This window comes from Kitasatospora sp. NPDC004240 (assembly GCF_053603215.1).
On the sequence record NZ_JBSGFD010000021.1, the window covers coordinates 1 to 57671 of the forward strand.

General features: G+C 72.1%; 48 protein-coding genes, 2 tRNA genes and 2 pseudogenes (1 of these 52 running past the window's edge). 27 read left to right on the plus strand and 25 right to left on the minus strand.

Annotation, left to right across the window (positions count from 1 at the left end; translation table 11 throughout):
- The 3 genes and pseudogenes from ACWEQL_RS08535 to ACWEQL_RS08545 form a co-directional block, all read left to right on the plus strand.
- Positions 1 to 408: pseudogene (locus tag ACWEQL_RS08535) on the plus strand (hypothetical protein); the annotation flags it as partial.
- Positions 408 to 1523 carry an ADP-ribosylglycohydrolase family protein gene (locus ACWEQL_RS08540; protein ID WP_452149439.1) on the plus strand — a complete coding sequence of 372 codons (1116 nt, stop codon included), beginning with the start codon at positions 408 to 410 and terminating at the stop codon, positions 1521 to 1523. The pseudogene ACWEQL_RS08535 and the gene ACWEQL_RS08540, both read left to right, overlap by 1 nt.
- Positions 1524 to 1715: 192 nt before the next feature.
- Positions 1716 to 3725: a hypothetical protein gene (locus ACWEQL_RS08545; protein ID WP_452149440.1), complete on the plus strand. Its 2010-nt coding sequence runs from the start codon at positions 1716 to 1718 to the stop codon at positions 3723 to 3725.
- Between the two features lie 58 nt (positions 3726 to 3783).
- On the opposite strand, the gene ACWEQL_RS08550 is transcribed toward ACWEQL_RS08545, so the two are convergent.
- From ACWEQL_RS08550 to ACWEQL_RS08560, 3 genes are all read right to left on the minus strand, one after another.
- Positions 3784 to 4482 (minus strand): DUF305 domain-containing protein, encoded by a 699-nt coding sequence (locus ACWEQL_RS08550; protein ID WP_452149441.1) that lies wholly within the window; start codon positions 4480 to 4482, stop codon positions 3784 to 3786.
- 90 nt (positions 4483 to 4572) lie between these two features.
- Entirely contained in the window at positions 4573 to 4959 is a 387-nt protein-coding gene (locus tag ACWEQL_RS08555) for a DUF6153 family protein (RefSeq protein WP_452149442.1), read from the minus strand.
- A gap of 29 nt (positions 4960 to 4988) precedes the next feature.
- Positions 4989 to 5735, minus strand: a complete 747-nt coding sequence (locus tag ACWEQL_RS08560; protein WP_452149443.1) for a hypothetical protein — start codon at positions 5733 to 5735, stop codon at positions 4989 to 4991.
- 93 nt (positions 5736 to 5828) lie between these two features.
- Between ACWEQL_RS08560 and ACWEQL_RS08565 the strand changes: the two genes are divergently transcribed.
- Positions 5829 to 6134, plus strand: coding sequence for a hypothetical protein (locus tag ACWEQL_RS08565; protein ID WP_452149444.1), 306 nt, complete (start codon positions 5829 to 5831; stop codon positions 6132 to 6134).
- An 85-nt stretch (positions 6135 to 6219) separates the two neighbouring features.
- On the opposite strand, the gene ACWEQL_RS08570 is transcribed toward ACWEQL_RS08565, so the two are convergent.
- Entirely contained in the window at positions 6220 to 9753 is a 3534-nt protein-coding gene (locus ACWEQL_RS08570) for a ricin-type beta-trefoil lectin domain protein (protein WP_452149445.1), read from the minus strand.
- A 608-nt stretch (positions 9754 to 10361) separates the two neighbouring features.
- On the opposite strand from ACWEQL_RS08570, the gene ACWEQL_RS08575 reads away from it, so the two are divergent.
- Both ACWEQL_RS08575 and ACWEQL_RS08580 read left to right on the plus strand, forming a co-directional pair.
- Positions 10362 to 17489, plus strand: a complete 7128-nt coding sequence (locus tag ACWEQL_RS08575) for an RHS repeat-associated core domain-containing protein (RefSeq protein ID WP_452149446.1) — start codon at positions 10362 to 10364, stop codon at positions 17487 to 17489.
- The gene (locus tag ACWEQL_RS08580) at positions 17486 to 17872 is read left to right on the plus strand and encodes a hypothetical protein (RefSeq protein ID WP_452149447.1); all 387 of its coding nucleotides are present in this window, start codon (positions 17486 to 17488) and stop codon (positions 17870 to 17872) included. The genes ACWEQL_RS08575 and ACWEQL_RS08580 overlap by 4 nt, the downstream gene beginning before the upstream one ends.
- 65 nt (positions 17873 to 17937) lie before the next feature.
- Here the strand turns inward: ACWEQL_RS08580 and ACWEQL_RS08585 are convergent, their stop codons facing one another.
- The 6 genes and pseudogenes from ACWEQL_RS08585 to ACWEQL_RS08610 all read right to left on the minus strand — a co-directional run bounded on the left by ACWEQL_RS08585 (position 17938) and on the right by ACWEQL_RS08610 (position 20822).
- Positions 17938 to 18294, minus strand: coding sequence for a hypothetical protein (locus ACWEQL_RS08585; protein ID WP_452149448.1), 357 nt, complete (start codon positions 18292 to 18294; stop codon positions 17938 to 17940).
- A gap of 43 nt (positions 18295 to 18337) precedes the next feature.
- Positions 18338 to 19297 (minus strand): annotated as a pseudogene (locus ACWEQL_RS08590) (IS630 family transposase); the annotation flags it as partial.
- Between the two features lie 125 nt (positions 19298 to 19422).
- A tRNA-Leu gene (locus tag ACWEQL_RS08595) sits at positions 19423 to 19509 on the minus strand.
- A 57-nt stretch (positions 19510 to 19566) separates the two neighbouring features.
- Entirely contained in the window at positions 19567 to 19758 is a 192-nt protein-coding gene (locus tag ACWEQL_RS08600; protein ID WP_452149449.1) for a DUF397 domain-containing protein, read from the minus strand.
- A 22-nt stretch (positions 19759 to 19780) separates the two neighbouring features.
- Positions 19781 to 19963 (minus strand): DUF397 domain-containing protein, encoded by a 183-nt coding sequence (locus ACWEQL_RS08605; protein ID WP_452149493.1) that lies wholly within the window; start codon positions 19961 to 19963, stop codon positions 19781 to 19783.
- Complete coding sequence (locus tag ACWEQL_RS08610) at positions 19875 to 20822, minus strand: helix-turn-helix domain-containing protein (protein WP_452149450.1); 948 nt, start codon at positions 20820 to 20822, stop codon at positions 19875 to 19877. Before ACWEQL_RS08610 ends, ACWEQL_RS08605 begins: the two co-directional genes overlap by 89 nt.
- Positions 20823 to 20994: 172 nt before the next feature.
- Here ACWEQL_RS08610 and ACWEQL_RS08615 point away from each other — a divergent pair, with 172 nt between their 5' ends.
- Together ACWEQL_RS08615 and ACWEQL_RS08620 are read left to right on the plus strand one after the other, a co-directional pair.
- Positions 20995 to 21453, plus strand: a complete 459-nt coding sequence (locus ACWEQL_RS08615; protein ID WP_452149451.1) for an ATP-binding protein — start codon at positions 20995 to 20997, stop codon at positions 21451 to 21453.
- A 63-nt stretch (positions 21454 to 21516) separates the two neighbouring features.
- A complete protein-coding gene (locus ACWEQL_RS08620) occupies positions 21517 to 21969 on the plus strand; it encodes a hypothetical protein (RefSeq protein WP_452149452.1) in 453 nt (150 codons plus the stop codon).
- 87 nt (positions 21970 to 22056) lie between these two features.
- Here ACWEQL_RS08620 and ACWEQL_RS08625 read toward each other — a convergent pair whose 3' ends face one another.
- Positions 22057 to 22647, minus strand: a complete 591-nt coding sequence (locus tag ACWEQL_RS08625) for a TetR/AcrR family transcriptional regulator (protein WP_452149453.1) — start codon at positions 22645 to 22647, stop codon at positions 22057 to 22059.
- A 146-nt stretch (positions 22648 to 22793) separates the two neighbouring features.
- Between ACWEQL_RS08625 and ACWEQL_RS08630 the strand changes: the two genes are divergently transcribed.
- Complete coding sequence (locus tag ACWEQL_RS08630; protein WP_452149454.1) at positions 22794 to 23615, plus strand: SDR family NAD(P)-dependent oxidoreductase; 822 nt, start codon at positions 22794 to 22796, stop codon at positions 23613 to 23615.
- 38 nt (positions 23616 to 23653) lie between these two features.
- Here ACWEQL_RS08630 and ACWEQL_RS08635 read toward each other — a convergent pair whose 3' ends face one another.
- Positions 23654 to 24079 (minus strand): ester cyclase, encoded by a 426-nt coding sequence (locus tag ACWEQL_RS08635; RefSeq protein ID WP_452149455.1) that lies wholly within the window; start codon positions 24077 to 24079, stop codon positions 23654 to 23656.
- Positions 24080 to 24198: 119 nt separating this feature from the next.
- Positions 24199 to 25164, minus strand: coding sequence for a GlxA family transcriptional regulator (locus ACWEQL_RS08640; protein WP_452149456.1), 966 nt, complete (start codon positions 25162 to 25164; stop codon positions 24199 to 24201).
- Between the two features lie 86 nt (positions 25165 to 25250).
- Here ACWEQL_RS08640 and ACWEQL_RS08645 point away from each other — a divergent pair, with 86 nt between their 5' ends.
- Positions 25251 to 25871 (plus strand): cysteine hydrolase family protein, encoded by a 621-nt coding sequence (locus ACWEQL_RS08645; RefSeq protein ID WP_452149457.1) that lies wholly within the window; start codon positions 25251 to 25253, stop codon positions 25869 to 25871.
- A gap of 33 nt (positions 25872 to 25904) precedes the next feature.
- Here ACWEQL_RS08645 and ACWEQL_RS08650 read toward each other — a convergent pair whose 3' ends face one another.
- From ACWEQL_RS08650 to ACWEQL_RS08665, 4 genes are all read right to left on the minus strand, one after another.
- Positions 25905 to 26444 (minus strand): hypothetical protein, encoded by a 540-nt coding sequence (locus ACWEQL_RS08650; RefSeq protein WP_452149458.1) that lies wholly within the window; start codon positions 26442 to 26444, stop codon positions 25905 to 25907.
- Positions 26445 to 26508: 64 nt separating this feature from the next.
- Positions 26509 to 27849, minus strand: coding sequence for a hypothetical protein (locus tag ACWEQL_RS08655; RefSeq protein WP_452149459.1), 1341 nt, complete (start codon positions 27847 to 27849; stop codon positions 26509 to 26511).
- 180 nt (positions 27850 to 28029) lie between these two features.
- Positions 28030 to 28629 (minus strand): DinB family protein, encoded by a 600-nt coding sequence (locus ACWEQL_RS08660; protein WP_452149460.1) that lies wholly within the window; start codon positions 28627 to 28629, stop codon positions 28030 to 28032.
- Between the two features lie 55 nt (positions 28630 to 28684).
- Positions 28685 to 29260 (minus strand): nucleosidase, encoded by a 576-nt coding sequence (locus ACWEQL_RS08665; protein ID WP_452149461.1) that lies wholly within the window; start codon positions 29258 to 29260, stop codon positions 28685 to 28687.
- Positions 29261 to 29716: 456 nt separating this feature from the next.
- Here ACWEQL_RS08665 and ACWEQL_RS08670 point away from each other — a divergent pair, with 456 nt between their 5' ends.
- The 10 genes from ACWEQL_RS08670 to ACWEQL_RS08715 all read left to right on the plus strand — a co-directional run bounded on the left by ACWEQL_RS08670 (position 29717) and on the right by ACWEQL_RS08715 (position 43225).
- Positions 29717 to 31099, plus strand: a complete 1383-nt coding sequence (locus ACWEQL_RS08670) for a hypothetical protein (RefSeq protein WP_452149462.1) — start codon at positions 29717 to 29719, stop codon at positions 31097 to 31099.
- A gap of 13 nt (positions 31100 to 31112) precedes the next feature.
- The gene (locus tag ACWEQL_RS08675) at positions 31113 to 32129 is read left to right on the plus strand and encodes a glutamate ABC transporter substrate-binding protein (RefSeq protein WP_452149463.1); all 1017 of its coding nucleotides are present in this window, start codon (positions 31113 to 31115) and stop codon (positions 32127 to 32129) included.
- A gap of 119 nt (positions 32130 to 32248) precedes the next feature.
- Complete coding sequence (locus ACWEQL_RS08680; RefSeq protein WP_452149494.1) at positions 32249 to 33631, plus strand: hypothetical protein; 1383 nt, start codon at positions 32249 to 32251, stop codon at positions 33629 to 33631.
- 4 nt (positions 33632 to 33635) lie between these two features.
- Positions 33636 to 36203: a tetratricopeptide repeat protein gene (locus tag ACWEQL_RS08685; RefSeq protein WP_452149464.1), complete on the plus strand. Its 2568-nt coding sequence runs from the start codon at positions 33636 to 33638 to the stop codon at positions 36201 to 36203.
- 3 nt (positions 36204 to 36206) lie between these two features.
- Positions 36207 to 37538, plus strand: a complete 1332-nt coding sequence (locus tag ACWEQL_RS08690) for a protein phosphatase 2C domain-containing protein (protein WP_452149465.1) — start codon at positions 36207 to 36209, stop codon at positions 37536 to 37538.
- A 199-nt stretch (positions 37539 to 37737) separates the two neighbouring features.
- A complete protein-coding gene (locus ACWEQL_RS08695) occupies positions 37738 to 39090 on the plus strand; it encodes a VWA domain-containing protein (protein ID WP_452149466.1) in 1353 nt (450 codons plus the stop codon).
- Positions 39091 to 39471: 381 nt separating this feature from the next.
- Positions 39472 to 40488 carry an FHA domain-containing protein gene (locus ACWEQL_RS08700; RefSeq protein ID WP_452149467.1) on the plus strand — a complete coding sequence of 339 codons (1017 nt, stop codon included), beginning with the start codon at positions 39472 to 39474 and terminating at the stop codon, positions 40486 to 40488.
- A 155-nt stretch (positions 40489 to 40643) separates the two neighbouring features.
- Positions 40644 to 41561: an ABC transporter ATP-binding protein gene (locus tag ACWEQL_RS08705; protein WP_452149468.1), complete on the plus strand. Its 918-nt coding sequence runs from the start codon at positions 40644 to 40646 to the stop codon at positions 41559 to 41561.
- The gene (locus ACWEQL_RS08710) at positions 41558 to 42751 is read left to right on the plus strand and encodes an ABC transporter permease (RefSeq protein ID WP_452149469.1); all 1194 of its coding nucleotides are present in this window, start codon (positions 41558 to 41560) and stop codon (positions 42749 to 42751) included. The genes ACWEQL_RS08705 and ACWEQL_RS08710 overlap by 4 nt, the downstream gene beginning before the upstream one ends.
- Before the next feature lie 69 nt (positions 42752 to 42820).
- Positions 42821 to 43225 carry a globin gene (locus tag ACWEQL_RS08715; RefSeq protein ID WP_452149470.1) on the plus strand — a complete coding sequence of 135 codons (405 nt, stop codon included), beginning with the start codon at positions 42821 to 42823 and terminating at the stop codon, positions 43223 to 43225.
- Between the two features lie 39 nt (positions 43226 to 43264).
- Here the strand turns inward: ACWEQL_RS08715 and ACWEQL_RS08720 are convergent, their stop codons facing one another.
- The 5 genes from ACWEQL_RS08720 to ACWEQL_RS08740 all read right to left on the minus strand — a co-directional run bounded on the left by ACWEQL_RS08720 (position 43265) and on the right by ACWEQL_RS08740 (position 49026).
- A complete protein-coding gene (locus ACWEQL_RS08720) occupies positions 43265 to 43963 on the minus strand; it encodes a hypothetical protein (protein WP_452149471.1) in 699 nt (232 codons plus the stop codon).
- A gap of 110 nt (positions 43964 to 44073) precedes the next feature.
- Positions 44074 to 44538, minus strand: a complete 465-nt coding sequence (locus ACWEQL_RS08725; protein WP_452149472.1) for an acyl-CoA thioesterase — start codon at positions 44536 to 44538, stop codon at positions 44074 to 44076.
- A gap of 116 nt (positions 44539 to 44654) precedes the next feature.
- Entirely contained in the window at positions 44655 to 46319 is a 1665-nt protein-coding gene (gene ettA / locus ACWEQL_RS08730; protein WP_452149473.1) for an energy-dependent translational throttle protein EttA, read from the minus strand.
- 379 nt (positions 46320 to 46698) lie between these two features.
- The gene (locus tag ACWEQL_RS08735; protein ID WP_452149474.1) at positions 46699 to 48000 is read right to left on the minus strand and encodes a Cys-Gln thioester bond-forming surface protein; all 1302 of its coding nucleotides are present in this window, start codon (positions 47998 to 48000) and stop codon (positions 46699 to 46701) included.
- A gap of 474 nt (positions 48001 to 48474) precedes the next feature.
- A complete protein-coding gene (locus tag ACWEQL_RS08740) occupies positions 48475 to 49026 on the minus strand; it encodes a single-stranded DNA-binding protein (protein ID WP_452149475.1) in 552 nt (183 codons plus the stop codon).
- A gap of 632 nt (positions 49027 to 49658) precedes the next feature.
- Here ACWEQL_RS08740 and ACWEQL_RS08745 point away from each other — a divergent pair.
- Positions 49659 to 49734, plus strand: a tRNA-Arg gene (locus ACWEQL_RS08745).
- 115 nt (positions 49735 to 49849) lie between these two features.
- A complete protein-coding gene (locus tag ACWEQL_RS08750; protein ID WP_452149476.1) occupies positions 49850 to 50620 on the plus strand; it encodes a HEAT repeat domain-containing protein in 771 nt (256 codons plus the stop codon).
- 89 nt (positions 50621 to 50709) lie between these two features.
- On the opposite strand, the gene ACWEQL_RS08755 is transcribed toward ACWEQL_RS08750, so the two are convergent.
- Positions 50710 to 51339 (minus strand): TetR/AcrR family transcriptional regulator, encoded by a 630-nt coding sequence (locus ACWEQL_RS08755; RefSeq protein ID WP_452149477.1) that lies wholly within the window; start codon positions 51337 to 51339, stop codon positions 50710 to 50712.
- A gap of 125 nt (positions 51340 to 51464) precedes the next feature.
- Here ACWEQL_RS08755 and ACWEQL_RS08760 point away from each other — a divergent pair, with 125 nt between their 5' ends.
- The gene (locus ACWEQL_RS08760; protein ID WP_452149478.1) at positions 51465 to 52025 is read left to right on the plus strand and encodes a GNAT family N-acetyltransferase; all 561 of its coding nucleotides are present in this window, start codon (positions 51465 to 51467) and stop codon (positions 52023 to 52025) included.
- A 94-nt stretch (positions 52026 to 52119) separates the two neighbouring features.
- Here ACWEQL_RS08760 and ACWEQL_RS08765 read toward each other — a convergent pair whose 3' ends face one another.
- The gene (locus ACWEQL_RS08765) at positions 52120 to 53616 is read right to left on the minus strand and encodes an MFS transporter (protein WP_452149479.1); all 1497 of its coding nucleotides are present in this window, start codon (positions 53614 to 53616) and stop codon (positions 52120 to 52122) included.
- A gap of 229 nt (positions 53617 to 53845) precedes the next feature.
- Here ACWEQL_RS08765 and ACWEQL_RS08770 point away from each other — a divergent pair, with 229 nt between their 5' ends.
- The gene (locus tag ACWEQL_RS08770; protein WP_452149480.1) at positions 53846 to 54511 is read left to right on the plus strand and encodes a TetR/AcrR family transcriptional regulator; all 666 of its coding nucleotides are present in this window, start codon (positions 53846 to 53848) and stop codon (positions 54509 to 54511) included.
- Between the two features lie 56 nt (positions 54512 to 54567).
- Positions 54568 to 55380, plus strand: coding sequence for an enoyl-CoA hydratase/isomerase family protein (locus ACWEQL_RS08775; protein WP_452149481.1), 813 nt, complete (start codon positions 54568 to 54570; stop codon positions 55378 to 55380).
- 52 nt (positions 55381 to 55432) lie between these two features.
- Here ACWEQL_RS08775 and ACWEQL_RS08780 read toward each other — a convergent pair whose 3' ends face one another.
- Positions 55433 to 56653, minus strand: coding sequence for an acyl-CoA dehydrogenase family protein (locus ACWEQL_RS08780; RefSeq protein ID WP_452149482.1), 1221 nt, complete (start codon positions 56651 to 56653; stop codon positions 55433 to 55435).
- A gap of 150 nt (positions 56654 to 56803) precedes the next feature.
- Between ACWEQL_RS08780 and ACWEQL_RS08785 the strand changes: the two genes are divergently transcribed.
- Both ACWEQL_RS08785 and ACWEQL_RS08790 read left to right on the plus strand, forming a co-directional pair.
- Positions 56804 to 57442, plus strand: a complete 639-nt coding sequence (locus tag ACWEQL_RS08785; RefSeq protein WP_452149483.1) for a TetR family transcriptional regulator — start codon at positions 56804 to 56806, stop codon at positions 57440 to 57442.
- 109 nt (positions 57443 to 57551) lie between these two features.
- Positions 57552 to 57671, plus strand: partial view of a glycoside hydrolase family 5 protein gene (locus ACWEQL_RS08790; RefSeq protein WP_452149484.1) — the 5' end (the start) only. The gene runs 1371 nt beyond the window's last position; 120 of the gene's 1491 nt are visible here — the first part of the coding sequence; the start codon lies at positions 57552 to 57554; the stop codon falls past the right edge of the window.

The following is a 57671-nucleotide window of genomic DNA, read 5'->3' on the forward strand; positions in this document are numbered from 1 at the left end:
CGCTGGTCCGACCTCGCCGGCAGCCGGACCCGGCCGATGCGCCGGCTCACCCTGGCCACCGCCGCCGTCCTCGCCGCACTGGCCGGCGCGGTCGCGCTCGGCTCGCCGCTCGCCACCGCCGCCCTGATCGCGGCCGGCGTGGTCACCGTCAGCACCAACGGCCTGTCCTTCACCGCCGTCGCCGAACACGCCGGCACCTCCTGGGCCGGCCGCGCCCTCGGCGTCCACGTCACCACGCAGAACGCGCTCGCCGCCGCCGTCGCCCCCGTCATGGGCGCCGTCATCACCGCGTACGGCTACGGCCCGGCGTACGCGCTCACGCTCGCCTTCCCGCTGGCCGCGGCGCTGCTGGTACCGTCCGCGGGGACCGGCCACCACCCGGCCGGCCGCCACACGGGGGGTACCTGATGAACACGCTGTCCTTCGCCGAACAGGCCGCCTACCGGGCCCGCCTGCGCGGCAGCCTGCTCGGCGGCGCACTCGGGAGCGCGCTCGGCCGCCCGGTCGAGCAGATGTCCCTGGCGATGATCCGGGCACGCTACGGGGAGAACGGCGTCACCGGCCCGGAAGCCGACCACGAGGGCGTCACCGGGCGGATCTCCGCCGACACCCAGCTCACCCTGTTCACCGCGGACGGCTGGCGGGCCGGCTACAGCCGGATCATGGAGAAGGGCATCAGCGGCGCCGAGGTGACCATCGTCCAGCAGTCCTACCTGAGCTGGCTCGGCACCCAGGAACACCCCGCCCCGCCGGCCGATGCCCCCTCCCTCTTCGCCGGACGGCTGCGCGGGCAGCAGTGGCTGTACGCCCGGCGCGGCGCCGGCGAGGGCACGCTCGCCGGCCTGAAGCAGGGCCACGTCCCCGACCCGCGCTCGGAGATCACCGGCGAGCCCGGACCGGTCAACCCGCACTCCAAGGGCTGCGGCGCGCTGGCCCGTTCGGCACCGTTCGGCTTCACCGGCACCTACCCGAAGACCTACTTCGAACTCGCCGCCCGCTGCGCCCAGATCACCCACGGCCACCCCACCGGCTATCTGGCCGCCGGCGCCTTCGCCGTCATCGTCAACCAGCTCGTCCGCGGCGAATCGTTGTACCGGGCTGTCCAGCTCGCCCTCGAACTGCTCGCCGGCTACCCCCGCCACGAGGAGACCACCGCCGCGCTGCGCCGGGCCCTCGCCCTCGCCGCGGCCGGCCCCGCGACCCCGGAGGCCGTGGAGACCCTGGGCCACGGCACGGTCGCGGAGGAGACGCTGGCCATCGCCGTGTACGCCGCCCTCGCCGAGACCACGCCCTCGCGGCGGCACACCCGCATCGAGCGCGCCCTGCTGCTCGCGGTCAACCACTCCGGCGACAGCGACTCCACCGGCGCCGTCTGCGGCAACCTCCTCGGCGCCCAGCTCGGCGACGGCATGCTCCCGGCGGCCTGGCTCGACCGCCTGGAGGGGCGTGCCGAGATCGCCGTCCTCGCCGACGCCTTCGCCTCCGCGGTGCACCCGGGCGAGGTGCTGCCGCGGTACTGGTGACGGGTGCGGCGCGCGGGAAGTCGGCGGGGCCGACTTCTGGCGCGCCCGGGCCCCGGCCGTGCTCGGCGCCGCACAGGAAGTCGGCCGGTCCGACTTCTCACGTTCCGCCCGCGTGGCCGACCGGCGCCCGGCGCGGTCCGTAGACTGACGGCGGCCCGAGGGGTGGCCGTCATCACTGGGGGGTTCGGGTTCGTGGACAGGCTCGTGGACGGGACGCAGCGCCGCTTGCCGCCGCTGCGCGCCGGGCGGCAGCCGGCCGGGAAGGCACTGCTGGGGCTGCTGGAGGACCCCCGGGCGCCCCGCGTCTGCGTGGTGACCGGGCGGCCCGGCAGCGGGCGCAGCCACCTGGTCGCCTGGCTGGCCGCCGCCTGCACCGCGCCCGGCGCACCGGAGCGTCAACACCCCGACGCCGCCCTGTCGTTGGCGGGCATGACGGTGGACGCCGCGGTGTGGACGCTGGCCGCCCGGCTCGGCCTGCACGCCCGCACCGCCGGCGAGCTCGCCCGGGAGCTGCGGGAGTCCGCCCGTCCCCGGCTGCTGATCCTCTGGGACCTCGACCGCGCCGAGGCCCCCGGCTCCGTCACCGACGCCCTGCTGCGCCCGCTGCTGGAGGTGCCCGGCCTGCGGCTGGTCGTCGAGGGCGCCACCGAACCCCTCGCCGACGCCGCCGTGCTGGACCTGGACCAGCCGTCCTGGACCGACCCGGCCAGGTTCGCCGCCTGGTACGACCAGCGGCGCGGTCACTCCCCCTTCGCCGCCGCCGACCTCTTCCCCCATCCCGGCGCGGCCCTGCTCGCCGCGAGGATCCCGGCCGGCGCGCCCGCCGACCCGTACGCCGGCGTCCACGGCACCTGGTGGGCCGCCGTCCCCGGGGAACTGCGCCCGGCGGTGGCCGCGCTGGCCGCCGCCGTCCGGCCGCTGAGTCTGGCGGAGTGGTCGGCCGTGGCGGGTGGGGCGGCCGTGGAGGCGGCCAGCCGGCTGCTGCCGCCAGAGGGGCCGGGGCCCGAGGAGCGGTGGTGGCTGCCCGCGGGCCCGCTGCGGGAGGCGGTCGCCACCGGACCCGTACCCGCCGCCGACCCGGCCGCACTGGCCCACGCCCTCACCGCGACCGTCCCGCTGCTGCCCGACGGCACACCCGACCTGATGCGCACCGACCCGGCCCTGCTGGGGCTGGCGCTGCGCCAGGCCGTCCATGCCGAGGCCGGCCACACCGTCGGCCCGATGCTCGACGACCTCGAACTCCTCGTCCGTGCCGACCCATTGGCGGTCACCGCCGCCCTCGCCGCGTACCCCGGGCACCGGGCCGCCGCCGCCTGGGCCGCCGCCGGCCCCGCCCTGGTCGTCGAGCCCGACCCGGCCGTCCGCGCGCCCGTCCTCCTCGCCCGGCTCCCCCACGACGCGGCCGAGGGCCGGCGGCGACCGCTGGAGGGCGCGGCCGGCTGGGTGATCCACCGGGCGCACTGGAACACCGGCTCCCTCTGGCAGGTCGGCGCCCTCGCGCAGGGCCCCAACGCCGGGTACGTCGTCCTGCTGGCCGAGGACGGCACGCTCCAGGCCGTCGAGGCGGCCACCGGGCAGGCGTACCCGATCCCGGCCGCCCACGGTCCGAACCCCGCCCGCTCCCTGCTGGCCCTGGCGGACGGCACCATCGCCGCGCTCGACGCGGAGGGCCGTCCGCACCTGCTCACCGGCTCCCTCCTCCCGGCGCCCCCGCCGCCCGCCGACGCCGTCCTGACCGTGCTCGGCCCGCTGGACACCGCCGGCGACAGCCTCGGCCGGGTCCACATGCAGCCCACCGAGCCGCCGCTGCCCGTCCACACCGGCCCGGTCACCGCGCTGGGCGGCACCGCGTTGGACGGCGCCGCGTTGGAGGGCGCCGCGTCCCTGCTGCTCAGCGGCGGCGCCGACGGCTGTATACGGTCCTGGCGGCCCGGCAGCGGACAGGCCCCGGAGCAGGTCGACGCGCGGGAGTGCCCGGTCACCGGTGTCGCGGCCGGGCAGGACCGGTACGGCCCGGTGCTGGCCGCGGCCTGGGCCGACGGGTTCGTCCGGATCCACCGGCCGGACTCCGGTCACACCATCGGTCTGCGGCTCGGCTCACCGGTGCGGTCGGTGCTGGTGGACGGCCAGGGACTGGTGCTGGTGGTGATGGCCGACGGCTTCGTCGCCATCCTGCTGGGCAGCCCGCCGCCCACCGCCTGAACGGCGTCGCGGGCGGGGCCCGGTCGGCCCCGCCCGCGACATCACCGGTTCACCCAGCTCAGCCGGCCAGCAGCTGCTTCATCAGCGTGATCTCGGCGGTCTGCGCGGTGGCGATCACACCCGCCAGCTCCTTGGCCGGTCCGTACGCGCCCTTGGCCTTCTCCGCGTCGGCCATCTGCACGGCGCCCTCGTGATGGGCGATCATCATCGTCAGGAACGCCTTGTCGAAGGCCGCGCCGGACGCCTTGGTGAGCTCGTCCATCTGGGCCGGGGTCATCATCCCGGCCATCGGCGCGCCGGACCCGCCGCCGTGCGCGGCGTGCTCATCCGCACCGGCGGCCGGGACCTGCTCGCCCCAGGCGGTGAGCCAGCCGGTCATGGTGGCGATCTCCGGGTCCTGGGCGCCCTTGATCTTCTGGGCCAGCTGCTTGACCTGCGCGGACGAGGCCCGGGTACCGGCCAGCTCCGCCATGGTGACCGCCTGGCGGTGGTGCGGGATCATCTGCTGCGCGAACTCGGTGTCGGCCGCGTTGTGCGCGCCGGCACTCGGGGCCGCGGCGCTCGGAGACGCCTTCGCGGAGGCCGACGTGCCCGGGGCCCCGGTGGCTGTAGCGGTGGCCGTCGGCGAGGCGCCGCCGTGCCCGGCCGCGTGGTTGCTGCTGGTGCCGCCACCGCTGCCGCAGGCGGCGAGGACGAGGGCGACGGCGACGCCGGCCACCGCCAGCGAGGTACGGCGGATCAGAACGTACGAGGTCATGGTGGAACAACTCCTGCACAAGGAAAGGTGAACGAGGACGCGGCTGACCGCACGCGGACCCGGTTGATCCGGTCCGCATGCCAACCACGCCTATATGCGCAGGAGTTGGAGATCGGAGAGTGAAGGCGGAGCCCGCCCGGCGGACGAGGCGTCGACCGCGCCCGCCCGTACGGCGGAGAGCGGCTCGGGGGTCGCGGGCGCCAGGGCGGCGGCGAGCGGCGACGGGCTGAACGGCGCCGCGAGCGCGTTCGCCACGCACATTTCGCCGACGTGCGCGCCGTGGTCGCCCTCGTCCGGCGGACACTCGTGACCGCCACCGTCGGAGTGCTCGTGCCCGTGATCGGCCTGCACGGACACCACCGCCGCCGCGGACGTCCCGCTCGGCGACATCAGCCCGTGCATCCCCAGCACACCAAGCAACGCGACCACCACGAGCAGCCCCCTCAGGGGCACCCGGACGATCCGCTCGGCACGCATGGGCGACATCCTAGGCGAGCCCGACCCCGTTACTTCATCAGGACGTTGAGGTCGATCACCTGGTCGTAGGGCGGCAGCGTCACGGTGACCGGCGCGCCGTACTCGGAGAACTCCGTCCGGATGTTCTTGTCGAGCGACTCGATCCGGATCGGCAGCGCCGGCCCCTCGGTCTGCACGTACCCGGTGAAGGTGCCCTCGCCCGAGAATCCGTCGACCAGCACGGTCTTCCTGCCGTCGATCGTCTCCGTGCCGGCCGAGGTGAACTGCTCACCGGGCGACCCGTCGCCGAAGAGCGGCACCATCCCCAGATCGCAGAACTGCGCAAAGCTCTCGAAGGCGTCGTCCTTGCCGATCTTCACCCAGCGGCCCTTGTGCTGCGCGGCCGCCGGCCCGGACACCGAGGTGAGCAGCTGCTCGTCGAACTTCAGGAAGGTCTGGCCCTTGCCCTGCACCAGCTCCAGCGAGCCCCTGCCCTCGATGACGATCGACCCGGCACAGTTGCCCTGGCGGTCCGCCGACACCTTGTACGTCGACTTCGTGTCGTCCTCGACCGTGAAGCCCGTCAGCTTCACCGAGCCCGCCTTCTTGAAGTCCTCGCGCGCCTTCTGCAGGATCACGTCCCCGGTCGCCGACTCCAGCCGCTCGGTCGGGCTCGCCGTGGGCGCCACACTCGGAGCCGCCGCCTTGCCGTCCGCCTCCCCGCCCCCGCAGCCGGTGGCCCCCACGGCCAGGACGAGGACGACGGCGGCCACCCGGGCGGCCCGCTTGCTGTTCACGACGGAAAACACTCCACTGCTGGTCATCGGCGACTCTTCGACCAGGAACGATGCCCGCCCGCCGCCCCCCACGTCAACGAACGTCTCCACACCGTGACCCCTGCCACCGAAATCCACTCGCCGGGCCCGGCCGCCGCCCACCAGACTGACCCCGCCCGACGCCTCATTCGACCCATCAGGGAGACCCACATCACCGACGACCAGCCGCAATGGACCGGCGCCCTCACCGAGCGCCTGCGCTGCTGCATCTGCGGAGGCCCCACCACCGACGCCCCCGACTACGTCCTCATCGAACTGACCGCCGCCCCCAGCAGCGCCCGCCAATGGCTCGGCGCCCACGGCGCCCACCTCAACGGCGTCCTCGCTCAGGGGTTCAGCGCCGAGGTCCACCTGATGTGAGCACAGGGAGCGACGGCGAGGCCTGCAAATGGGCCGGTGCCCGCCCCGCCCGGGGACGGGCACCAGCCTTCCATCACTCACCGACTCACGGAGTCCGCCCCGACTGCAGCCGCCACCCCTGGTTGGCGTTGGTGCCGACGCAGTCCCAGATACCGAGCCGGGTGCCCGGCGCCGTGTTCCAGCCGGGCAGTTCCAGGCACTTCGCCGTGCCGGGGCCGGTCTTGTCGATGGTCTCCGTGATCACGATGCGCCCGTCGGGGCGCATGGTCCACCGCTGGCTCTTCTTGGTCCGGTCGCAGCGGGCCAGAACGACTGCGGCCCCGTTGTCGAGCACATCACCCTGCGTGGAGACGCAGAACGAGCCGACGCGGAGGGTCCCGTCCGTCGCGAAGTTGAACTGCTGATTCGGTCCGGCCCAGCAGGAGTAGACGGCAAGCTCGCCGCCCTCCTGGAGGCCGCTCCAGGCATCGACGCACGCCCCGCCCGCGAAGTCGGAGCGGATCGAGACACTGGCGTCCGCGAACCCGGCCACGATGTACGGACCGAAGCCGTCGACCTTGCCCGCCGTACCGTCCGAGCTGGTGCCGGGGAAGATCGCGATGGCCTTGGTCCCGTCGATCACCCAGAGATCGGCGAAACCGTCACTGTTGAGATCCGCGGCACCGATCTGGGGGTGGGTCGCCGACGTGAGGCCGGCGCCCGCCAGGATGACCACACCCGACTTCGGCTTGGTGAGGCTGGTGAAGTCGGCCTTCCCGTCGGCGCCCCGGGTGATCGGGTAGGCGAGGATGTTGCCGGTGGCCTTCTCGCGGGCCCAGATCGTGGCCTGCTTGGCGTCCGGAAGGTTGGGCGTCCTGGTGACCCCGTTGGCAGCTCCCGGGTTGAGGATCTCGTAGTCGTTCCAGTTCCCGCCGTCCGAGACGGTGATCTGCCACGCGGGGGCGAGGAGCTGGTCGATGCCGCCGGGGGCCATGTAGTAGAGCTTTCCGGTCTCGCCCTCGACCGTGAGCACGTAGGTGCGAACCGGATCGGCATCGGGATCCAGGCTTAGCGTCTCATTGTCGGGGCTGCCGATCGCGACGACCTGGTTCGCCGCCGCCCAGTCAGCCGCGTAGTCGACGCACGTCGTACCGGTACCGAGGACCTTGCAGGTGCGCGGCCGGTCGATCCGGGACGAGGTCAGGGTGTCGAACCTGCCCTCACCATTGCCCTTGACCAGGTAGAGGTACTTCTTGAGCTCGGCGTCCTTGGTGTTGTGGGCGATCAGCTGATCCACCGCGAGGCCGTCCCGCAGCGTCGCACGGTGGGTGAGCTGGTAGTCACTCCAGACCGGTGAGTGTGCGGCGTCCCGGCCGGGTGCAGCGGCCGCCGGGGCGGCCAGCGAGTTCCCCGGGTCGGTCGCGCCACCGATGACGCGCAGGTCACCCCTGCTGTCAGCGACCGCGATATCGGCCTTCTGATCGTTGTCGAGGTCACCGAAGACCGGAAGGGTGCCGGGCTTCCACGGCGCGTAGAAGTTGTAGACGGCTGGCTGGCTGTAGTTGCCGGCGTTGTCCATCGCCCAGGCATAGACAGTGTTGGTGCCCCAATTGCGGGGCTGGTACGTGAACGTCTGCCCCGGGGCCAGGGTCGTGGCGTCGCAGCGCCAGCCGACGATCGGGGTGGGGTCGGCGCTGACCCGGATGCAGGCGACACCTGAAGCCTGAAGACCGGCACCGGGTGTCGGGTCCTGACCGTTCACGGTGAAAGTGCCGGTCTGGCCGGCGAACTTGGTCGGCTTGTCGTTGAGGGTGCCCGAAGCCGGGAAGTCGGAGGAATCGATGCTGACACGGGGGTTGGTGCGGTCGACACGGAAGTAGCACCAGGCACTCACCGGCGAGGTGAGGATGCCGTCCGAGGCTTGGGCAAGCCAGCCGTACTGGTGGCCGTCACTAAGCGCCCCTACGGACACCGGAGACCCTGGATTGTTGTAGCTGCCGGCCCACTCACTGTGCGAGAACCTGAAATTGGGGTCGTTGTCATCCCACATCTGATAGCTGGTGTAGAGAGACTGTCCAGTGGGAGAAAGACTATTGGCGGCGAGGTAGATGTTCTGGTTGTTACCGACCCAGCCGGGGTTGTCCCAAGGGGTAGCGCCACCGCTGGTGCACTCGGCGAGGCCGTTGTTGCTCGCAAAGCCGGGGATGGGACTGGTGCGGGGGTACCAGATGGTGGGGTTGACGTCGTAAGTGGTGGTGATGCTGGGGTTGCTGGCGAGGTGGTGGCGGAAGAGCCTCTCCAACTCGCTCGCCTGCGGCGCGATGCCCACCGTCCAGGTGGGCCACTTCTCGGCGGCGGCGCGCTTCATCGCGTCTGTGACGTCGATGGCGAGCGGGCCGGTTCCGGTGAGGGGCTGACCGTTGACCGGCGCGCACCCCTGCATGACCACGTCCTCCTTCTTTTCGCACGGCTGGTCGTACCAGTTGGAGTGCTCGTGGATGGTCTTCCCGGCAGGTGCCGAGTACACGACGAAGGGAGTGCTGGTGCCCGGGCTGGAGGCCCGGGTGACCTGGGCGTTGAGCGTGGCGCTGAAGATGGTGGGCGCGGACTGCGCGTTGGCGGGAACGGTGTGGATGGCCGGGTTGATGCCGAACCGGAAGTAGGCGCGCTGACGGCCGAAGGTGCTGCAGTCGAGGCTGGGGTCACTGCTGCGGTAGCCGCAGTAGCCGGTCGCCAGTTCGGTCTTCTTGTTGTAGTTCTCGGCCGACTTGTGGTTCTCCTGGACCTCGACGGACCCCTCGGTGGTGCTGGTCGCCGCAGTGAGCGACGGGTCGAGGTACCACGGACCGGTCCCCGATCCGAGCGCGGTCCGGTCGGGGGTGAGTTCAATCGCCCCGCCGGAGACCTTGGTGCCGATGGCAACGACGTTGGCGCCGTCCCCCGGTTCCTCGGCGGAGGACGGCATGCCGCTGTTCACGGGCGCGTCCGCCGCCGCGACCGCCGACCTGGACTGCTTGGCGAGAGGCACCGGCTGAGAGGCGGCCTGGGTGGAAGAGTCCCACTGCAGCGGCGCGGGCGAGCGGAAGCGTAGCTTCCCCACGTCGTCCTTCACATCGATGTGGCCACCGGCGTCGGAGGTGACAGTCAAACCCTGGGCCGTGATGGGAAAGCGCAGGGCCTTCAGGGCCGGGTTCGCGGCCGCTTCGGCCGTACGGACAATGATGACGTCACGCCAGCCGCCTACCGGAAGTGCCGTCAGCTGCAGGTCGACGCCGGGCAGCACACCGGCATAGGTCGCGGTCGCACCGTTCAAGGTGGGCTTCGGTAGTACGAACGGCGCACCGATGGAAAGCTTCCTGCCGTCCTCCGTCGCGACGGTCGCCATCGGCCCGGAGCCGCCCCCGGAGAAAGACAGCGATGTGGACGCGACTGCCGGGCTGAGCGTTCCGTCCGCATTGGCGCGCAGAGACGAGTCGATGTCGGCCCACGCGCCACCACGCCTCGTCCGGACGGCCTGAGCGTTGTCGGTGGTGGTGAGCGTCCCGCTGGGATTGGCGATCGTCCTGGAGGTCTCGGTGGTCAGGTTCTCCACCACGACCGGCTTGCCACTGGCCTTCGCCCTGCCGATGGCGTCGAGCATGGCTTGCTGCTCCGGTGTGCGGCCGGGCGCCGGCCCCGAAGGAGGTACAGCCGGAAGAACTCCACCGGACGGGCCGTGAGGTGCGTTGTCGGTGGCGAGCGCGGCCGGTGCCGACAGTAGGCCGAGGCTCAGCGCACAGCTCGTTCCGAGCACCGCCAAGCGGCCCAGTGATGTTCGGTGGCGACTGGTCGCATTTGAGCCTGAATATGGACGGATCATGTGGAACATGGGTTTTTTTGCTGCCCCTCCCGATGGGCCGGCCCAGCCAACCGGACCGGCGTTCGCATCGGAACGATGCTGCCTGGTGGGCTACTTGGTCAACCTCGAATCCTTCTTGCACACCGGTGTCCCGATTCGCCCACGATCCGTTGATCAAGAATTCGTAAACATCGCAGGCGCGATCTGAAACTCACTAGCGGCGTGATCGCCCGGTCGCCTAGGGTCACATCATCCATGACATAGCCATGCCCAAGCGAGGCTGTGTCGACAATCGAATGAGGGGGCTGTTGGTGGGGATCTGGCCTGCCCGGAAACGGGCTGGTGGATCGGCAGGGGGCCGTCGGTGGTCACCGGCCGTGGCGACATTAGTCGCCCTGACCATGACGGGGGTGGCCACACCGCCCGCCGTCGCGTGGACGTATCCGGAGCCCGTGGAGGAGGTCTGGGCACCCCCCAACACGCCGCTCGGCAATGGCACCCCGCCGGTCAAGGGCGGCAATGCAGCCCGCCCGGCGGCGAAGGAAGCAGCGAAGCCCGCTGACTGGACACCACAGGTCGCTGCTCCTGTGACTTCGGGTACGGAGACGATCCAGATCGGCATGGACAGTGCCGAAGCGAAGGCCGCCCGCAAAGCGACCGGCGGCGCCTCTCCGGCCTCCGGGGGTGCCACCGGCGTCCGGGCGGGCAAGCTCGCGGTCGAGGTCGCCCCGGGCACCGGCAAGGGTGAGGCCGCCCAGGCCGTCACCGTCGAGGTGACCGACGAAAACAAGGGCACCGCCGTCGGTGTCACTGGGCCTTTGGTGGCACTCACCGATGCCGGTTTACCCGTGGGCGAAGGTCGCACCGCCTCGGTGACCCTCGACCTGAAGGGCCTGCAGGCCGGCGGCTGGGCGGACCGGGCGCAATTGGTCGCACTGCCGGCATGTGCGCTGACCACCCCGCAGCTGCCCGAGTGCCGCATCAAGACCCCTGTTTCGTCGACCACCGACGCGAAGGGCCGGCTCACTGCGGACCTGACCCTCCCCGGCGCCAAGCCGGCCACTCTGGGCGCGAGTGGTGGCAGCATGGTGAAGGCCTCGTTCAGCGAGAGTGCCGCCTCCGGCGTCGTACCGGCCGCCGACACCACGGCGAGCGCGCCAATGGTGCTTGCCGCCGAGCCGACCCCCTCGGGGGGCGGCGGCACCTACACCGCGACGCCACTGGCGCCCTCGGCCGGCTGGAACGTGGGATCCAACGCGGGTAACTTCACGTACGGGTACCCGATCCAGGTCCCCGCCGCCCTCGGCGGCGCAGCTCCCACCGTGACACTGGGCTACAACTCGGCGGCGGTGGACGGCAAGACCTCCGCCACCAACGCGCAGTCCTCGTGGATCGGCGACGGCTGGGGCTACGAGCCCGGCTTCATCGAACGCTCCTACCGGGGCTGTGCCAAGGCCGGTATCACGGGCTCGGGCGACCAGTGCTGGGCCGGGCAAAACGCCACGCTCTCGCTCGGCGGGCGCTCCGGGACCATCGTGCGGGACGACGCCACCGGCGCTTGGCGGCTGCAGAGCGACGACGGCTCCAAGGTCGAGCAGCTCACCGGCGCTCCTAGGGCGGTCGGCGACCAGGACTACCGGGACATGGAGTACTGGCGGATCACCACGCCGGACGGCACCGAGTACTACTTCGGTCGCAACCACCTGCCCGGCGGTGACGGCACCGACCCCGCCACCAACTCCGTACTGACGGCCTCGGTCTACTCGCCCAAGAACGGCGACCCCTGCTACAGCGGAGCGACCGGCCTGGGCTCCTGGTGTCAGATGGCCTGGCGCTGGCAGCTCGACTACGTCGTCGACGCCCGCGGCAATCTCACCACGTACAAGTACGCCACCGAGGGCAACAAGTACAGCCGCGGCGGCGCCCAGAACCAGGGAAACGGCACGCTCACCGACTACCAGCGCGCCGGATACCTGCGCGAGATCGGATATGGCCAGCGGCTGGACGAGCAGAAGGCCGCCAAGGGTGCCCTCAACCCGGCTGCCAAGGTGGTCTTCAGGACCGAGGAACGCTGCAAGCCCTCCGGCGCCGTCACCTGCACGGAGGACCAGCGCACAACAGCCAACGCCGATGCCTGGCCCGACGTGCCGATCGACCAGATCTGTACCGGGAGCGGCACCTGCTCCAGGTACGCGCCGACCTACTTCACCACCAAGCGCCTGACCGCCATCACCACCCAGGTGCTGGTCGGCTCCGCCTACCGTGACGTGGACACCTGGGCGCTGTCACAATCCTTGGCCGATCCCGGTGACGGCACCAAACGCACTCTGCAGCTGAACTCGATCCAGCGGACCGGCTCCAACGGCCAGACCCCGATCACGCTGCCCGCCGTCACCTTCGAGTACGTGATGATGGCCAACCGTGTCGACGGCTTCGTCCCGGCCGCGCCGATGTTCATGCGGCCGCGCCTCCAGGCGATCACCACCGAGACCGGTGGGACTGTCAACGTCATCTACAGCAATCCCGAGTGCTCCCGGGTCGCCGGCCGCATGCCGTCCTCTGAGGACTCCAACACGATGGCCTGCATACCGGTCAAGTGGTACCTCCCCGGCCAATCCTCGCCGGACCCCGTCAACGACTGGTTCAACAAGCCACTCGTCAAGATCATCACCGAGCAGGACAAGGTCGTCAGCCCCGCTGTCAGCAAGGTCACCGAGTACACCTACAACGGTGGCGCGGCCTGGCACCGCAACGACGCCGAGTTCATCGACCCCAAGACCCGCACTTGGGACAACTTCCGCGGCTACCAGTCGGTGACCACCTCCACGGGCAGCGCCTTCCCCGGTGAGGCCCCCAAAACCCAGCAGACCGCCACCTACCTGCGCGGCATGGACGGCGACTATCTCACCAACGGCACCCAGCGCAGCGTCCAGATCGCCAGTCCCCTTGGGGGAACGGTGACCGACAGCAACTGGATCAACGGACGAGTCGTCGCTACCGAGATCTTCGACAAGGCCGGCGGCACCGTCCAGTCGATCACGGGCAACACCTACAGCGGACAGCAGATCACTGCCACCCGAGCCCAGAGCGCGGGTGCGCCCAAGATCTACGCCCGCTACCCGGACTCCCAGACAACTGCCATCTCCAAGGCCAAGCTGTCCGACGGAAGCTGGCGGACGGTCACCGGCGCTACCGTCACCGACCCGGCGCACGGCAACCGGGTCGTCCAAAGCAGTGACAAGGGCGACGGCACAGCGGCCACCCCGGAGACCTGCACCAGTCTGAGCTACGCCACCAGCACCAACTCGATGCTGCTGAACCTCGCCTCGGAGCAGATCACGGTCCAGGGCGCTTGCGGCACCACACCTACAGCGGCCAACACTGTCTCCGGCAGCCGTACGCTGTACGACGGCAGGCCGTTCGGCGAGGCCGGCGGAAGCGGCCAGCCGACCAGCACACAGGTCCTCGACCATTACGACAGCACCGGCAAGGCGGTCTATGCGCACAGCGGCACCACCTCGTTCGACCTCTACGGGCGTGTGGTCTCCAGCGCGACCACCAACGGCTCCACGTACGATGCCGCCGGCAACCAGCTGACCGGCGCCACCGTGACGCCCGCCGTAACCACGGTCACCCAGACTCCGGCCACGGGGGCCTTGCCCATCCAGGCCAGTTCGACGGGTCCCCTGGGCGGCGGCTGGACAACCACCATGACTCTCGACCCCGGCCGCACCAACCCGCTGACGACAACTGATGTCAACGGTCAAATCAGCACCCTGCGCTACGACGCACTCGGTCGGCTGACTGCGGTCTGGACCCCAGACCGACCTTCCGATCAGAATCCCAGCCAGAGGTTCAGCTACGCCGTCAACGGGACGTCGGCCCCATCCCATGTCATGGCTGAGTGGATCCGGGAGGACGGCGCAACCTACTCCGCCGAAATCGACATCATCGACGGCCTTGGGCGCACGCGGCAGACTCAGCGGACCAGCGACGCGAAGCCGGCAGGGCGTCTGATCACCGACTCTATCTATGATTCTCACGGGTGGGCGGTCAAGGCCTCTGCCCCGTACTACGAGGAGACGGCCTTTCCCAGCGGTTCGATCTTCCTGCCGGTCAGCGACGGTCAGGTCCCCGGACAGACTTGGACCAGCTATGACGGCCTCGGCCGAGTGATCCGTTCGGAGTTCCGTTCCTACGGAACCCTTCAGTGGGCCACGGCCAACGCATACCCGGGCGCCGACCGGGTCGACGTGACCCCACCCGACGGGGCCCACCCGACCTCCACAGTGACAGACGCTCGCGGCCGTACGGTCGCGGGCTGGCAATACCGGACAGCCACCACGACCGGCAACCCCGCTGATGCAGACATCACAACCTACCGCTACACCGCCTCTGGGCAGCCAGCAGCCAACATTGATAGCAGCGGCAACACCTGGACCTACACCTACGATCTTCGCGGACGTCAGACCTCCACGAGTGACCCCGACAGCGGAGTCACCAACACGTTCTACGACGCCAACTCCCGTGTCGATCACACCACCGACGCACGCGGCACCACGCTCGCCTACAGCTACGACCTACTCGGCCGCAAGACCGGCCTCTACAAGGGCAGTGTCACTCCGGCGAACCAGCTCGCGAGCTGGACGTACGACACTCTGGCCAAGGGGCAGCGAACATCCTCCACCCGTTACGTCGGAGGGACCACAGGCGCTGCGTACACTACCGCCGTAACGGGCTACGACACCGTCTACCGACCGCTCGGCACGTCGATTACTATCCCGGCCGCCGAGGGAGCGCTCGCCGGTACCTACACCATGACCAGTGTCTACAGCGACGTCGTCGGGACACTCAAGCAGCTCGAGATCCCCGCTGCTGGCGGGCTCCCGGCCGAGAGCGTCACCTACAACCACACGGTCACTGGTCTCTTCACCGGCTCCATGAGCCAGGGCAAGGCTGTCGTCGCGGACATGGAGTACGACGCACTGGCCCGGCCGATCCGCACCACGGTCGGCCGGCTCGGCCGGCAGGTCGTCTCCACCCAGCAGTACGACTGGGCCACCGGGCGCGTCATCAACTCCTTCATCGATCGGCAGAGCGGAACAGTCTCCGCAGACCAGACCAGCTATACCTACGCCCCGTCCGGCCGGATCACCTCCGTGACCAGCCTGCAGGACTCCACCGCCCGCGACACCCAGTGCTTCGCCTACGACCACCTCGGCCGGCTCACCAATGCCTGGACCGACACGGGAGCCACCCACACCACCGCCGACTGGACCGACAGCTCGGGAACCAAACACGGCACGGGTAGTTCCACCAGGGTCGCGGGCATCGGGGGCTGTGACAACGTCACCGGTCCGGCCATCACCGGCCCGGGTGGGCGCACGGTTGGCGGCCCGGCCCCGTACTGGAACACCTACACGTACGACGCAACTGGTAACCGCACTGGTCTCGTCCGCCACGACATAACCGGCAACACCGCCAAGGACATCACTACAACCCAGGCATTCGGAGCCAACAGAAGTCTCAACACTCCGACCAACGCGCCCACCACGGGCGGCGGAACCGGTGGTCCTCACGCCCTGCTCACCTCCACCAACACGTCAGAGAGCGGCACCAAGGCGTTCACCTACCAGTACGACGCCAAGGGCAACGCCACCGCCATCACCGACACGGCTGGCACCACCACCCTGACCTGGAACGGGGAGGACAAGCTTGAATCCCTGACCAAGACCGGCCAGGTCGGCGCCACCACGTACCTCTACGACGCCGACGGCAACCAACTCATCCGCCGTAACCCGGGCACAACTACTCTCAACCTTCCAACGGACGAACTCACCCTCGACGCCACTACCGGTTCGATGAGCAACGTCCGGTCCTTCCAGCTACCGGGCGGCCTCACCTACAACCGTGTCACCGCTCCCATCGGCGGCGGCACCGTCCTCATCCACGCGGCCGACCCTCACGGGACCAGCAACATCCAAATTGGCACCGACGCCGCCATGACCACCACCCGACGGCTCACCGACCCGTTCGGCAATCCCCGTGGCACCCAGCCTGCGGCCAGCGCCTGGGCTGGCACCAAGGGCTTCGTCGGCGGCAACAGGGACGACACCACCGGCCTCACCAGCCTCGGAGCTCGCCAGTACGACCCAAACACCGGCCGCTTCATCAGCCCCGACCCCATCCTTAGTTTGGCCGACCCACAGCAATGGAACGCCTACGCCTACAGCAACAATGATCCGATCAATCTCAGCGACCCGAGCGGCCTAATTGTTACTGATTGCAAGGAAGGTCGCTGCAGCGGCCACCATAATCCCAGGGGCCCCGAGGATCTGAACGTCGAAGACCGAGACTACGACGAGGAGACTAAACCCTCAACTGACCCAATTATTCTCGAGGGCGGGATCATGATCGATCCCAGAACGGAAGGCCTTGGAAATTTCCTTAAGGCATGGCGGGATAAAAAGGCAGAGGTAGACAATCGCGGACTAAGAGGCCTCTCCCCCACCCCCATGGAATATGGCTGGGCTGCCACTCAGGCATGCGACAACGTCAAGTGCGGATTTTATGCCCAACTAGTCGAAAAGACTCAATGGATTGGCATCCTGTCTGGCGAGGTGGGCGGATACGGCAGGAACGGGGGTGTCCCACGGACGTTCAGCAATGGCCGATGGAAGTCTGCTGACGTTCCAAGCACAAGTGGACAGTCTGGCGCGATGAGCTCGATTAACGGATGCCACTCCTTTCCGCCAGACACTCTCGTACTAATGGCAGATGGCACGACTAGGCCAATCTCTCAGCTTGAAGTCGGTGACGAAGTACTCGCCACCGATCCGCTTACCGGCACGTCTGGCACCAGGTCGATATACGCCACGATCACTACGCCCGATGACACTGCCTACACCGATCTAAGCTTCGAGGCCCAGGACGGTATCATTCCTCTATTGACCTCAACGTCTCACCACCCCTACTGGAATGAAACGACAAAACGCTGGGTCAATGCGGCCGAAATTCGTGGCGGCGATACTATAGCGACCGCAGACGGGCGCGGGCTCACAGTTGCAACTGTCCGCTCCTATAGCACCAGCCCCCGTCCCGCCTATGATCTAACCATCACCGACCTCCACACATACTACGTATTGGCGAACAGCTCGCCCGTACTTGTACACAATTCAGCGAGCCCAAAATGCAAGACCTGGTCCAATCGGGAACCTGGGGACAAGATTCGACCCGTCACCCCCATGCCCATTGAAGAAGTAAAGAAGGCGACAGGGAAATTTATTTACGTAGTAATGCCAAACGGCGAACTTCGAGTTACTCGCCTGAGCGATTCAGCCGGCCACATCGACCTCGCCCAGGGGAAGGATGTCATTGCCGCTGGGGAATTCAAGGTATTCGATGGCCGCCTCAAGGAGATCAACAACAAATCCGGGCACTATCGGCCCACCGGCGCCGAACCCCGCACGGCGGCGGAAAATGCATTCCGCAAGGATGGGTGGAATGTGACCGACAAAACCTACAAGGAGCGTTGGTGAGAGATAGATCAAATGAACCTCCGAGCATTGACTCCCTAACGGCCGAGTTGATGCGCGCCTCTCGGCTACTCGAGGAGAGTCAGGACAATCGAAAGATTGACGCGATCCTCGCGCACACGGCCGACGAAGCAGAGGAAAATGGCTATACCGATATTCTAGAGAAATCAACAGTCCAGCTACTTACCCAAAGGGGCCTTCCGGGCCTCATCGAGATCATCCAGTATTACGGCCACAGGTTCAGATGGGAAACCCTGAGGGTTGCCGTGGTGGAACTACTACGCAACGCGACCGACCCTCGCCAGGTGAGAGCATTCGAGGTCATGCTGGAGGCATTCGAAGACGACTGGGAGGATGTAGACCTTTTCCCATCCCTGTCGATCTGACCCAAGAGGGTATAACCCCCTCTCAGGCCTGCTGGGCAAGGACCGCCTATCAGGTGCAGACGACACTAGATCTTGAGGCCGGCCCGGACAGTCTTGGCCAGCTGCTCGACGTTAGTGGCCGCGAGAATTCCGAATTCTCCTCTAACTAGGGCACAGATGCCCTCCTGCGTATTGAGATCAGGCGCGTAGGAGGGCATCTGGAAAACGGTCAGCCGGTCCCCTTCACCGCGATAAAATCCCTCATCGGCAACACCAGGTGCGTGGACATATTGCAGCGCGATCGGCCGCCGAGCTGGATGCGGGTGCAAGATCAGGTCGCGACAGTCCTGCAAGGCGAACACCTTTCGCTCGCCCTTGCCGCCGCGATGGACACGGAAGCCGCAGATCATGAACGAGCGATGGTCTGCCCTGTGCCAGGCCATCGTTACTACTGAAGTTGAATGCGTGATGTCGGTCTGAGGGTGGTCAGCCGTCCATGATCAGGCCGGTGGTGGCGAGGCACCCGTCGATGAGGTGGGGGCGGTACTGGATCCGCTTCAGGCTGCGTCTGACGGCTCGGGCGAGCTGGTCGAGGTTGGCGGCGGCGAGGTTGCCGATGGTCCGCTTGACCAGCGACCAGATGCCTTCTTGCGGGTTGAGGTCCGGTGCGTACGAGGGGAGTTGGAAGACGGTCAGCCAGTCCTTGCTCGCCTGGATGAAGTCCTGCATCGGCGGCATCAGGTGGGCACGCAGGTTGTCCCACACGAGCACGATCGGCCCGCCGAGCCGGACGTGCGCGCGGATGAGCAGGTCCCGGTAGTCCTGCCAGGTCAGGCCCTTCTTCTCGCCCTTGCGGCCGCGGTAGACGTGGAAGCTGTAGAACATCCGGGACTGCTGGCCGGGCTTGTAGCAGCTCAGCCCCGCCATGGAGACCTGGCCAGCCCCCGGCCGCGCACCCGCACGATAGGGGTGCGGCCGAGCCTGCCCCAGGTCCTGGCACGCGGCGGCCTCATCGACTGCCCGGCTTCGTCCTCGAAGACCAGCCAGGCCCGCGGGCCGCCGCGGCGCTTTTACCCGCGGCCACGTGTCCTTCTTCCACAACTCAACCGCCCCATCGTCGCGCTCGATCGCCCGGCGCACCGGCTGCTGCCAGGACCAGCCGTGCCGCTTGAGCAGGACCCATGTGCCCTCCACGGTATAGGAGACGTGGAACAGCCGGCCGATCAACGTCTTCACCCGCGCCAGCGTCCACCGCTGGTCCTCCCAGCCGTGGGCCAGCGGCCCGCGCTCCAACTCCCGCTCCAACCGCGCGATCTGGGCATCGGACAGCTTGGAGCGACCGGGTGAGCCCTTCGAGGCGATCTCCGCCGCACCGCCCTCGCGCCACCGCCGGCGCCAGCGCTCGACCGAGCGCACGCTCACCCGCAGCGCGGCCGCGATGTCCCGGCTCTTCTCACCGCCCTCTTAGACCTGCAAGCTCATGCGCCCAAGGCTCATCAGCACCTGATCGAACAATGGAGCGGACAACGCAATGAGGCCGGTTGGACGAGAGTCGTCCGACCGGCCTCAGCTGGTGCGCGAGGGGGGAGTTGAACCCCCACGCCCTTTCGGGCACTGGAACCTGAATCCAGCGCGTCTGCCTATTCCGCCACCCGCGCATCTGGGTGATGAGGTAAATCGTAGCCCATCCGCGGGGATGCTCCGTACCGGGTTTCTCAGGCGGGGAGGTCGCCGGCCTGGACGGCGGCCACGAACGCCCGCCAGGCCGGGGCCGGGAAGGTCAGGACCGGACCGCCGGGGTCCTTGGAGTCACGCACCGGAACGAGGCCGGTGGACCCGAGGGCCACCTCGACGCACTCGCCGCCGTTGTTGCCGCTGTAGCTGCTCTTGCGCCAGTGCAGCACCATCGGTGCAATCCCTTCGCTGGGTTCAAGCGGGAAGGTCGCCGGCCCGGATGGCGGCCACGAAGGCCTCCCAGGCCGGGGCCGGGAAGGCCAGGACAGGACCGCTGGGGTCCTTGGAGTCACGCACCGGGACGAGGCCGGTGGAGCCGAGGGCCACCTCGATGCAGTCGCCGCCGTTGCCGCCGCTGTGGCTGCTCTTGCGCCACACCGTCCCGTCGAGCTCGTTCCTCGTCATCTCTGAATCCCTCCAGCACATCGACGATCAGGGCGAGCGAGTCGTCCACCGAGAGCACTTCTCCGCGGATCCGATCATAGATGCGGCGATGTGCGGACACGGTCTCAGGATCCCCGGTCGGATGCCCGCGGTCGAGGCTCTCCGAGTAGACCCAGTGGGCGCCCTCGGGCAGTTCCAGCAGCACCATGGACTTGTCGATGATGGTGCGCCGGTTCGCGAAGGGCGCGATCTGGATCAGGACATTGGGCAGCTTGGAGACCTCCAGGAGGTGTTCCATCTGGCGCCTCATCACCTTCGGCCCACCGAAGGCCGTATGGATGGCGCTCTCGTCGAGGATGGCGAGCAGGAACGGGCCGTCGGGGGCGAGGAACCTGGTCTGCCGCCCCAGTCGTGCGGCGGTGCGCTCCGCGATCACCCTCCGGTTGCCCGCCGCGTCACCGGCCTCGAAAACGGCTCGCGCGTAGTCGCGGCACTGCAGCAGGCCGTGGATCACGTTGCACTGGAAGACCCGGACGGCAATTGCCTCGGCCTCCATGTCGGCGTACTGCTGAAACCAGTTGGGGTGCTCGAACTTCGCGTTCCAGTCCACCCGGTCGTACAGCCGCACCAGCAGGCCGTTGCTGCACAGCAGTTCGTCGGCCGACTCGACCATGTCGGGCTGGAGGCGGCGCTGGCCGCTCTCGACCCGGGTGATCACGGTGCGGTCGCAGTGGAGGAGTCTGCTGAGGTCCTCCTGCCGCATGCCGGCCCTCTCGCGGGCGAAGCGCAGTTCCTCGCCGAAGAGTTCGGCCGAACTGGCGGTCGGGCCGCGGCGGCCCTTGCGGTGTGACATCCCCGTCCCCTTTCGTGTGCGGCGCTCGCACCACCCCGAAGTGGTCGTCACCGTAACCCGCGGCCCGGATGATTGATTCCGGAACGCAATCATCTGCATGCGCAGCGTAGTTTCGCGCGCCGGTCCGCGCTCCCCCTCGCTCCCCCTTCCTCAGCTCGGAGGTGGCTTCGCCATGCCCGCCCCTTTCTCCGTCCGGCTCGAACGCCACCGTCGAATGACGTCCATCGCCCGGGGTTTCCTGCGGGCCTATCTCGCGGGACTGGAGACCGGCGAACAGTACGCCGATGTCGGCGAGTTGCTGCTCGGCGAGCTGTTCGCGAACGCCGTGCGGCACGCGAAATCGCCGGCGGACCGGCTGGTGGAGTTGCGGTTCGCGGTGGCGGGAGGTCAGCGGTTGCGGATCGAGGTGCACGACGCGGGCGGGGGGCTGCCGTCGCTGCGGGAGGTGTCGGAGGAGGACGAGGGCGGTCGCGGGCTGTTCCTGGTGAACGAGCTGGCGGAGCGCTGGGGCTGCACCGCGCGGCCGGGCGGGATCGGCAAGGTGGTGTGGGCGTTGATCGCACCGGCGCACGGGGCGCAGTCGGAGCCGCAGGTGGGGTACGGGGCGGCGCACGCGGTGATCATGGCGTGAGGGGGACGCGGCGCACGCGCTCCCCCGTCCGTCCGAGGTGGGGTTTGGCTCAAGGGATCGGGGATGGCCGCCGATGCCCTCGGTGGTGCGGGGCCGAACCGACGGGCCCGCCGTTTGCCGGAGGACTTGAGGATCATGGATGTGAATCGCGGGATGCGTGCCGTCGGAGCCGGTCTGCTGGCGGTGGCACTGGCCGCCGGGGCGGGTTGGGCGGTGCAGGCCAGTGCGGAGGAGATGGTGCCGGCGCGGGACGACAGCCAGGCGGCGATCAGGGCCATCCCCGGATACCAGGTGGTGAAGCTGCCCAACGCGAACGTGCCGAACTTCCAGCGCCGTACGGTCAGTTGCCCGGCGGGCAAGCGGGCGCTGGGCGGCGGGGCCGAGGCTCAGGGCAATGACGCGATCCTGGTCGGCAGTTTCCCGACGGACGATGGCACCGGCTGGGTCGGCCTGGGTCGCCAGAACGCGTACAGCACCGTGGGCATCAGCGTGTACGTGGTCTGCGCGTCCATGTGACACGGAGGAACGCGGGAGCGGGGCGGCGGTCGTGGCGACCGCCGCCCCGCGGCGCGTTCAAGGGCTTCGGGGCGGGTCCGGGCGGGATCAGGACGGGCGCGGGCCGACGCCGTGGAGGAGGGTGTCGACGATCCTGGTGGCGAGCGCGTCGGGGTCGGTGACGGGGTCTGCGGCGGCGTCCGGGCCGTGCAGGGCCTCGCCGATGAGGGCGTAGAACACGCGGCGGACCCATTCGAGGTCGGCGTCGGGGGCGATCACGCCGAGCGTCTGGATGCGGCCGAGGAGTTCGGTGCAGCGCCGGGCGATCTCCTCGTGCGTCCGGACGGCGTCCTCGCTCTGGACGGCGGCCGGGCCGAGGGCGAAGCCCCAGGCGCCCTTGACCCGCAGCACGTTGGCGGTGGCCCGGTGCAGGGCGACCAGCGGCGGGGCGGTCTCGGGGTGGCCGTCCTCGATGGCCTGGGCAAGCTTGGCGGCGCCCTCGGCGGCGAGGGCGTCGATCAGGGCCTGCCGGTTGGCGAACCGCCGGTGGACGGTGGTCCGGGTGAGGCCTGCGGCCTCGGCGATCTGCTCCATGGACGCGGCCGGGTTCTCGGCGAGGACGCGTTCCGCGGCCGCCAGGATCGCGCGGACGCTGCGTTCGGCGTCGGCCCGCAGGGGGCGGCCGGCCGTCTTGCTCATCTCTCACCCTCCAGCTCGGTCGTCCCCAGAGACGGTACAGCGCGCAGCTAAGAGATACATAGGTGTTGCAGATATCAGGAAATCAGCTACTCTCATGTTGCAGTTACAGCGCTTCACCGCGAGAAACCGAGGGAAGGGGCACCACCATGCGCACCACCGCTCTGATCACCGGCGCGTCCTCCGGACTGGGCGCGGAGTTCGCCGCGCAGCTGGCCGGGCGCGGCCACGACCTGGTCCTGGTCGCCCGCTCGGCGGACCGGCTGGAGGCCCTCGCCGAGCGCCTCGCCGACGCCCACGGGGTGAACGCCCACGTGCTCGTCCAGGACCTCTCCGAGCCGGACGCCGCCCGCCGGATCGCCGCCGAACTGGACGGACGCGGCCTGACCGTGGACGTCCTGGTCAACAACGCCGGCTTCGGCACCTGCGGCCGGTTCGAGGAGATCGACGAGCGGCGCGACCACGAGCAGCTGATGGTCAACGTCGTCTCGCTGGTCGACCTCACCCATGAACTGCTGCCCGGCATGCTCGCCCGCGGCCGCGGCTCGGTGATCAACGTGGCCTCCACGGCCGCGTTCCAGCCGACGCCGTACTTCGCCGTCTACGGCGCGTCCAAGACCTTCGTGCTCAACTTCAGCCTCGCCCTGCGCCAGGAGTACCGGGGGCGCGGCATCCGGGTGCTCGCGCTCTGCCCGGGGCCGGTGGAGACCGGGTTCTTCGAGGTCATCGGGACCAGGAAGGCCGCGGTGACGGGGTCGTTCAGCCAGCCCGGACCGGTGGTCCGCTCCGCGCTGAAGGCGCTGGACGGCGACCGCGCGTACGTCACGCCGGGCCTGAGCAACGCGGTGAACGCCCATCTCGCGCCCCGCCGGCCGCGGACGCTGGTCGCGGCGATCGCCGAACGGGTCTCGCGCGGCGTCCGCGACGCCGAGAAGGGCACCCAGGAAAACAAGCGGCGGACGGCCGCCTGAGGCTCACCGTCCGCCGGGCCCACCCGGGCCATCAGGACCTAGTCGGCCTGCGGCCAGTCCCAGCCGAGCTGGAGGAAGAAGCCGAGCCGGTCGCTGACCGCGCGGATCTCGGAGATCCTGCCGTCAGTCAGGGTGAAGATCCAGATCGCCTCGACCTCGAAGCTCCGGCCGGTCGGCTCCGGCATCCGCGGGTGGGTACCCCCGTGGACACCGCTCTGGGTGACCCGGGCGACGACCCGGTCGCCCTCGGCGATCAGCTCGTCGACCCGGACGTGCAGCGGGTCGAAGGCGGCGAGCTGCTGGCGCAGGCCGTCGAAGGCAGCGCCGGGCTCGTCGACCTCCCCATGGATGATCTTGTTGTGGTCCACGACGTCCTCCGCCAGGAACCGCGGCAGGTCCTCCGGCCGCCGCTCGCTGACCGCCTCGAAGAACCCCAGGACCGTCTTCTTGTTCTCGTCCACCATGGTGGCCACTCCCCCGGATCTCGGTGAATCGATGATCGTTCGGGGCCAGAGCCTAGCCAGAACATGATCAACAAAGGGCAAAGCCGCAGGCAAAGGAGCCACCGATGAGGCATCGCCGCTCAGGCGTCGTCGCGGCCGCGGAAGGCGCGGCGGTACTCGCGGGGGGCGACGCCGACGCGGGTGGTGAAGGCCGGGCGCAGGGAGGTCGCGGAGCCGAAGCCGACGCGGGTGGCGACGGTGTCGACGGGGAGGTCGGTCTCCTCCAGCAGGCGCTGGGCGGTGAGGACCCGCTGTTCGAGCAGCCAGCGCAGCGGGGTGGTGCCGGTGGCGGCGGCGAAGCGGCGGGCGAAGGATCGCTCGGACATGTGGGCCAGGGCGGCCATCCGGCGGACCGTCCACGGGGTGTCCAGGGCGGCGAGGACCTCCGTACGGGCGCGGGCGAGCGGGTCGTCCCGGTCGCCGGCCCCCTCGGGGACGGGCGAGGGGATGAACTGGGCCTGCCCGCCGGCCCGGAAGGGGGCGGTGACCATCGCGCGGGCGATGGTGGCGGCGGTCTGCTGGCCGTGGGCGGCGCGGACCAGGTGCAGGCAGAGGTCGATGCCGGCGGCGACCCCGGCGGAGGTCCACAGGCCGTCCTCGCCCGTGAACAGCACCTCCGGCCGGACGTCCACCGCCGGGTGGCGGCGGGCGAGTTCGGGGGCGAGGGCCCAGTGGGTGGTGGCGCCGCGGCCGTCGAGCAGGCCGGCCTCGGCGAGGACGAAGGCACCGGCGCAGAGCGAGGCGATCTGCGTCCCGCAGGCGTGGGCGGAGCGCAGGGCGGCCAGCAGGGCCGGGTCGCGCTCGGCGACGGGGTCCTCGGGGCCCGGTACGACGATCAGGTCGCAGCCTTCCAGGCCGTCCAGTCCGACGTCCGGCACCCGCTCCAGCCCGCCCGCGAGCCGCACCCTGGAGTCCCGCGGCCCGCAGACCCGCAGGTCGAAGGCGGGCAGGCCGGGGCGGCTCTCCCGGTTCGCCCAGACCTCGCCGATCACGGCGTAGTCGAAGGGCCGGACCCCGTCGAAGATCAGGCAACCCACCGTCCGCATGACCGGAAGCGTAGTGGCAGGAATCAAGCGATGGGTGGCTCCACCGCCCATCACGGCCGCCGTCCGGCCGGGGCCACGATGGATTCATGACGAACACCGACGCATTCGACGCCCCGCTCACCATCGACCAGGACGCCGTCCTGGTGGTCATCGACGTCCAGAAGGGCTTCGACGACGCGGCCTTCTGGGGCCCGCGGGACAACCCCGACGCCGAGCGGCGCATCACCGAGCTCACCGACGCCTGGCAGGCCACCGGCCGGCCGATCGTGATCGTCCGGCACGGCTCCAAGGCGGGCCCGCTCCAGCCGGGCACCCCGGGCTACGAGCTGAAGGACTCGGTCGCGGACGTGCCGGCCGACCTGCGCGTCACCAAGACGGTCAACTCGGCCTTCTACGGCACGCCGGACCTGCACGCCTGGCTCCAGGAGCGCGGCGCGCGGCAGGTGGTGATCGCCGGGATCATCACCAACGTGTGCAACGAGACCACGGCGCGGATGGCGGGCAACCTCGGCTACGACGCGGTGTTCCCGGTCGACGCGATGCACGCCTTCGACATGGCCGGCCCGGACGGCGTGACCATCCCGGCCGCCGAGCTCGCCCGCGCCACCTCGGCCGTGCTGCACACGATGCGCTTCGCCAAGGTGGTCACGACGGAGGCGGTCGTCACGGCCGCGACGGCCGCCCGGCCCGCGGCGCTCAGCCGGTGACGCTCCCGCCAGTGAAGGCTCGGTCCGTGACGCTCACCCCCTGACCCGGAACAACTGCTCGTAGGCCCCGCCCTCTGCCACGTTGAGCAGCGTGAAGGCCTCCCGGCCGGGGCCGATGGCCACCTCGCGCAGCCGGGCCAGCGCCTGCGCCTCGGTGGGGAGTTCGCGCAGGCCGAGGGCCTCCGCGGCGGCCGCGGCGATGCCCGGCCAGGCCGGCTCGTCGGCCAGGTACTCCTCGGCGGCCTCCCGGGACTCCTCGACCGTGAAGCCGGGGCAGTCCCGCCACCACGGCACGACGAGCAGCAGGCCGATCAGTTCCGGCAGGCCGACCGCCAGCAGCCCGGCCTGGCCCTCGGAGTCGGCGTACAGCACCGGACGCTCGTCGCCGCCCTCCCCGCACAGGAAGTACGTCCCGCCGGAGCCGTCCCCGGCTATCGGCTCCAGGCGCTCGCCGGAGGCCAGCACGACCTCCTCCACGTGCTCGGTCGCGTCGAGGTCGAAGTCCCCCGGCCAGAGCAGGGCTTCCACGGCGATGTCGTTGGCGCGGACGGTGCTCAGCAGTGACGTCGTCATGCGGTCAAACGTAACCGCCCCCGCCGACAGTCCGGCGGGGGCGGCCACGACGACCGACTCCGGATCAGCCCTTCTTGGCGATGAAGTCGTACGCGCCCTTGGCGACGTCGTCCAGGTACGGACCGGCCTGGAACTTCGGCTCACCGGTGTGCTTGCCGACCGAGACGTTGCTGACCAGGGCCGGCTTGCCGTCCTTGACGGCCAGCCAGCCACCGCCGCTGGAGCCGCCGGTCATGGTGCAGCCGATCGCCAGCATCGGCGGGCGGGACGGCTCGTACGACAGCCGGACCGGACGGCCGCTCTCGCAGCGGTTCAGCTCCATGCCGTCGTACGGCGGGGCGGCCGGGTAGCCGTACTCGGAGATGCTGAGCTGGTCGCGCGGGGCGTTGAACCAGACCGGCACCGCGCCGCCGACCGCCTCCTCCAGGGACTTCCCGGCCGGGGGCTGCACCCGGATGATCGCGAAGTCGTAGTGGGTGGCCGCGTCGCCGGTCTTGCCGCCCTCGGCCTTCCACTGCGGGGAGGTGACGGCCTGGGTGGCCGGCCAGACGCCGTACGGGGCGTACTGCGACTCGTCGGCGTCCTTGCCCTTGCTCAGCGAACCGTTGCTGTTGAAGGCAGGGATGAAGGTGATGTTGCTGTAGAAGTTGCCGCCCTTGCCCTGGTGGACGCAGTGGCCGGCGGTCCACACCAGGTTGCTCTTGCCGGGGTGGGCCGGGTCGGCGACCACGGTGGCGGAGCACTGGTTGTGGTTGAGGCCGCCGGCCTGGTTGGCGCCGGTGCCGGGGGCGTCCGCGAAGAGCTTCCCGTGCATCGCGACCTTGGTGTACGGGTGCGGCAGCGGCTGGGCGTTGACGGTCTTCGGCAGCTCGTCGTTGCCGTCGTCACCGGGCTGGGCCGGGGCCTGGGTGGCCGGGGCCTGCGTGGCGGGCGCCTGGGTCGCCGGGGCCTGGCTCGGCGCCTGGGTGGCGGGCTTCTGGGTGCTGGACGGCTTCGGCGCGGGCTGGGTCGGGGCCTTGCTGCCGGGGGCCGGGGTGCCGGGGGCCTGGGTGGCGGGCGGCTGGCCCGTCGGCGGCTTGGGCGCCGGCGGCGGGAGCGGCTCGTCCGGCTTGGCCTGGAGCAGCTTCTCCAGGGTCCAGAAGCCCTTGGCGGCGGCCGGGAGGGCGTAGTCCTTCGCCCACTTCTCCCAGTCCTCGAACTTCCACTTCTTGAGGTCCTCGAGGTTGGCCGGGAGGCCGAGGTTCGGGCCGGCGGCCGCCGGGCCGCCCGGTCCGGCGGCGTCATCGGAGTTGTTCTCCGGGCCGCAGGCCGAGGTGGCGAGCAGGCTCAGCGTGAGCACCGAGGCGCCGAGGGCGGCCCGGGCGGTGCGCTTGGTGCGGCGTGCGGTACTGCCTGACGTTGACATGAACTCTTGTTCCCCCTGTGTGAAAACGTGCGACGCCACCTCGATGACGCCAGCACTGCGCGGGGGAGTATTCCACTAGCCGTCAGGCCGCGTGCCACCAGGGCCGTCCCGAACGCCCCGCCCGCCCCTTCCGTCCCGGTCGCGCGGGGCGGGTCCGGCGGGCCGGATCGGGCGGCCGGGTCAGCGCCCGACGCGGCCGTCCAGCTGCTCGCGGAGGATGTCGGCATGGCCCGCGTGACGGCCCGTCTCCTCGATCATGTGGACGAGCACCCAGCGCATCGAGGGCGCCTCCGCGCCGGGGCGCAGCGAGCGCACGCCGGGGCGGTCGAGGTCGGGGTTCACCGCGATCACCTCGTCGGCCCGGGCGATGGCGGCCCGATAGGCGGCCACCGCCCCCTCCGCCGTCTCGTCGCCGGGCGAGGGGACGTCGTCGTCCCAGGGCTCGACGTCGTCGCCCCGGTAGGCCCACAGGAACCAGTTGAGCTCCACGGCGGTGAGGTGGCGCACCAGCCAGAGCAGGCTGGTGCCCGAGGCCACGCCGGGGCGGCGGGCCTCCTCGTCGGTCAGGCCCGCGGTCTTGGAGATCACCGCCTCGCGCAGGTAGCCGAGGAAGGTGCGCAGGGTGGTCGCCTCGTCGGCGTTGAGGCCGGGCGGGCGGACGTCGCTGCGCTTCCGGGCGGCCACCGGCGGCACGGGGGACCCAGGAGCCGGAGGGGCGGCGGCGGTCGCGGGGGCCGCAGGAGTCACGGCGGCGGGGGTCACGGGAGTGGTGTCGGTCACGGCCGCCACCCTACGACCGGCCGGAGGAGGCCCCGCCCGTCGATCCGACGGAGGGTCAGATCCGCTCGGTGTGCAGCCAGTCGGCGAGCAGCTTCGCGCACTCGTCGACCGACTCGCGCCAGGTGCGGCCCGCGTCGGCGCCGGCCTCGTCGCTGACGTGCTTGATCAGCCGGATCGGGACGCCCGCGCGGGCGGCCACGGTGGCGAGCGCGTAGCCCTCCATGTCGACCAGGTCGGCGCGCTCGGCGAGGCGGTCGCGGGCGGCCGGGTCGGAGACGAAGAGGTCACCGGTGGCGAGCACCGGGCCGGCGTGGTCGCCGAGCGCTATCGGCGCGCCGTAGGTGCGGCCGGTGAGGGCGTGCAGCACCGGGGTGTCGAGGTCGTGCTGGAGCACCTGGGAGACCTCGTGGGTGCCGGCCCAGCCGGGGCGCAGGGCGCCGGCCGTACCGAGGTTGACGATCACCGACGGGTGCTCGCCGCCGGCCAGGACGGTGGCCAGCGCGGCGGCGGCGTTGATCTTGCCGATCCCGGTGAGCAGCACCGGCAGCCGTTCCCCCAGGTGAGCGGCCTCCTCCCGGACGGCGACGACGAGCAGCGGGCGGTCGGGGGAGATCGTTCCAATCAGACGCATGCCGCCCATGGTACGGACCCTCGGCCTCCACCCCGGGGCCGCAAGCGGACCCCTCCCCTCCGGCCCCTCGGGGGAACCGCGTAGGGTGCCCCCGGCGTCACTCGGGGAGCCCCCCGACCCTGTACCCCGGGCGGCATCCCCGCACGGCCGGACGGACACGTGCCACCGCACACGCACCGCCGGGCACGCACCGCCGGGCACGCACCGCCGGGCACGCGCCACCGGGCACGACCCCGCGTACGGGTACCGCACGCGGGCGCACACACCAGCACCGCACGGCACGCACGGAACCGAAGCAACACCGCACGACGCGACGCGGCACGACCGCGGGCGCGGCACGGAGAAGCTCAGGATCGGCGCAAGTCACGTGTGATCGCCCAGGGCGGCGGCCATACTGCTGGCAACGGCCGGGCCCCGGCTCGACGGGGGCGGCCACAGGGGAGGGTGGGGGACGGGGTGGCGACACCAGTACGGACGGAGGAGGCGCGCACGGTCGCGCCGCCGCCGGGCACCGCGGCGGCCGTCCGGGCCGACCTGCGGGCCCGGCTGGAACGGGCCACCCGGACGGCCCCGGGCCGCCTGCGGCTGGCCGGCGCGCTGCTGGCGGCGCTGACGCTGGCGTTCGGGGCGCTCACGGCCTGGCAGGCCGACTCCCGGGCGCGGGCCGCGGAGCGGGTGGTCTCGTACAGCCAGCCGCTGAGCCAGGCGGCCGCCGACATCCGGCGCTCGCTGGCCGACGCGGACACCACCGCGGCGACCGGGTTCCTGCTCGCGGGCGCCGAGCCCAAGGGCGTGCGGGAGCGCTACGAGGCGGATCTGGCGACGGCCTCCCGGCTGATCGCGGAGGCGGCGGCGCGGACCACCGCGGACTCCCCCGCGCAGCGCTGGCTGTCCGACCTGAACCAGCAACTGCCCGTCTACGCGGGGCTGGTGGAGAGCGCCCGGGCCAACAACCGGCAGGGCTACCCGCTCGGCGGCGCCTATCTGCGGTACGCCTCCGAGCAGATGCGCTCGGTGCTGCTGCCGGCCGCCGCCTCGCTGGCCGCGGCCGAGGAGCAGCAGCTCGCGGACGACTACCGGGCGGCGCGGGCCACCCCGTGGGCCTCGTACGAACTCGGGGCGGTGGCGCTGGCGGCGCTGGGGGTGGTGCAGCTGGTGCTGTTCCGGCGCACCAACCGGGTGTTCAACATCGGCCTGCTGGGCGCCACCGCGGCCGTGCTGGGGGCGCTGCTCTGGCTGACCGGCGCGGGGCTGGCGGCGGACGCCGCGCTGCGGGAGGGCGAGCGGGAGGGCACCGGGCCGCTGCGGGCGGTCAACACCGCCCGGGTGGACGTGCTGAGCGCGCGGCTGGCGGAGAACCTGCACTACGTCGCCCGCGGCTCCACCGCGCGCTACGCCGGCATGTGGTCGACCACCGCGGGCCAGCTGGAGGCGCCCGGCAAGCCCGGGACGGGCAGCCTGGCGGAGGCCCTGCGGCTGGCGCCGGCGCAGGCCGCGGACCCGCTGCGGGACGCGCAGGAGCACTTCACCGAGTGGCGCGAGCGCCACGACGCGGCGGCGAAGCTGGAGACCGCGGCCGACGGCGGCTACCAGGCGGCGCTGGACGCCACCGTGACCGTGGACCCGAAGCGGGCCCCGGACACCGCGGACGCCGCCTTCAAGGCCGTGGACGAGGAGTTGGAGCGGTCCGCCGCGATCGAGCTGGCCCGGTTCCGGGAGGCCGCCGGCGGCACCGACGGGGTGCTGCGCGACTCGGCGCTCGCGGCCGGGGTGTTCGCCCTGGTGGCGGCGGCCGCGGCGGTGCGGGGCCTGGGCCGGCGACTGGCCGAGTACCGGTAGAGGGGGGACGGGGATGAGGCGAGTGACGAGGACCCGCGGCCGCTCCGCCGTGGCGGTGGCGCTGCTGGCCTGCGCGGCGGCGGTGCTCGGCGCGGGCAGCCCGCAGGGCGCCGTCCTGGCGCAGCAGACCGGAGCGCAGCAGACCGGAGCGCGACAGGCCGGGACGGCAGCACAGCAGGCCGGGCCCGGCAGCGCGCCGGTGGGAGAGCGCGCCGGCGCGGCGCCGGCCGCCGACCCGGGCTGCGACCTGTACGGCAGCGTGCCGCCGAGCGGCGTGGACGGGCCGTCCGTGCTGGCGATCAAGGCCAGGGGGAGCCTGGTCATCGGCGTGGACCAGAACAGCTACCGCTGGGGCGCCCGCAACCCCGACACCGGCGCCATCGAGGGCTTCGACATCGACCTGGCCACCGCGATCGGCACGGCGATCATCGGCGACCCGGACAAGGTGAAGCTCAAGGCGGTGCCGACGGCCGACCGGATCAAGTTCATCCAGGAGGGCCGGGTCGACCTGATCGTCCGTACCATGACCATCTCCTGCGACCGGCTGCAGCAGGTGGCCTTCTCCACGCCGTACTTCACCATCGGCCAGCGGGTGGTGGTGCCGAAGGCCTCGCCGGCGCGGACCATCGACGAGGCGGTGAACGGGCGGACCGTCTGCGCGGCGGCGAGCTCCACCGCCGAGACCGAGCTCAAGTCCCGCCCGGCCGTGGGCAGGCTGGTGTCGGTGGAGAACCACCTGGACTGCCTGGTGCTGATGCAGCTCGGCAAGGTCGACGCCACCATGACCGACGACGGCCTGGCGGCCGGCCAGGCCGCCCAGGACCGGACCGTCCGGGTGGTGGACGGGGAGGTCCAGCCGGCCGTGATCGGGGTCGCGATGCTGAGGACCAGCCCCGACCTGACGGCCCGGGTGAACCAGGTGCTCGCCGACTACCACGCCAGCGGCGCCTGGCAGAACTCGTACGAACGGTGGCTGCGGCCGTACATGCGGGGCGAAGCCGAGCACTACTGGCCGGTCGCGCCCCGCTAGGGTCGGATCACGACCGGAACCACGCGCCACGGAACCACGCACCACGTGACCGGGGCCCGCGACGGAGAACACGGAACAGGGAAGGGGACACGACGGTGGCAGCATCTGCCGGCCCGGTGATGAGCCGGGAGGAGGTGGACCGCACCCTGGCACGCCTGGGCGAGGAACGCGACGCGGTCGAGGCGGCGCTGCTCTCGCTGCAGGACCACCCGGGCCTGCGGCTGCTGGACGGCGCCGAGCTGGCCGGGCGCACCCAGGAGCGCTGGTCCGTCGCCGGGCAGGGACTGCCGCTGCTGTGGGCCCTGTTCGACCGCTACTCGGAGGCGCTGGCCTCGGCGCGCGCGGTCCGGGCCCGCAAGGCCCGCCCGGGCGGGCCCGAACTCGCCGAGCTGAGCGAGCTGCTGACCGGGCCGGCGGTCACCGTGCCCGGCGGCGCGTTCCCGGACGGTCCGCAACTGCTCGGCGCGCCCGCCAAGTTGGTCGAGCGGATCAGCCTGGCCGACCTGATGGCCCGGATGAACTCCTGGTACGCCACCGTGCTGGAGGTGGTCAGCGCCGTCGACGCGGTCTGGTCGGCGCTGCCCACCCGGATCGACCTGCTGCTGGCCGAACTCGGCCGGGTGCGCACCCTCGCCGCCTCGCTGGGCGCACGGGTCGGCACCCACCCGATCGGCGACGACCTGGCCGGCCTGGAGCACGACCTGACGGAGCTGCGCGGCGAGGTGCGCGGCGACCCGCTGGCGCTGTGGCGCCCGGCCCGGGTGCCGGCCCAGCGCGGCACCGTCCCGGACGGCGAGGCACTGGCCACCCCGTCCGGCGTGGTGGACACCGAGCGCTTCGACCGGGCCGGGCGGGCGCTGGACGGCGTCCGGCTGGAGCTGGACGACCTGCTGCGGCTGCGCGACGACGCCGAGGAGCGGCTGCAGTCCGTCGGCGACCTGCTCCAGCGGGCCGACGCGACGCTCGCCGAGGCCCGCCGGGCCCGCGGCGAGGTGCTGGCGAAGATAGCCGCGACCGAGGTCCCGGCGGTGCCCGGACCGGCCTCGGCGCTGCGCGAACGGATCGTGGTGGCCCTGGAGTTGCGCCAGAGCGGCCAGTGGCACCGGCTGGCCCCGCTGGTGGACGCGCTGGAGGACGCCGCCGCCAAGGAGCTGTCCCGCGCCCGGCAGTCGCTGACCGAGGTGACCCAGCCGCTGGCCGTCCGGGCCGAGCTGCGCGGACGCCTGGACGCGTACAAGGCGATGGCCGCGCGACTGGGGGTCGCCGAGGACCCCGAGGTGCTGGAGCGCTACGAGAAGGCCCGCTGGCTGTTGTGGAGCGCGCCCTGCGACCTGCGGGCGGCGGCGGGCGCGGTGGCCCGCTTCCAGCAGGCGCTGCGGCCCGCCGCGGCACCACCGCCGGCGGACGCGCCCGCGGCACCGGACGGGGAGCCGGCGGACGCGGGGGCGCCGGGGCACGAGCACGGACCGGACCACGGGCAGGACCAGGGACTGGGGGGCTGAGGCGATGGGCGAGGCGTGCGTACGGCCGGACTGCACCGGCAACGGGACGATCGACGAGGACGGCTACTGCGACGAGTGCGGCCTCGCCCCGGCGGGCACCTCCCCGGTACACACCTCCCCGACGGGCGGCCCGTCCACGGGTAGCTCGTTCGCGGGCAGCTCGTCCGCGGGCAGTCCGTCCGTACGGACCGGCACGGCCGGGAGCCCGGTCACGACCGCCGGGCCCGGCACGCCCTGCCCGCGGGACTGCGGGGGCACCATCGACGAGGACGGCTACTGCGACGAGTGCGGGCTGACCCCGCCCGGCGCCGACACCGGCCGCACCGAGCCGTACGTCCCCTCCGCCCGGGTCGCCCCGGACTCCTCGTCGCTGCGCTCGGGCTCCCAGCGCTCGGGCTCGGCCCGTTCGATGTCCGGCCGCTCGCGCTCGCACCGCTCCACCCGCAGCGGCACCGGCCGTTCGCTGTCGGTGCGCAGCACCCGGTCCACCGGCTCCTCCACCGGCCGGGGGCGGCTGGGCGCCGGGCTGGTGAGCGTCCCGTCGGTGCCGGCGGCGGACCCGGCCACGGCGGTGCTCGCCAACCCGGGGGTGCCCGAGCGCAAGCGGTACTGCTCCAGGTGCGACGGCCCGGTCGGCCGGGAGAAGAACGGCCGATCGGGCCGTCCGGACGGCTTCTGCACCAAGTGCGGGACGCCGTACTCGTTCACGCCCAAGCTGCGCCGCGGTGACCTGGTCGGCGGGCAGTACGAGGTGATGGGCTGTCTGGCGCACGGCGGGCTCGGCTGGATCTACCTGGCGGTGGACCGGCGGGTCAACGACAAGTGGGTGGTGCTGAAGGGCCTGCTGGACACCGGGGACGAGGACGCGCTCGCGGCGGCGGTCGCCGAGCGGCGGTTCCTGGCCGAGGTCGACCACCCGAACATCGTGCGCATCATCAACTTCGCCGAGCACCCGGACCTGCGCACCGGCGCCACCGACGGCTACATCGTGATGGAGTACGTCGACGGCAAGTCCCTCAAGGACATCGCCAACGAGCGCCGCACCCCGGCCGGGCGGCGCGACCCGCTACCGGTGGAGCAGGCGATCGCGTACGCGCTGGAGGCGCTGCCGGCGCTCGGCTACCTGCACGCGCGGGGCCTGGTGTACTGCGACTTCAAGATCGACAACGTGATCCAGAGCGGCGACTCGCTCAAGATCATCGACATGGGCGCCGTCCGCCGCCTCGACGACGAGGGCCCGATCTACGGCACCGTCGGCTACCAGGCGCCCGAGATCGCCGCCGACGGCCCCTCCCCCTCCTCCGACCTGTACACGGTGGCCCGCACGCTGGCCGTGCTCACCGTCGACTTCCCGGACTACAACACCACGTACCGCCACTCGCTGCCCGGGCCCGAGGAGGTCCCGGTGTTCGCCGCGTACGAGTCGTACTACCGCCTCCTGGTGCGGGCCACCGACCCGGACCCGGCCCGGCGCTTCGCCTCCGCCGGGGAGATGGCCGACCAGCTCACCGGCGTGCTGCGGGAGGTCCTCGCCCTCCAGGACGGGCGGCCGCGCCCGGCCCTGTCCAGCCTGTTCGGGCCGGAGCTGCGGGTGGTGGAGAGCACGGTGGTCGCCGACCCCGCGCGGCCCCGCGAACTGCGGGTCGCCCCGCTGAACCGCCGCGAGGCCGCCCTGGCGCTGCCCGTCCCCCGGGTGGACCCGGCCGACCCCAACGCCGGCTTCCTCGCCACCCTGGTCGCCGCCGACCCGCAGGAGGCGCTCACCGCGCTCGCCGCCGCCCCCACCGACTCGGTCGAGCGGCGGCTGCGCGAGCTGCGCGCCCTGCTGGAACTGGACCGCCGCGCCGAGGCGGACGCCGCGCTGGCCGCGCTGGAACAGGACCACCCCGACGACTGGCGGGTCATCTGGTCCCGCGGGCTGCACGCCCTCACCGGGACCGCCGGGGCCAGCGACGGCACCGCCGCGGAGGCCTTCGACGCGCTGTACGACGCGTTCCCCGGGGAGGCCGCGCCCAAGCTCGCCCTCGCGCTCTGCGCCGAGCTGCTGGAGAACCACGAGGACGCCGCCGAGTTCTACCGGCTGGTCTGGGGCACCGACCGGAGCTATGTGAGCGCGGCCTTCGGACTGGCCCGGGTCCGCCTCGCGGCGGGCGACCGGCCCGGCGCCGTCGAGGTGCTGGAGTCGGTGCCGGCCACCTCCAGCCACCACACTGCGGCCCGGATCGCCGCCGTCCGCGCCCGGCTGCGCGAACGGCCCGTCACCGACCCGCTGGCCGCCGACCTCGCGGCCGGCTCCGCCCAGCTGACCGCGCTGGCGCTGGACGCCCGCCGCCGTGAGGAACTGTCGGTCGAGGTGCTGGACGCCGCCCTGTCCTGGGTGACCGCCGGCGCCCCCGGCCCGACCGGCGACGCCGTCGGACTCACCGTGCTCGGACGTCCGGCGGTGGAACGGGAACTGCGCTTCGCCCTGGAACACTCCTACCGGGTACTCGCCCGGTTGGCCGACCGGGACGAGAACAGGATCGAGATGGTGGAGCGTGCCAACCGCGCCCGCCCCAGGACGTGGGTGTAGCCAATGCCGCAGCAGACCGTGTGCCCGAACTGTGCCGAGCCGCTGGAGCCGGAGGACGTCTACTGCGGCTCCTGCGGCACCGCCCGTGACGGGCGGTCGGCACCGGGCGCGATGCCCGTGAGCTGGGCCGCCGGCCACCGGGCGGACCACCGGGCCACCGACGAGCACGCGCCGACCCTCCCCAATCAGCCGACCGCGCCCCACCCCACCGGGCCGGCCTGCGTGCACTGCGGCACCCACGCCGTCACCGCCGACGGCTACTGCGAGACCTGCGGCGGCGCCCAGCCCCGCCCGCGCGACCACATGGAGAAGGCCCTCGCGGGCGTCGCCGGGGTCAGCGACCGGGGCGTGCGCCACCACCGCAACGAGGACTCCTTCACCGTCGCCGCCACCTCGCTGCCCGGCGGCGAACCGGTCGTGGTCGCCGTGGTCTGCGACGGGGTCTCCTCCTCCGACCGTCCCGACCAGGCCTCCGAGACCGCCGTCGACGCCGCCTCGGAGTCCCTGCTCACCTCGCTGGAGCAGGGCACCGACCCCGGCCAGGCGATGCGCCGGGCGATCGCCGACGCCGCCCGCGCGGTCGCCGGCCTCGCCCACGACGGCGTCCCGCCCACCCGGCCCGACGTCAACGCGCCCGCCTGCACCTACGTCAGCGCGATCGCCGCCGGCGGCCGGGTCACCATCGGCTGGGTCGGCGACACCCGCGCGTACTGGATCCCGGACGACCGGATCTCGGCCGAGCCGTTCCGGCTGACCCAGGACGACTCCTGGGCCGCCAAGATGGTCGAGGCCGGGCTGATGGGCGAGGCCGAGGCGTACGCCGACCCGCGCGCCCACGCGATCACCGGCTGGCTCGGCGCGGACGCCGAGGAGGTCATCCCGCACACCCTGGACTTCACCCCGCACGTCCCCGGCGTCCTGCTGATCTGCACCGACGGGCTGTGGAACTACGCCGAGGCGGCCACCGACCTCGCCTACTTCGTCCGCCAGGACGCCCGCACCGAACCGCTCGCGGCGGCGCAGACCCTGGTCAAGTTCGCGGTCGCGGCCGGCGGGCACGACAACATCACCGTCGCCGTGCTGCCGATCGACCCGACGAGGTCCGCGGCCACCGGGCCGGCGGCCGGATCGGCGGAGGCGGACGGGGACCGTACGGCCACCGCGCTGGACCTGCCCGTGGTCACCGCGGCCGCCACCGCCACCACGGCCGTCGACGACGAGGAGTACGACCCGACCCTCCCCGACCTGCCGGTGATCGGCTCGCCGGCCGCACCGCTGCACCAGGCCCCGCCCGCACCGCCGCTCCCCCCGCAGCCGCCGCACCCGCCGCGCTGACACCGGCGCACCCGGACCGGGGCGCACCGGGACCGGGCGGGCGGGCCGCCCGGGAGCGCCGCGGGGTGTCCGGGCGCGCCGGCCGGCGCGAACCGTACGAGCCGCACGACGAGCACGAGCCGCACGAGCACGAGTACGAGCACGACGAGCACGAGAGCACCACGACGTACCGACGACCACCGACGGGAGCCACCGGCCCATGGCAACGCTGGCCAAACCGAACCTGCCCAGGTTCGACGTGGACATCTTCCAGAACGAGTACCTCGCGGCCGGCGGCCGGGAGGTCAACGCCATCGTGACCGTCACCGCGACCGGCGGCGGCACCACCGGCGGCCGCCCGCTCGGCATGGCCGACACCACCGCGCCGGACACGCGGTCCTCCGCGGTGGTGATCATGGTCGACTGCTCGGGGTCGATGGACTACCCGGCCAGCAAGATGCGCGGCGCCCGCGAGGCCACCGCCGTCGCCATCGACACCGTGCGCGACGGCGTCGCCTTCGCCGTGGTCGCCGGCACCCACGAGGCCCGCGAGATCTACCCCGCCGACGGCACCCTCGCCGTCGCCTCCCCCGCCACCCGCGAGCACGCCAAGGAGGCGCTGCGCCGCCTCGCCGCGGCCGGCGGCACCGCCATGGGCACCTGGCTGGCCAAGGCCGACCAGCTCTTCCGCACCCGCCCGGACCTCACCATCCGGCACGCCATCCTGCTCACCGACGGCAACAACGAGCACGAGACCGCCGAGGACCTCGACCGCGCCGTCGAGCGCGCCACCGGCCACTTCACCGTCGACTGCCGGGGCGTGGGCACCGACTGGAGAGTGGACGAGCTGCGCCGGATCTCCTCCGCGCTGCTGGGCACCGTCGACATCGTCGCCGAGCCGTCCGGCCTCGCCGAGGACTTCCGCTCGATGATGGCCAAGGCGATGGGCAAGCAGGTCGCCGACGTCGCGCTGCGCATCTGGACGCCCGCCAACGCGGTGGTCCGCTTCGTCAAGCAGGTCGCCCCGTCGATGGAGGACCTCACCCACCGCCGCACCGACTCCGGCCCGCGCTCCGGCGACTACCCCACCGGCTCCTGGGGCGACGAGAGCCGCGACTACCACGTCTGCGTGGAGGTGCCGCCCGCCGCGGTCGGCAACGAGATGCTCGCCGCCCGGATCAGCCTGGTCCTGCCTCCCCCGCCGGCCGGCGGGGCGCCCGAGGTGCTGTCCCAGGGTCTGGTCAAGGCGTTCTGGACCGACGACCTGGCCGCCTCCACCCGGATCAGCCCCCAGGTCGCCCACTACACCGGCCAGGCCGAGCTCGCCTCGTCCATCCAGGAGGGCCTCGCCGCCCACCGGGCCGGTGACCTGGACCGCGCCACCGCCAAGCTCGGCGCCGCCGTCCGGCTCGCCCACGCGACCGGCAACGACGGCACGTTCAGACTCTTGCAGAAGGTGGTCGACGTGGTGGACGCGAAGGAGGGTACGGTTCGGTTCCGTAAGGACGTGAGCGAGGCCGACTCCAAGACCCTGGAGACCCGGTCCACCAAGACCGTACGCGTCAAGAAGTGACCGGGCCGAGGCCCGGCCGGACAATGCCCCAACTGGCTGAGAAAGAGGGGGGACCTGATGCCGATCTGCCCGAGGGGCCATGAGTCGCAGGCCGAGGACTGGTGCGACTTCTGCGGCTTCCCGATGACACCGCCGGCACCGCTGCCACCGCCGCCCGGTGGACACCCGGGCGGCGCGCCGGGCGCTCCGGGTGCTCCGGGTGTCGTGCCGCCGGGTGCCCCGGGCGCTCACGGCGGACCGGGCGCCCATGGTGCGCCCGGTGCTCCGGGTGCCCACGGCACTCACGCCGCGCACGGCGGACCGGGTGCCCACGGCGCCGTGCCGCCGCCCGCTCCGGCGCCCGCGTCGTTCGGGGCCCCCGGCGCGCAGGCGTACCCGGACATGACCGAGGGCCTGGCGGTCTGCCCGATCTGCCGGACCCCGCAGACCGGCCGGTTCTGCGAGGAGTGCGGGTACGACTACGACCTCGCCACCCCCTCGCGCCGCCAGCCGCCCGCGTACGAGCAGCCCCAGCCGCCCGCGCCCGGCCCGGCCCCGCTGAACATCCCGCCGTCGTACGGCGGCCCGGCCGCCCCGCAGCCCCCGGCCGCACCCGCGCAGCCCGCCCCGCCCCGGGGCGGCTACGGCTACCCGCAGCCGGGCGCCGCCGGCGGCTACCCGCCCCCGGCCCCGGCCCCGGAGGCGTACGAGCAGCCGCAGCCCCCGGCCTACGAGCAGCCGTCGTACGAGCAGCCCGCGTACGAGCAGCCGCCGGCCCAGCCGCAGCCGCCCGCGTACGAGCAGCCGCAGCCCCCGTACGAGGCGTACCAGGGCGGCGGCTACCCGGGCACCGCGGGCGGCGCGCCCGCCGCCGCGGGGGCGGCCCGGGAGGAGTCCGGGCCGGTCTACGCCCAGCCGGGCCGGACCGGGCGCGGCGAGGAGTTCGGCACCTCCTTCAACCTGGCCCCGCCGGTGCAGCAGCCGCCCGCGGCCCCGGCGGAGCAGGCCCGCACCACCTGGATCGCCGTGGTCTCCGCCGACCGCGACTACTTCACCGACATGATGGCCCGCAGCGGCCCCGAGGCGGCCGGGCTGTTCTTCCCGCCGTACTGCCCCGAGCGGCGCATCCCGCTCACCGGGCGCGGGCAGCTGCGGATCGGCCGGCGCAGCCAGCACCGCGGCACGGTGCCGGAGATCGACCTGTCGGTGCCGCCGGAGGACCCGGGCGCCTCGCACCAGCACGCGATGCTGGCCGAACAGGCGGACGGGAGCTGGGTGCTGGTCGACCAGGACTCCACCAACGGGACCACGATGAACGGCGGGGCCGAGCCGGTCGCACCGCACACCGCGATCCCGCTGGGCGACGGCGACCGCATCCACGTCGGTGCGTGGACCACCATCACGATGCACCGCGCCTGAGGGCACACGAAGGGGCCGGGCCACGCGGTCCGGCCCCCTCGTACGGCGCGGCCCGGGCCGCGTTGACCGGCCCAGTAAAATGATCATCAAATGATCTTCAAAAAAACGGCCCAGGCCCTGCCAGCGGCCCCCCGGTAGCCGTACGCTCACGGCACATGACTGCAGCTATATCCGCCGACGGGATCCGTCAGCGGTACGGGGACGTGCAGGCCGTCGACGGGGTGTCACTCACCGTCGAGGCCGGCGAATTCTATGGGATCCTCGGCCCGAACGGGGCCGGGAAGACCACCACACTGGAGATCCTGGAGGGGATCCGCAAGCCCGACGAGGGTCGCATCGAACTGCTGGGGATGGCGCCCTGGCCGCGCAATCCGAAGCTGCTGCCGCGCATCGGCGTGCAGTTCCAGGCCTCGGCGTTCTTCAACAAGCAGACCGCGCGCGAGACCATCCGCACCTTCGGTTCCTTCTACGGCGTCGGTGCCAAGCGGGCCGACGCCATGCTGGAGCGGGTCGGCCTCAGCGAGTCCGCCGGGGTGATGACCGACAAGATGTCCGGCGGCCAGGCCCAGCGCCTGTCCATCGCCTGCGCCCTGGTCCACGACCCGGAACTGGTGTTCCTGGACGAGCCGACCACCGGCCTCGACCCGCAGGCCCGCCGCAACCTCTGGGACCTCCTGCGCGACATCAACGCCGAGGGCCGCACCCTGGTGCTGACCACCCATTACCTCGACGAGGCCGAGGTGCTCTGCGACCGCGTCTCGGTGATGGACCGCGGACGGATCCTGCGCACCGGCGCGCCCGCCACCCTGATCCGCGAGATCGACGACACCGTACGGATCAGCGTGGAGTCCGGCCAGCTGACCGCCGACTCGGCACGCGCCCTGCTGGCCGAGGCCGGCGCCGAGACCGCCTCCGTCGAGGACGACGGCGTCTCGCTGGTCATCGCCACCCGCCTGCCCGGCCCGGTGCTCGCCGTCCTCGGCGACCGCAACGCCCTGCGCGGCCTGGAAGTGCGCGGCGCCACCCTGGAGGACGTCTTCCTCCAGCTCACCGGACGGGAGTACCGCGCATGAGCGCCGAGCAGAGCGGGACCACCCGGCAGGAGCCGCTGACCCCCGACGTCCCCGCCCAGCGCGCGGCCGCCCCGGCGGACGGCCCCGGGGGCCGGCCCACCGCGGCGCCCGAACGCGAGCGGACCAGCGCCTTCGTCAGCCTGTCCCGCGTGATGCTGGTCGCCTTCCTGCGCGACCGCACCGCGGTCTTCTTCGTCATGCTCTTCCCGCTGATGTTCCTGCTGCTCTTCGGCACCCTGCTGAAGGACGCCGGGACCTCCCACTCCAAGGTCGTCCAGGTCGGCGCCGTCCAGCTGCTCGACTCGGTGCAGGGCGAGGGCCGCGCCGAACTGGAGAAGGTCCTCACCATCAGCCGCGAGGACGACGAGGCCGCCGCGCTGGAGAAGGTCCGCAAGGGCGACCTGGACGCGATGATCAAGCAGGGCCCGGACGGGCAGGTCGTGCTCCGCTTCAGCGCCGCCGACCAGGTCCGCGCCGGCACCGTGCGGGGCATCGTCAACGCGGTGGTCCAGCAGGCCAATCAGGCCGCCACCGGCAAGCCGCCGGCCTTCGTCCTGGAGGCCTCGCAGGTCGAGGACGGCGCACTGAAGCCGATCCAGTTCCTCACCCCCGGCCTGCTCGGCTGGGCGGTCGCGACCGGCGCCGTGTTCGGGGCCTCGCTGACCCTGGTGTCCTGGCGGCAGAAGAAGGTGCTGCGCCGGCTGCGGCTGGCCCCGGTCAGCCCGATCTCGATCGTCGCCTCCCGGGTCGTGGTGTCGGTGGTGACCGCGCTCGCCCAGACCGCGGTCTTCCTGCTGGTGGCCACCATGCCGTTCTTCGGCCTGAAGCTCACCGGCGACTGGTGGCTGATCGTGCCGCTGGTGGTGTGCGGCACGATCGCCTTCATGTCGATCGGCCTGCTGGCCGGCTCGCTCGCCAAGACCGAGGAGGCGGCCAACGGCATCTCGCAGATCATCGTGCTGCCGATGTCCTTCCTCTCCGGCTCCTTCTTCCCGACCGACGACATGCCGGGCTGGCTGAAGGCGATCTCCGAGGCGCTGCCGCTCAAGCACCTGGTCACCTCCGCCCAGTCGGTGCTCTCCCGGGGCGGCGGCGTCACCGACGCGCTGCCCACCATGGGCGGGCTGCTGCTGTTCGCGGCCGTGCTCACCGCGATCTCCTGGCGGTTCTTCCGCTGGGAGGACGCCTAGGCACTCCCGTGGGGTCGTACGCCATTGGTCCCGGTGTACGACCCCACGGGCGTCTGCGACCATGGTCGGGTGAACGAGATCCGGCGTGGCACGCTCAGCGAGGAGACCTTCTACGACCAGGTCGGCGGGGAGCCGACCTTCCGGCGGCTGGTCCACCGCTTCTACCAGGGCGTGGCCGAGGACGAGTTGCTGCGGCCGATGTACCCCGAGGAGGACCTCGGCCCGGCCGAGGAGCGCCTGCGGCTGTTCCTCATGCAGTACTGGGGCGGCCCCCGCACCTACAGCGATGAGCGCGGCCACCCGCGGCTGCGGATGCGCCACGTCCCGTTCAAGGTCGACCGCGCGGCGCACGACGCCTGGCTGCGGCACATGCGCACCGCCGTGGACGAACTCGCGCTGTCCGCCGACGCCGAACGCCAGCTCTGGGACTACCTGGTGTACGCGGCCGCCTCGATGGTCAACACCGAGGGCTGAACCGGCGCCGCGGCACCGCGGATTGCCAGAGCCGGGGCCCTAACGCAACGGGCTGAGGCCGAGCCCCGCGCCCGGGGCGGCCGCCGTCCGCACCGCGATCGAACCGGCCGGGGCGCCGAGCCGCAACCAGCCGCCGGCCCGGTGCACGGTCAGCGGGACGGCCGGCCGCAGGAAGCCGATCACCTGGGCGGCGTGCGCGGCCCGCAGCGGCAGCTCCGGGACGGCGGCCAGCGGCCGGGACCAGATCTCGTCGGCGAGCGCGTCCAGCACCGCGCGCGTACGGTGGTGCTCCGGCACGGCCTCACTGCGCTCGCGGAACTCCCGTACCGCGGCGGCCACTTCCGGGTACACCTCGGCGGCCGAGGGCTCGGCGACCGGCTGCCAGCCGCCGCGCGGGGGCAGCAGGCCGGCCCAGGCGGGGCCGGTGACCGGCGCGGGCAGGCCGACGGTGTCGGTCTCCCCGTCGACGCCGTCCAGCAACTGCCCCGCCGAAACGGTGGAGTCGGCCGGCTCGACCACCCCGGACAGCCGCGCGGTACGGACCGCCAGCACACCGGAACCGCCCAGCGGCAGCCGTCCGAAGACCGCCAGCACACCCTCCCCCACCCCCCGGGGCAGCACCTGCAACCGGACCGCCGCCGCGCGGTCGAAGCGCAGCAGCCGGACCAGGAAGGCGGCCAGGTCGGCGGCCTCGCCGGTGTCGGCGAGGGCGAGGACGGCGGGGGCGGTGCTGGTCAACGCGGTTCAGCTCACATCGGGTCGACGGACGGCGGTCGCGGGGGTTCCGGGGTCGTGCGGCCACGGGCCGCCGGGGCCACGGACGCCCGGTCTCCCGGGCGTCCCGGTGCTCAGGCGGCGGCCACGGCCGGCTCGGCGACCGGCGCCTCGACGTCGTCCGCCATGAAACGGGTCAGGAACTCCCGCTCCACCGGGCTGATCCGGCGCGGCCGGCCCTCGACCAGGTCGTAGGGGACGACCACGGTGGACGCCCGGACGTAGACCGTCTCGGTGCCGTCCTCGGCGGTGTCCTTGACCTCGTACTCGACGGTCAGCGAGGCGCCGCCGATCTTGGTCACCCAGGTCTCGACGGTGACCGGCTCGGGCCGGTGCACCAGCGGACGCTTGTAGTCGATCTCGTGGCGGGCCACCACCGAACCGCCCGCGAACTCCCCGGCCCCGGCCGCGGCGGCCTGGGTGAACATGAAGTCGATCCGGGCCTCCTCCAGGTAACGCAGGAAGACCACGTTGTTGACGTGCCCGAAGGCGTCCATGTCGGACCACCGCAGGGGGCAGGCGTAGATGTGGCGTGCCACGGAAATCTCCTCAAGCTTCATGGTGCCCGCGAGCTCCGAGACTCGCGAGCGGCTCACGGGCGGCGGCCCGGCCGGCTCCCCGGGGGGGCCCGGCCGGGCCGCCGTCGCGGCGGGTGTCAGCCCCGGGTCAGCTTCTTGTAGGTGGCCCGGTGCGGGCGGGCGGCGTCGGCGCCCAGCCGCTCGATCTTGTTCTTCTCGTACGACTCGAAGTTGCCCTCGAACCAGAACCACTTGCTCTCGCCCTCGTAGGCGAGGATGTGGGTGGCCACCCGGTCCAGGAACCAGCGGTCGTGGGAGATGACCACGGCGCAGCCGGGGAACTCCAGCAGCGCGTTCTCCAGCGAGGAGAGGGTCTCGACGTCGAGGTCGTTGGTCGGCTCGTCGAGGAGCAGCAGGTTGCCGCCCTGCTTGAGGGTGAGCGCCAGGTTCAGGCGGTTGCGCTCACCACCGGAGAGCACGCCGGCCGGCTTCTGCTGGTCCGGGCCCTTGAAGCCGAACGCGGAGACGTAGGCGCGCGAGGGCATCTCGACCTGGCCGACGTTGATCCAGTCCAGACCGTCGGACACGACCTCCCAGAGGGTCTTCTTCGGGTCGATGTTGGCGCGGCTCTGGTCGACGTAGCTGATCTTGACCGTCTCGCCGACCTTGACCTTGCCGGAGTCCGGGGTCTCCAGGTCCTGGAGCATCTTGAACAGCGTGGTCTTGCCGGCGCCGTTGGGGCCGATGATGCCGACGATGCCGTTGCGCGGCAGGGTGAAGCTCAGGTCGTCGATCAGGACCTTCTCACCGAAGGCCTTGTTGAGGTTCTCGACCTCGATGACGACGCTGCCCAGACGCGGGCCCGGCGGGATCTGGATCTCCTCGAAGTCCAGCTTCCGCATCTTGTCCGCCTCGGCCGCCATCTCCTCGTAGCGGGCCAGTCGGGCCTTGGACTTCGCCTGGCGGCCCTTGGCGTTGGAGCGGACCCACTCCAGCTCCTCCTTGAGCCGCTTGGCGCGCTTGGCGTCCTTCTGGCCCTCGACCTTGAGGCGCGACTGCTTGCTCTCCAGGTAGGTGGAGTAGTTGCCCTCGTAGCCGATGGCGCGGCCGCGGTCGAGCTCCAGGATCCAGCCGGCCACGTTGTCCAGGAAGTACCGGTCGTGGGTGACGGCGACGACGGTGCCCGGGTACTTGGCCAGGTGCTGCTCCAGCCAGTTCACCGACTCGGCGTCCAGGTGGTTGGTGGGCTCGTCGAGCAGCAGCAGGTCCGGGGACTCCAGCAGCAGCTTGCAGAGCGCCACGCGGCGCTTCTCGCCACCGGACAGCTTGGTGACCGGCCAGTCGCCGGGCGGGCAGCCCAGCGCGTCCATGGCCTGCTCCAGCTGGGCGTCGAGGTCCCAGGCGTTGGCGTGGTCCAGCTCCTCCTGGAGCTTGCCCATCTCGTCGAGCAGCGCGTCCGAGTAGTCGGTGGCCATCAGCTCGGCGATCTCGTTGAAGCGGTTGAGCTTCCCCTTGATCTCCTTGACGCCGTCCTCGACGTTCTCCAGAACGGTCTTGGTCTCGTCGAGCGGCGGCTCCTGCAGCAGCATGCCGACGGTGTAGCCGGGCGACAGGAAGGCGTCACCGTTGGACGGGTGCTCCAGGCCGGCCATCATCTTCAGCACGGTCGACTTGCCGGCGCCGTTGGGGCCGACGACGCCGATCTTCGCCCCGGGGAGGAAGCTGAGCGTCACGTCGTCAAGGATGACCTTGTCTCCGTGCGCCTTGCGCACCTTGCGCATCGTGTAGATGTATTCCGCCACGTGAGATCGCTCCGGCGTCGTCGGGAGTATTCGGGTTTCAGCCTTCCATTGTGCCGCACCCGGCCGGGCTCCCCGAACGCCCTGGTGGGCCGGACGCCCCCACCCCGGACACCCCTCCGCGGACCCGTCGACCGGCCGCGGGTACGGCGGTGAGCGGCGGGTGCGCTGCGGAGCGGCGGGTGCGGCGGCGAGCGGCGGGCGTGCCACGGAGCGGCGCCGCCGGGTGGGGCGAGTGGGCGGGCGGAGCGTGGATCCCCGGGAACGGCGAAGGCCCGGCCCTCCGCGCGAGCGGGAGGGCCGGGCCGGGTGGTGCGGGGCGGGCGACTAACTGAACGCCCGCTCCGTCACCCCGTCACCTCGATCGGTGACGATCGGTGTCTCAGGCGGCGGTGTGACGGCCGCGACGACGCAGGATGAAGACCGCGGCGCCACCGACCAGGACCAGGCCACCGGCGACGGCGGCGAGGATCGGGGTCGCGTCATTGCCGCCGGTCTGGGCCAGGCCGCCGCCACCGGGGGCCGGGCTGGTGGTGGTCGGCGCCGGGTGGGCGGCCGTGGTGGTCGGGGTGGCGGTCGGGGTCGGGGTGGTCACGCTGGTGACCTTGCAGTCCAGGACGCCCTTGAACTGCTTGCTGAAGCCGTTCGGGCCGGTGACGGTGATGTCGTACGCGGTGTCCTCGGCGGCCGGGACCACGACGGTCTCGGTCTTGCCCGGCTGGACGGTGAGCGTCTTGCCCGGCTGGACGGTGACCGAGGCGGCCTCGTCACCGGTGTTCACCACGCTGACCTTGACGCCGTTGGCCTCGCAGTCGATCTGGGCGTTGGTGTTCAGCAGCGGGCCCTTGGCCTGCTTCCAGCTCGCCTTCGCCGAGTCGGCGACGCTGAGCTTGCTGGAACCGGCCAGGATCATGGTCTGGCTGTGGTCCTTGGGGGTGTAGCCCTTGCTGAGGAACACGCGGCCGCTCGGGACCACGGTCTCGGCGTTGGCGGCCACCGTGGCGGTGCCGTCCGGGGTGCCGGCCGGGACGTCCAGGAAGAGCTGGGTGTCCTTGGCGATCGGGCCGGTCAGGCCGGCGACCGGCTTGCCGTCCTTGTCGACCAGCTTGACCTTGTCGGCGCTGTCACCGGTGACGGACAGCTTCACCTCGTTGGCGCTGGAGTTGATGGTGAACGGACCGAGCTTGCCGCCCGGCTTGCCCGACACCGCGTCCGGGGTGAGGCTCAGCGACGGCTTGGGCTCGGCGGCGATGCCCTTGTTCTTGTCGCTGACCAGGTACTCGGTGAGCTGCTTGGCCTTCGGGTTGACCGGCTTGGCGGTCTTGTGGTCCGAGTACTTCCAGATCGCGGCCTGGGTACCGGCGGCGGCCTCCTGCGGGCTGAGCGTGCCGCTCACGCCGGCGGCCTGCGACAGCTTGTTGAGGTCGGCCTGCGGGTAGGAGTTCTCCAGGATCCAGCGGATCTTGGCGGCGTCCTCCTCCTTGCCCTTGCGACCGAGGGAGCTCGACTTCCAGTCCGACTCCTGGTACTCCACCTTCGCGGTGGTGTTGACCGGGTGGTCGATGTCGATGCAGTAGGTGTGGAGCTCCTGGCCACCGGCGGTCTTGAGGGTGAACAGGCCACCGGGGATGGTGCCCTTGCCCTCGACCTCGATGTCGCCGCTCACCATGTCGGGCTGGATCACGGCCGTGACACCCGCACCCGGCGTGTCCGCCGCGAACGCCGCACCGGACGCGAGCAGGCTCCCTCCCAGGACAAAGCTGGTCGTGAGCATGACAGTCGCTACGCGGGGAAGATTCCGCCCCTGCCTCTGGAACATCTGCGATCCCTCCGGGCCCGGACCCTGCCGACTGGCGGGCCCCGGCTGCATTGCCGCGCCCCCTGTGGCGCAAGCTGCACTTGATGTGACCAGACGAATCCTAGGGACACCCGGAGTCTCGCAAACCCCCATGCGAAATCAGGACGATACCGTATCCGCATCGTTATCAACCCCCGCAATGCCTACACAAGCTGACGCCACGCCAGTTAATCTGGATCTTTCCGATAACCGGCCGGCGATTGCTCGATCAGGTACAACGACCATCTCGATCAACGTATTTGTCGACAGTTGAGGGCGGTTCACCCGACTTCGAACCGCCATCAACCCGATACCTTCACATCAGAGCAACGCAGTCTGCCGATCACCTCCACCGTCGCCCGCCCCGACCCCTCCCGGGCCCGCCGCACCGGCCGCCGGAGCCGGCGCCGCACCGCCCACCGCCGCCCGCCGGGCCGCCACCGCACTGCTGATCCACTCGGGCACCGCCTCCCCGAGCGTCGTCTCCGACCCGCCCGCACCCCCCTCACGCCCGCGCACCGCCCACCTGAACGCCGATGTCCCGCGGCCCAGGTCGTGCCCGACCGACCTGGCGTCGATCTCCACCCGGCTGCGCCGCACCTCGCCCTCGTCCCACTCACGCACCCTCAACCGGCCGCTCACCACGACCGGGTCGCCCTTGTTCAGCGAACTGACCACGTTCGCCGCGAGCGCCCGCCAGGCCACCACCGTCACCCACTGGGTCTCGCCGTCCACCCAGCCGTCCTTCGTCCGGTCGAAGCGGCGCCCGGTCGCCGCGAGCCGGAAGTTCGCCACCGGCACCCCGTCGGCCGTCGCGGTGTAGTTCACCGGTGAGCCGACATTGCCGATCATCGTCACCTGAGTCTCGTTCACAAACACTCTCCGTTCGCCTCGATGCACCGTACGGAATCAACCGCCGCGAGTTGAGAGTGCACTTCCCGGGAAATCCCCGCCAGGCCGATCGGAAATCCTGTGGACAACTCGCCCCTGTGGAAAACCGGGCACGCTCCCAGGGGTGAATTTCAGCCCGAAGTTGACGAGTTCTCGTCCATCACCCCGGCCGGTCAGCGCGGCCATGACAACAAACGGCCGGAGCCCCACCGGTCCCGCACACCCCGAAGAGTGGCCCGCCCCGGCATCCACCCACGTCATCCGACCGAACGAACCCGAATAAAGCCCCCACCCGCGAGGAGAACGGACTTTCTCCGTGCCGAATCCATAACGGGTGGGGCGGCAGCCCCGTAACGACTGCACAACGTCCGGGTCCGATGCCCGCCAGACCGCTGCACTCACGGCCTTCACCTGCGATTATCGGACCGCCCCACCGAGGCCGACACACCCGCGACGGTGTTGTTACACCCGGCCGAGGAACTGGGCACCCTTATCCTGTCCCCGACAGGGCAAGGACCCGCCGACCCCCACCCTCCGGACCGGGGCAGCGGGCGCCCCGCGCGCTCGTCACCCGATCCCGGCAACGGCCGCGCCCACCAGGGCACATCCGTCCCGCCCCCATAGCTCAGCGGATAGAGCACCCGCCTTCTAAGCGGTAGGTCGCAGGTTCGAATCCTGCTGGGGGCGCCACCCGTCGAATTCCCGCAGGCCACGGCCGGGCGGGGCAATCGCCCCCACCTCCCCCGCGGCCCCCGACCCGGAAATGGCGTGCACCGACCGCACTCAATCCGTGACAATGCGTGTCGTGACCGAACGGGAAACACCAGTACGGGCGGAAATCCGCCGCACCACCGACCCCGACCCCGCGGTGCGCCGCCGGGCCGCGGAGGCCCTGCCGGCCCTGCTCGACGCCCCCGACCACCCGGACCGCCCCGGCGAGTTCGCGCCCCCGCCGCCGGAGGTGGTCCGGACGCTGATACGGCTGACCCGCGACCCGGACGCCGAGGTCCGCGAAGGGGCCGCCTTCTCGCTCGGCACCCAGCTGTACGCCGATACGCCCGCCCTCCGCGACGCCCTGCACGCCCTGCTCACGGACGAGCACCCCGGGCCGCGTACGGAGGGCGCCCGGGGCCTGGCCCAGCGGCGCGACCCCCGCGCGCTGGCCCCGATCGCCGCGCTGCTGGCCGACGAGGAGGGCGCCGAGGTGCTGACCTTCGCCGCCGCGGCCGTCCTCGGCGCACCCGAACTGCTGCCCCTCCTGGAGCAGTACGACGAGGACGACCCCGGTGTCGCCGACGCGCTCGCCGCCTGTGACCCGCGGCGGCGCGACGGGCGGGACGCGTTCGGCTGGGCCGTCCTGACGGCCCTCCACGGACGGCTGCCCGACACCGACGCGGCCCTGACCGCCTCGCGGCTGACCCCCGACCTGGAGCTGACGCTGACCGCCGGCACCGAGCGGTTCACCTGGGACGTCGCGGCCCTGGGCCGCGCCCACGGCGCCGACCCGGAGCGGGCCGCCTCGGCGGTGGCCGGGGCCGCGGTCAACGCGGCCGGGCCCACGGTCCTCGCCGACTGACGGCCCTCGGCAACCGACCGTCCTGACGGCCGAGGGGACCGGCGACCGACCGGGACCGCCGACGGACGGGGACCTGCGACCGACCGGGCTCAGGCGGAGGTCACCGCCGGGGACGCGAGCCCCGCCAGGAAGCCGTCCAGCATGGCGATCTGCCGCTCCGCCGGGAACTCCGCCGGGGCGATCAGCGCCTGGACGACCAGCCCGAGCGCGAAGGCCTGCGCCTGCGCCGCGAGCTGCTCGGCCCCCACGGCGGAGGGGAGTTCGCCGAGCCGCTGCGCGTCCGCGACGTGCTCGGCCAGCCGTTCACGCCCCTGGCCGTAGCGGGCGGCGTGCGTGGTGGCGAGCTCGGGGTCGGCCAGCGCCACGTCCCAGGAGCCGACCCAGATCCGGTTGCTCACCGTGGAGGCGGTGTCCAGCGAGAGCTTGTCGAGCAGTTCGGCCCGCAGCCGGGGCAGGCCCTCGGGCGGCGGGGCGGAGCCGTCGGCGGGCGCGGCACGGCGCGGACGGCCGTCGTGGCGCCGGTCCAGCACGTCCAGCGCGTGGGCGACCAGTGCGCGCTTGTTGGGGAAGTAGTGCGTCAGCAGTCCGGTGGAGGCGCCCATCTCGGCGGCCACCGCGCGCAGAGTGAGCCCCTCGAAACCGCGCGCGGACAGCACCCGCCACACCGCCTCGGACACGTCCTGGCGGCGGGCTTCATGGTCTCCACGGGCCGGCGTCATGGGCGTCATCGTACCGGCACTGACATACCAAACGTTTGTTATGTACGATCGTCGCAGCCGAGCTCCGCACACTCCGGCGACCCCGCACGTCCCCCAGCACCGCACGACGCACCGGAGAGGTCCCCATGTACGCGATACCGCTCGCCGACGACGCCGAGCTGCGCCCGCTCGAACCGTGGCAGGCCGAGGAGTTCCTGGCCCACATCGACCGGGCCCGGGCCAACACCGACCCGTGGATCCCCTGGGCGACCCGCTCCACCGACCTCGACTCGGCCCGGGCCACCCTGCAGAACTTCGCCGACAAGCAGGCGTCCGACAGCGGCCGCCTCTACGGGATCTGGCTGGACGGCACCCTGGTCGGCGGCGTGATGTTCGTGAGCTTCGACGCCAAGGCCGGCAAGTGCGAGATCGGCGTCTGGACCGAGCCCGCGGGCGAGGGCCGGGGGCTGATCGGCGCCGCCGTACGACACCTGGTCGACTACGCGTTCCGGGTGCGCGGGCTGCACCGCATCGAGTGGTGGAACAGCGCCGCGAACACCCGCAGCCGGGCCGTCGCCCAGCGGGTCGGGATGAGCCGCGAGGCCCTGCTGCGCGAGTACTTCCTGCACAACGGCGTCCGCCAGGACTACGAGATCTGGTCGCTGCTGGCCCACGAGTGGAAGCCCGGGGACGGCGCCGCCGCCTGACCCCGCCGGCCGCGAAGGCGGCGACGGTCGCGCCACGCCGCGGGCCCGGCCGGTGGACGCCTCCACCGGCCGGGCCCGCGGCGTCCCGTCGTGATCAGCCACGCTCCCCCGCCGACACCGGCCCGGCCCCCACCGAAGCCCCCACCGAAGCCCCCGCCGGAGCTCCCGCCACGGGCGCCCCCGGCCGGCCGGCCGTCGCCGGCAGCCGCAGCGCCAGCACGAGGGTGAGCAGCAGCAGCCCGCCCGCGGACAGGAAGACCACGTCCACGGCGTCCACGAAGCTGTCCACCGCTCGGGCGTGCGCCGCCCCGGTCAGCCCGCTCACCGCCGCCAGCGGCAGGCCGGGCTCGTCCGCCCCGAAGACCCGCGCCAGCACCGTCCCGAAGAGCGCCGCGCCCAGGGCGCTGCCGAGCGTCTGGAAGAACCGGATGCCCGTGGTGGCCACCCCCAGCTGCGGGCCCGGCGCGGCCTCCTGGACGACCTGGACGAGCTGGCCGATCAGCTGGCCGAGGCCGCAGCCGAGCAGGACGAGCTCGGCGCCGACCAGCTGGAGCGGGGTGGTCGGGGTGCTCAGCCCGAGCAGCAGCAGCGCGGCGGCGGCGCAGCCGGATCCGACCACGAGGAAGGTGCGCACCGACCAGCCGCGCGCGGCCAGCCGGTTGACGAGCAGTCCGACCACGGTCATCCCGGCCGCCATCGGGATCAGGAAGAGGCTGGCGGAGGTGGCGGCGACCTCGCGCGCCACCTGGAGGTACAGCATGACGTAGACGATCGCGCCCATCAGGCCCATGCCCACCAGGCCCTGCACCGCGAAGCCGATCCGGACGGCCGGGATGCGCAAGAGCGAGAGCGGCAGCACGGGTTCGGCGGCGGTGGCCTGCCGCCACAGGAACAGCCCGAGGAGGGTCAGGGTGCCGGCGGACAGCGTGAGGATCCGCGGGGAGGTCCAGGCGTGGTCCTTGCCGCCCCACTCGGTGACCAGCAGCAGTCCGGTGGCGAAGCCCGCCGCGAGGGTGGCGCCGAGGAAGTCCAGGCCGCGCCGGCCGGCCGCGCGCGGCAGGTCGAGCACCAGCGCCGCGGCGATCAGGACGAGCAGCCCGATCGGCAGGTTGACGTAGAAGATCCAGCGCCAGTCGAGGTGGTCGGCGAGCAGCGCGCCGATGAGCGGGCCCGCGGCCATGCCGGCGCCGGCCACGATGCCGCCGGCCCCTCCCCCGCCGCCGGACTCCTTCGGGCCCTTGAGCTGGGCCATCACCACCATGGTGACGCTCATCAGTCCGCCGCCGCCGATCCCCTGGAGGGCCCGGAAGGCGATCAGCTGGTCCATCGACCGGGCGGCGCCGCACAGGGCGGACCCCAGCAGGAAGGTGCCGACCGCGCCGAGCAGCACCCGCTTGGCGCCGTACACGTCGCAGAGCCTGCCGTACAGCGGCAGCAGCGCGGTGGCGGCGAGCGCGAAGGCGCTGATCAGCCAGGGCAGCCGGTCGACGCCGTGGACGGGGTCGAGGTCCCGGACGATCGGGACGGTGGCCGCCGAGACGATGTTGAGGTCGAGCACCGCCAGGATGACCGTGACCAGGCAGATCAGCATGCCCAGCCTGCGCCTGCCGTCGCTCGTCGGGGCCCGCGGTGCGTCCAGGTCAGGCGGTGCGGGCGGCGCGGGAACGGACGCGGGTACGGCCGGTTCGGCCATCGGAAACCCCCCAGTGGTCTCGGGTCGAGGACGGGCACCACCATCGCAAGATTCATATACCGAGTCAATTCTTCATCCCGATCAACTCTTGATCCAGGTCAATCTTTGTTCCTGGTACAGTGGCGCCGTGCCCAAGACCACCGACCCCGACGCACTCGGGCTCCGCGAGCGCAAGAAGTTCCAGACCGGCATGCGGATCTGGCGGACCGCCGTCGCCCTGTTCGTCGAGCGCGGCTTCGACCAGGTCTCGGTGGCCGAGATCGCGGCGTCCGCCGAGGTCTCGAAGATGACCGTCTTCAACTACTTCCCGTCCAAGGAGGACCTGGTCATCCGCCCGCTGGCGGAGCACGTCGGCGAGCCGGCCGAGGTGGTCCGGGGGCGGGCGGCCGGGCAGTCGGCGGTGGCCGCGCTGCGCGAGCACTTCCTGGGCGCGCTGGCCGAGTTCGATCCGGCGACCGGACTGTGCGACGAGGAGGAAGTGGTCAACGTCGTACGGCTGATCACCGGGACACCCTCGCTGGCCATCCGCGTCCACGCCCTGAGCGTCGAGTCCCACCGGATGCTGGCCGCCGTGCTGATCGAGCAGGACCCGGCCCACGACCGGCTCACCGCCCAGGTCGCCGCCGCGCAACTGCTCGGCGCCCGCAGGACCCTGGTGCTGGAGAACCAGCGCCGCACGCAGGCCGGCGAGCCGGCCGCCGACCTGCTGCCCGAGGCGACCGCCAACGCGGTACGGGCCTTCGCGCTGGTCGAGCACGGTCTCGGCGACTACTGCGCCGGCCTCCCCGCCTGAACCGGCGCCCCCTCCCCCGTTCCCGTACACGCCGCCCGCGCCCACCGGAGGTACGCATGCCCGACCAGCCCCTGCTCGTACGGGACCGCACGGCGCTGCCGGCGCGGGCCGAGGGCCTGAACGCCTACACCGGCCCGGACGGCGTCGCGGTGCTGGAGTTCGACCGCCCGCACCGGCGCAACGCCGTCACCCTGGCGATCTGGCGGGCGCTGCCCGAGGTGCTCGCCGAGCTGGCCGCGCGGCCGGGCGTACGGGCGCTGCTGGTCACCGGCGCGGGCGGCACGTTCAGCGCGGGGGCGGACATCGCCGAGCTCGCCGGGGTCTACCGGGACGCGGACCGCGCCGACGAGTACCACGCGCTGAACGTCGCCGCCGAGGAGGCGCTGGCCGCGTTCCCGCACCCCACGATCGCGGTGGTGCACGGCGCCTGCGTGGGCGGCGGCTGCCAGCTGGCCGTCGCCTGCGACCTGCGCTTCGTCGCGCACGACGCCCGGCTGGGGATCACCCCGGCCAAGCTGGGCGTGGTCTACCCGGCGGTGCCGACCCTGCGGCTGGCCCGGCTGGTCGGGCCGTCCCGGGCCAAGTACCTGCTGTTCTCGGGCGAGTTGGTCCGGGGCGCGGAGGCGGCGGCGCTCGGGCTGGCCGACCGGGTGCTGCCCGGCGCCGAACTCGACCGGGGCGCCCTGGACTTCGCCGGGCTGCTGGCCCGGCGTTCGCCGCAGACGATCGGCGCCGTCAAGGCGGCGCTGGCCGGCCCGCCGGAGGAGGCGGCCGCGGCGCTGGCCCCGTGGGAGCGTCGCTCCCGCGAGGCCTCCGACGTCCACGAGGGCCTGGCCGCCTTCCTTGAGGGCCGCGAGCCCCGGTTCTGACGGCCGGGGGCCCACGGCCCCGGCGGCCCTGGCGCCCCCGGCCGTCAGACCGTCACCGGATCGGCATCCCCGAGACCGCGCGGGCGATCACCAGTCGCTGGATCTCGCTGGTGCCCTCGAAGATCGAGTAGATGGCGCTGTCACGGTGCATCCGCTCCACCGGGTACTCGCGGGTGAAGCCGTTGCCGCCGAGGATCTGCATCGCCTGCGCGGTGACCCACTTGGCGGTCTCACCCGCGTACAGCTTGGACATCGAGCCCTCGGCGGCGGTGAACGGCTGCCGGTTGGCGGCCATCCAGGAGGCCCGCCAGACCAGCAGCCGGGCGGCGTCGATCCGGGTCCTCATGTCGGCCAGCTGGAAGGCCACGCCCTGGTTGTCGATGATCGGGCGGCCGAACTGCACCCGGGTCTTCGCGTAGTCGAGCGCGACCTCGTACGCGGCGCGGGCGATGCCGATGGCCTGGGCGCCGACGGCCGGCCGGGAGGCCTCGAAGGTGGCCATGGCCGCGTTGCGCCCGGCCCCGCCGCGCACGCCCTCCCGGGCGCGGGCGAGGCGCTCGTCCAGCTTCTCCTTGCCGCCGAGCAGGCAGTGGCCGGGCACCCGGACGCCGTCCAGGACCACCTCTGCGGTGTGCGAGGCGCGGATGCCGTGCTTCTTGAACTTCTGGCCCTGGCTCAGCCCCGGCGTGCCGGGCGGCACCACGAAGGAGGCCTGGCCGCGGGCGCCGAGCGCCGGGTCGACGGTGGCGACGACCACGTGGACGGCGGCGATCCCGCCGTTGGTGGCCCAGGTCTTGGTGCCGTCGAGCACCCACTCGTCCTTGGCCTCGTCGTAGCGGGCGCGGGTGCGCAGCGCGGAGACGTCGGAGCCGGCGTCGGGCTCGGAGGAGCAGAACGCGGCGACCTTGACGTCCTCCGGGGTGCCGAACATCTGCGGCGCCCAGGTGCCGATCTGCTCGTCGGTGCCGTTGGCGAGCACGGCGACGGCGGCGAGCGTGGTGCCGACGATGGACAGGCCGATGCCGGCGTCACCCCAGAAGAGCTCCTCCATGGCGATCGGGATGCCGACGCCGGACGGGTCGAAGTACTGCTGGGCGTAGAAGTCGAGCGAGTAGATGCCCAGCTTGGCGGCCTCCTGGATGACCGGCCAGGGGGTCTCCTCGCGTTCGTCCCACTCGGCGGCGGCGGGGCGCATCACGTCGGCGGCGAAGCCGTGCAGCCAGTCGCGGACGGCGATCTGGTCCGCGCCCGGGTCCAGGGAGAAGGTGCTCACGTTGCCTCCGTGGCGAACGGTGTGGGCCGCACGGGTCGGCCGTACGGTGTGGGCCGTACGGTGTCGACCAGGGTGTTACCGGCGGTAACATCGCCCGGAGTCTGCTACTGATACCTGCGAGAAGTCAACGTCCCCGCCAGGAGCTGCCGCATGCCGCATGCCGAACCCGCCAGCCCCGGCGAGCCCCGCAGGGAACAGCTGCTCAACGCCGCCGACCGGGTCGTCCAGCGCGACGGGCCGAACGCGAGCATGAACGCCATCGCCGCCGAGGCCGGTATCACCAAGCCCATCCTCTACCGGCACTTCGGCGACCGGAACGGCCTGATCAGGGCCCTGACCGAGCGCCACACCAGCGGCCTGCTCGCCGCCGTACGGGCCGCGCTGGCCGAACCGCTGGAGCGGCGCGACCGGGTCGAGCACGTGCTGGACACCTACCTGGCCGGCATCGAGTCCAGGCCGCAGGTGTACCGGCTGCTCACCCACCCCGAGCCGGGCGACCCCACCGGCGCCGGCAACGCGCTCGCCCCCGCGCTGCGGCAGATCGCCGAGGAGATCACCCGGGCCGTGCAGAACCAGGTCGACCTCGGCGCCGACCGCGAGCTGCTCGCCGAGGCCTGGGGCCGCGGCATCACCGGCATGGTGCTGGCCGCCGGCGACTGGTGGCTGGAGACCAGGCCCTGCCCGCGCGCCCGGATGGTCCAGGCGCTCGCCGACCTGCTCTGGGGCCGGCTCGCCGCCGCCGCCGACCTGCCGACGGCGGTCCTCCCCACGACGGGCGGCGAGGAGTAGGGCCCCTGGAAACCGCCCCCGCCGGGCCCGGGGCCTTCTTGTGCCGCGCCCGGCGCCGCGGGCATCATCGGGCCCCACCCTCCCAGCGAGACGCCCCCGCGAGGTCCCGATGCGCCTGCGCCGCCTTGCCGTTGCCGTGACCGCCCTGCTGCTCGCCACCACCGCCGCCCCGGCCGCGGCCGCCCCCGCCGGCCCTCCGGCGGACCGGACGGACGTCCACGCGCCGCCC

Bases quoted from the DNA above. Each gene is read 5' to 3' on its own strand.
- ACWEQL_RS08645 (WP_452149457.1), top strand. From the start codon at position 25,251: ATGACGAACACCGACGCATTCGACGCCCCGCTCACCATCGACCAGGAC.
- ACWEQL_RS08630 (WP_452149454.1), top strand. From the start codon at position 22,794: ATGCGCACCACCGCTCTGATCACCGGCGCGTCCTCCGGACTGGGCGCG.
- ACWEQL_RS08570 (WP_452149445.1), bottom strand. From the start codon at position 9,753: ATGCTCGACGCCATCGGCAGGGCGAAGGCCAGTGGCAAGCCGGTCGTG.
- ACWEQL_RS08680 (WP_452149494.1), top strand. From the start codon at position 32,249: ATGAGCCGGGAGGAGGTGGACCGCACCCTGGCACGCCTGGGCGAGGAA.
- ACWEQL_RS08650 (WP_452149458.1), bottom strand. From the start codon at position 26,444: ATGACGACGTCACTGCTGAGCACCGTCCGCGCCAACGACATCGCCGTG.
- ACWEQL_RS08625 (WP_452149453.1), bottom strand. From the start codon at position 22,647: ATGAGCAAGACGGCCGGCCGCCCCCTGCGGGCCGACGCCGAACGCAGC.
- ACWEQL_RS08760 (WP_452149478.1), top strand. From the start codon at position 51,465: ATGTACGCGATACCGCTCGCCGACGACGCCGAGCTGCGCCCGCTCGAA.
- ACWEQL_RS08600 (WP_452149449.1), bottom strand. From the start codon at position 19,758: ATGGTGCTGCACTGGCGCAAGAGCAGCTACAGCGGCAACAACGGCGGC.
- ACWEQL_RS08695 (WP_452149466.1), top strand. From the start codon at position 37,738: ATGGCAACGCTGGCCAAACCGAACCTGCCCAGGTTCGACGTGGACATC.
- ACWEQL_RS08540 (WP_452149439.1), top strand. From the start codon at position 408: ATGAACACGCTGTCCTTCGCCGAACAGGCCGCCTACCGGGCCCGCCTG.
- ACWEQL_RS08620 (WP_452149452.1), top strand. From the start codon at position 21,517: ATGGCCGCCGATGCCCTCGGTGGTGCGGGGCCGAACCGACGGGCCCGC.
- ACWEQL_RS08640 (WP_452149456.1), bottom strand. From the start codon at position 25,164: ATGCGGACGGTGGGTTGCCTGATCTTCGACGGGGTCCGGCCCTTCGAC.
- ACWEQL_RS08585 (WP_452149448.1), bottom strand. From the start codon at position 18,294: ATGGCCTGGCACAGGGCAGACCATCGCTCGTTCATGATCTGCGGCTTC.
- ACWEQL_RS08655 (WP_452149459.1), bottom strand. From the start codon at position 27,849: ATGTCAACGTCAGGCAGTACCGCACGCCGCACCAAGCGCACCGCCCGG.
- ACWEQL_RS08700 (WP_452149467.1), top strand. From the start codon at position 39,472: ATGACCGAGGGCCTGGCGGTCTGCCCGATCTGCCGGACCCCGCAGACC.
- ACWEQL_RS08635 (WP_452149455.1), bottom strand. From the start codon at position 24,079: ATGGTGGACGAGAACAAGAAGACGGTCCTGGGGTTCTTCGAGGCGGTC.
- ACWEQL_RS08710 (WP_452149469.1), top strand. From the start codon at position 41,558: ATGAGCGCCGAGCAGAGCGGGACCACCCGGCAGGAGCCGCTGACCCCC.
- ACWEQL_RS08690 (WP_452149465.1), top strand. From the start codon at position 36,207: ATGCCGCAGCAGACCGTGTGCCCGAACTGTGCCGAGCCGCTGGAGCCG.
- ACWEQL_RS08765 (WP_452149479.1), bottom strand. From the start codon at position 53,616: ATGCTGATCTGCCTGGTCACGGTCATCCTGGCGGTGCTCGACCTCAAC.
- ACWEQL_RS08555 (WP_452149442.1), bottom strand. From the start codon at position 4,959: ATGCGTGCCGAGCGGATCGTCCGGGTGCCCCTGAGGGGGCTGCTCGTG.
- ACWEQL_RS08615 (WP_452149451.1), top strand. From the start codon at position 20,995: ATGCCCGCCCCTTTCTCCGTCCGGCTCGAACGCCACCGTCGAATGACG.
- ACWEQL_RS08705 (WP_452149468.1), top strand. From the start codon at position 40,644: ATGACTGCAGCTATATCCGCCGACGGGATCCGTCAGCGGTACGGGGAC.
- ACWEQL_RS08675 (WP_452149463.1), top strand. From the start codon at position 31,113: ATGAGGCGAGTGACGAGGACCCGCGGCCGCTCCGCCGTGGCGGTGGCG.
- ACWEQL_RS08755 (WP_452149477.1), bottom strand. From the start codon at position 51,339: ATGACGCCGGCCCGTGGAGACCATGAAGCCCGCCGCCAGGACGTGTCC.
- ACWEQL_RS08550 (WP_452149441.1), bottom strand. From the start codon at position 4,482: ATGACCTCGTACGTTCTGATCCGCCGTACCTCGCTGGCGGTGGCCGGC.
- ACWEQL_RS08785 (WP_452149483.1), top strand. From the start codon at position 56,804: ATGCCGCATGCCGAACCCGCCAGCCCCGGCGAGCCCCGCAGGGAACAG.
- ACWEQL_RS08775 (WP_452149481.1), top strand. From the start codon at position 54,568: ATGCCCGACCAGCCCCTGCTCGTACGGGACCGCACGGCGCTGCCGGCG.
- ACWEQL_RS08610 (WP_452149450.1), bottom strand. From the start codon at position 20,822: ATGTCACACCGCAAGGGCCGCCGCGGCCCGACCGCCAGTTCGGCCGAA.
- ACWEQL_RS08665 (WP_452149461.1), bottom strand. From the start codon at position 29,260: ATGCGTCTGATTGGAACGATCTCCCCCGACCGCCCGCTGCTCGTCGTC.
- ACWEQL_RS08685 (WP_452149464.1), top strand. From the start codon at position 33,636: ATGGGCGAGGCGTGCGTACGGCCGGACTGCACCGGCAACGGGACGATC.